Here is a 56,179-nt window from a genome sequence, read left to right as displayed (position 1 = left end):
CTGCCTATACGCTCAACCTTTCGGACGTCGGCCTGGGCAACGAAAACGTCGCCAAGACGAAGTACGACCCGTCGGTCAACTCCATGGCGATGTACAACGCCGACGACGACAACCCTGTCGGCGTGAAGCCCGACTTCAAGATGAACATTCCGGTTTCGGACTCCAAGGGCGGCCAGCGCAACCTGGAACTCCGCTTCCTGAAGAGCGACGAACCGAACATCTGGTATGCGGAAATCGTGTCCGTGCCGGCCAGCGACGTGATCGCGGGCGCACCCTACGCCAACGGCCAGATCAAGACCGGCAAGATCGCCTTTACGCCGTCGGGTCGCCTGGACGTCGATACGATGAAGGCTTGGCCTGCGGGCACGGGTCTGTTCGACGACCCCACCATGGCGACGCTGGACTTCGGCAAGTCCGATCCGAACAATCTGACCATGCCGGCCGGTCAGGTGGCTTGGGCTGACGGTCTGGGCATCGCCGCCCAAGCCGTCACGCTGGACCTCAACACCTCGGCCGGCGGCCTCAGCCAGCTGAACACGGCCTCGGTCGTCCAGTCGACGGTCACCAACGGCACGGCGTTCGGCAATCTGAGCGAGATCAAGATCGACGAGGGCGGCTTCGTCACCGCCATCTTCGACAATGGTGTCATGCGCCGCATCGCCCAGGTCGCGGTCGCCACCTTCCCCAGCCCTGACAGCCTGCGGGAAGTGTCCGGCAACGCCTACGCCGTCAGCCTTCAGTCAGGCACCTTCAACCTGAAGGCCGCCGGAACGGGCGGCGCGGGCGAGATCGCGGCCAAGCAGCTGGAGTCATCGACCGTCGATCTGTCGGCCGAGTTCACAGGCCTGATCACCACCCAGCGCGCCTATTCCGCCTCGTCCAAAATCATCACTACGGCCGATGAAATGCTGGCCGAGCTGATCAACATCAAACGCTGATCGGCGAGTAAGTAAGCGTTAGTCTCGATGAATCGTCGCGCAAGCAAGGTTTACAGAGTCGTTCAGGGAGGGGCGGAAGTTATCCGTTCCTTCACCACGACGCTTAAACGGACCTTAGTCGGGGCCGCCTACCTTCATGACACTACGGTGTTGGTGAAAGAGGCATAAGCCCATGTTGCAAGAGCGACGCCTTAATAGCAAAGGCGAACAATACGTGGTCGGACCGACTGGCACGCCGCTGACCCTCAACGACCTGCCGCCGTCCAACACGGACCGGTGGGTGATCCGGCGCAAGGCCGAGGTCGTCGCCGCCGTTCGCGGCGGCCTGCTCAGCCTCGACGACGCCCTGGCGAAATATCGTCTGACGGCCGAAGAGTTCCTGGCCTGGCAGAAGGCCATCGACAAATGGGGCATGCAGGGCCTGCGCACGACGCGGATCCAGAGCTACCGCTCCTGAGGGTTTCCCCGAAGACGTTAAGGGCCGCATCCGGCGACGGGTGCGGCCCTTTTCGTTTGCGGGCCTCGAAATCGCGCCGGTTCCGCACTAAATGGCCGCGATGACCCTGGCCGAAGATTTCTGCCCCGTTCCCGACATCGCCCGCACCGACATGGATGCGGCGGTGGAGAGCGCGCGGGCGGCGGTCGGCTTGCCGATCGGCGCGCGCGTGGTGGCCGCCATGTCGGGCGGTGTGGATTCCACCGTCGTCGCGGCCCTGCTGCACAAGGCCGGCTATGACGTCGTCGGCGTGACGCTTCAGCTCTACGACCACGGCGCGGCGTTGAAGAAGAAGGGCGCCTGCTGCGCGGGCCAGGACATTCACGACGCCCGTCTGGCCGCCGACATGATCGGCATTCCGCACTACGTCTTGGACTATGAGAGCCGATTCAAGGATGCGGTGATCGACCAGTTCGCCGACAGCTACCTAAAGGGCCAGACGCCGGTCCCCTGCATCCGCTGCAATCAGACAGTCAAGTTCCGCGACCTGCTGGACGTGGCCCGCGACCTGGGCGCCGAGGCGATGGCGACGGGTCACTACGTCCGCCGCGCCGTCGCCGGCAACCGCTCGCAGATGCGCAAGGCGATCGACCATTCGCGCGACCAATCCTATTTCCTGTTCGCCACGACCCAGGACCAGTTGGACTATCTGCGCTTCCCCCTGGCCGATCTGGAAAAGCCACAGGTGCGCGGCGTCGCCGCCGAACTGGGTCTGAAGATCGCCGCCAAGCCGGACAGCCAGGACATCTGTTTCGTGCCGTCCGGGGACTATCGCACCCTGATCGACCGCCTGCGTCCGCAAGGGCGTGAAGCCGGTGAGATCGTGCATATGGACGGCCGGGTGCTGGGTCAGCACGCGGGCATCACCGACTACACCATCGGCCAGCGCCGGGGCCTGAACGTCGCCGTGGGCGAGCCGCTGTTCGTGACCAGGCTGGAGCCCGAAACCCGTCGCGTCATCGTCGGCCCGCGTGAAGCCCTGCTGACCGCCTCTCTGACTTTGGAAGAAACCAACTGGCTGGGCGACGAGGCCACCATCGTCGAGGCGGCCGAGACCAACATCCCCGTCCTGGCCCGCGTCCGCTCGACGCGCCAGCCCTCCCCTGCTCGCCTCGCGATGATCGACGGCGACATCCGCATCGTCTTCGACGAAGGCGAGGAAGGCGTGGCCCCCGGCCAGGCTTGCGCCCTGTATCATCCCGTGGACACCGAACGCGTCCTGGGCGGCGGCTTCATCCGCGACACGACAGCGGTCGTCGTCTAACGACGATCCATTAAATCGAAGACAGTTTGCATCCGACGTGGTGTTCTGTCGCCTCCTCCGGTCATCCCACCGACGAGAGGCTCCGATGCGCACCACCGCCTGCCTGGTATCCGTACTGGCCCTAATGGCCGCCCTTCCCGCCGCAGCAATGGCGCAGGCCGCCGCGCTCGCGGCGACAAGCCCGGCGACGCCGACCTATACGGCGGCCCAGTTTTTCGACACCGTCTCATATGGTCTGGGCTACGGCGGGGCCAAGGCGTTCTCGCCGGACGGCAAGTCCGTGCTGATCCGGTCGGACAAGACGGGGGTCTTCAATGCCTACGCCCTGCCCGTCGCCGGCGGCGATCCGATCCCGCTGACCAACTCGACCACGAGCGCGGTCAATCCTGTCAGCTATTTCCCCTCCGACGCACGCATCCTTTTCACCCAGGACGGCGGCGGCGACGAATTGAGCCATCTGTTCGTGCGGACGCCGGACGGCGCGATCACCGACCTGACGCCTGGCGACAAGGTCAAGGCCGACTTCCTGAGCTGGAGCCAGGACGGCAAGACGTTCTTCGTCACTTCGAACGCACGCGACGCCTCGGCCTTCGATGTCGTCGCCTACGACGCGACCACCTATGCGCACCGGACGGTGTTCGAGAACACCGGCGGCTTCTCGCCCGCCGCCCTGTCGCCGGACGGGCGGTGGCTGGTGCTGGACAAGGCGCTGACCAGCGCGAACAACAATCTCTATCTGATCGACCTGACGACACCGGGCGAACCCAAGCTGCTGACCCCGCATGAGGGGAATGTCGCCTACACCGCCTTCGACTTCACGCCGGACTCCAAGGCCGTGCTGATCGGCACGGACCAGAACGGCGAGTTCCAGCAGGCCATCCGCCACGATCTGGCGAGCGGGGCGAACACGCCGCTTATCCAGGCGGATTGGGATGTCAGCTTCGTCTTCTATTCGCCGAGCGGCCGATACCGCGTCTCCGGCCTGAACGCCGACGCCAAGACCGAACTGACCCTGCTGGACGCGACGACCAGTCAGCTTGTCGCCCTGACCGGCCTGCCTGACGGCGATATCGGCAATGTCCGGTTTAGCGAGGACGAGAAGACCGTCGCCTTCACCGTCTCGTCCGACACATCGCCGGCCGACGTCTTCGTCGCCGACCTGATGACCGGCGAGGCGAAGCGTCTGACACACGCCCTGAACCCCGCCATCGACGAGAACGCGCTCGTCGAGGCCACCATCGTCCGATACCCCGGCGAGGGCGGCGTCATGATCCCGGCGGTGCTGTACAAGCCCAAGGGCGCATCCGCCGCTAATCCCGCCCCGGCCATCGTCCTGGTCCACGGCGGGCCTGGGGGCCAGACCCGGCGCGGCTATTCGGCCATGGTCCAGCATCTGGTGAACCACGGTTATGCGGTGCTGGGCGCCAACAATCGGGGCAGCTCGGGCTACGGCAAGACCTTCTTCCATCTGGACGACAAGAAGCACGGCGAGGCCGATCTGCGCGACATGGTCGCCGGCGGCGAATGGTTGAGACAGCAGGACTGGGTCGCCGACGATCAGGTCGCAGTGATGGGCGGATCCTATGGCGGATACATCACCGCCGCCGCCCTTGCCTTCCATCCCGACGCCTTTGCGGCGGGGGTGGACATCTTCGGCGTGACCAACTGGGTTCGGACGCTTGAGTCCATTCCGCCCTGGTGGGGCGCCCAGCGCATCGCCCTGTATGACGAGATGGGCGATCCGGCGACGGACGCAGAGCGGCACCGCCGCATCTCGCCCCTGTTCCACACCGAGGGGATCAACAAGCCGCTTTTGGTCGTGCAGGGCGAGAACGACCCGCGCGTGCTGAAGGTCGAAAGCGACGAACTGGTCGCCGCCGTCCGCGCCAACGGCGTGCCGGTCGATTATGTCGTCTTCCCCAATGAAGGGCACGGCTTCACCCGCCGCGACAACCGCATCACCGCCCAGGACGCCTATCTGACGTTCCTAGACAAATACGTGAGGAAATAGCCTGCACGAGGACGGAGGGCGTTACCCGACGTGCTCCGTCTGTTCGATAGTGGAGACTATGTGGAGTTATCGTGGACCTGCATCGAAGATTTGACGCGTCCTCGGACATCAAAGATGCACCGGGCTGTTGCACGGCTGTAAACTGCGCATCGCAATGACGGCGTAATCCCCGCCCCGACTAAGCAGGGGATAAAAATGCATCGTCAGACCAAACTGCGCCTTCAGCTGCTGCTGGGGACCGCCCTTCTCGCCGCGCCCGTTTCCGCCTTCGCCCAGACCGCGCCGGTCCAGACCGCGCCGACGGCCGCCAGCGCCGAGCCGGCCGGCCTTGACGACATCGTCGTGACCGCCACCAAGCGCGAAACCAACCTGCAAGACACGCCGATCTCGATCTCGGTCGTCAACGCCGAAGCCTTGGCCGATCGCCACGTGCAAAGCCTGATGGATCTGGCCGACGGCAGCGTCCCCAGCCTGCGCATCGCCACCTTCGAGGCCCGTCAGTCCGCCCTGACCATCGGCATCCGCGGCATCGTGCCGAACGACGCCAACCAGCCCGCCCGCGAGCAGGGCGTCGGCGTCTATGTCGACGGCGTCTATCTGGCCCGCCAGCACGGCCTCGCCGCCGCCCTGCTCGACATCGAGCGCGTTGAAGTCCTGAAGGGTCCGCAAGGCACCCTGTTCGGCCGCAACACCGAAGGCGGCGCCCTGTCGCTGGTGACCAAGAAGCCCACGGGCGTGTTCGGCATGCGCGCCATCGCCGGCGTCGGCAATCTGGAGTCCTACAACTCCGAACTGCACATCGACTTCCCCGCCCTCGGCGACTTCGCCTTCAAGGTCGACGGCATCATTTCGGTCCAGGGTCCGGTGACCGAGAACATCCTGCCGGGACAGACAGGCTTTGGCGAATATGACCGTCGCGGCCTTCGCTTCCAGACGCGCTGGACGCCGGCCGACAACTTCACCGCCACCCTGGCGGCGGACATCAGCAAGGACAAGAACACCCCGTTCTACAGCCAGCTGCTGAACTTCAACCCGAACGGCCTGACCGTCGTGCCGTTCACCTCGGCTACGGTTCCCTCGGGCAGCATTCGCGCCCTGTCGCCCCTGGTGCAGGTCGAAGGCTCCAATCGCATGACGCAGGCCGACATCGGCGTGCCTCAGCAGTTCAGCGTCGACGACACGCGCGGCATGGATCTGCACCTGTCGTATCGCCCGACCGACTCGCTGGAAATTCGCTCGATCACGGCCTACCGCGATCTGGACGTCGAACAGTACGACAACATCGCCGGCGCCCACCGTCCGCCGGTCGTCGGCCCGAACGGCCGCTTCAGCCGCTATTCGCTGGCCGGCTTCTGGCAGCATCAGTTCAGCCAGGAACTGCAGGCCGTCGGTTCGCTGGGCGACAGCATCGACTATGTCGGCGGCGTCTTCTACTTCAAGGAAACGGTGTCCGACGACGCCGCCACGCCCTCGACCAACCAATGGAATGCCGACGGCACGGGCTACACCATCCTGGACCCCACCCCGACGATCCGTGGCTTCCGCTCGCTGGACCGCGCCTCGACGGCCCATTCGGAATCCAAGGCCATCTACGGCCAGGCGACCTGGACCCCGGCCAGCATGGACGCCCTGCACCTGACGGTCGGCGGCCGCTACACCTGGGACGACAAGGACGGCAAGCTGGAGGTCGTCAACAACGCCGCCACCAACCTGACCTTCAGCTCCAAGGTCGATCGCTTCGACCCGCTGGTCACCCTGGCCTATGACATCAGCAACAACATCAACGTCTACGGCAAGTATTCGACCGGTTACCGCGCCGGCGGCGCCTCCTCGCGCTCGCTGACCTACCGCTCGTTCGATCCCGAAGAGGTCAAGGCCTACGAAGTCGGCGTCAAGAGCGATCTGTTCGATCGTCGCGTCCGCCTGAACGCCGCCGTCTACGCCATGGACCGCACGGACAGCCAGATCGACTTCAGCCTGGTCACCGTCCAGGGCGCTTCGACCCGCAACACCCTGGAAACGATCAACGCGCCGGGCACCACGAAAATCCGCGGCGTCGAACTGGAAGGCCAGTTCCGGGCGACCGACAACCTGACCCTGTCGGCCTCGTACGCCTATACGGACGCAAAGGTGCCGGACACGGTCAACCCGTTCAACGGCCAGGTTCAGCAGGTTTTCATCGCCTATACACCTGAGAACGCCGGCAGCGTCGCGGCCGACTGGAACTCGCCCTTCATGGGCGCGACCCTGAAAGCGCACATCGACGCCAACTACGCCGATGCGGCCCACAGCTTCGAGCAGTTTGCAATCAAGGCCGACTCGTCCTTCGTCGTGAACGCCCGCGTCGCCATCGCCGACATCACGACCCGCGACGGCGGTCCGCTGCTGGAAGTGGCCCTATGGTCGCGCAACCTGCTGGACGAAACCTACGTCTACCGCCGCGATCCGTCGAACCGGAACACCCTGGGCGACTACGGCAACTTCAACAATCCGCGCACCTTCGGCATCGAGCTGCGCGCCTCCTACTAAGCGTTCCTCCCGAACGACCGACTGCCCCCCTTCCGCCTCGGCGGGAGGGGGTTTTTCTTCGTCTGCGTGAAGGCTTTGCGACGGCGATATGAAACTTCACCGCAGCCGTCCGGTTTTGCTGGACGACGCGACGATCTGGCGCGATGGCGGCTTTCGGAGACGCCATGAGCAGCCTGATCCTGATCGCCGATGACGCCGCCGAGGGCGTCGAAATCCTGGACGCCGCCCTGCGTCGGGACGGCTTTCGCACCGTCGTCGCCGCCGACGGCCAGCAGGCGGCCGACCTGCATGCATCGCTCAAACCCGATCTCGCCCTTCTCAGCGTCCGCCTGCCTGTGCGCGACGGCTGGGATGTGCTGGGCGAACTGCGGCGGCGCGGCGAGACGCCCGTCATCATGATCGGCGACCGGGACGAAGCCACAGACAAGCTTCAGGCGCTGCGGATCGGGGCGGACGACTATATCGCCAAGCCGTTCAAACCGGCCGAGGTCACGGCCTCGATCCAGACCATCCTGCGACGCAGCAGCGGCGGCGGCCGGACCGCCAAGACCCTGCACGTCGGTCCGCTGGAGGTGCAGTTGGAAAATTATCTGGCGGCGATCCTGACGCCGTCAGGCAAGCGCCGTCTGGACCTGACCCTGACGGAGTTCCGCATTCTGGCCCACATGGCCCGCACGCCCCTGCGCGTCTTCAGCCGCAGCGAGATTATGCAGGCCTGCTTCCCCAATCAGGCGGTTCTGGAACGCACCATCGACAGCCACGTCAGCCACCTGCGCCGCAAGCTGGACGCCGCAGACGCCGCCGGCCTGCTGACCAATGTGCGCGGCGTCGGATACCGACTCGAAGCCGAGGTCTGATCGCGCTCACGCCGCGACGGCGTAGACTCTCAGCCGATGGCCGTCGGGATCGCCCGCCACGAAGCTGCGGATGGGCGCGGCGTCCGTCGGCGGCGTCAGAATGCGCGCGCCACGATCCCACCAGTCGATATGCGCCTGATCCACCGCTTCGGCGCCCTCCAGCGGAAAGTCGACCTCGCACACCTCGCGCCGATCGCCGGCACGTCGCAGCAACCCCAGCGCCCGGCCCGACGTCAGCTTGAACAAGGCCCGGTCCGGTCCCGCCATCACCGGCCGACAACCCAGCAGACTGGCATAGAAGCGCGCGCTGACTTCCGGATCCTCAACGGCCAGAAGAATGTCCTCGATCTCGCTCATCAGCCCGGCCCCTTGTGTTTCCAACACTTCGAACCCTAGCCTTCGCTGCTGCCAGTTTCCGTCAGCAGCTGTCGCTCGACCGCGATCTTTCATGCGCCTCGCGCCAGGTCTTCATCAGCGCCTGTCGACGCGTTGGATAACGCGCCTCCATTACCTCCGCCTCGACGATGCGATCGGTGCGGAAACTGCGGAAATCACCGCGCAGTTCGCACCAGGCGATCAGCAATCGCACCCGATCGAAGAAGGCCAGGGCGAACGGCCAGACGACGCGCTCGGACGCCGACCCCGCCTCGTCGCGGTAACACAGCTTCAGCCGCCGCTCGGTGCGGATCGCCTTCCTGAGCAAGGCCGGATCGACCCGATCCGCCGGGAACGGCTCTCCCGGCACGACAAGCAGGGCCGACGTGTCCATCTCGTCGCGCAGATCGGGCGGCAACACCGCCGAAATCCGTCCCAGCGCCGCCAGCGCCGCATCGCGCATGCGCGGATCGGCGCGATCCGCCACCCAACGCGACCCCAGCACCAGGGCCTCGATCTCTTCCGGCGTGAACATCAGCGGCGGCAGCATGAAGCCCGGCTTCAACACATAGCCGACCCCCGCCTCCCCTTCGATCGTCGCCCCTTGCGCCTGCAGGCTGCCGATATCGCGGTAAAGCGTCCGCAGACTGACGCCCATCTCCGCGGCCAACACCTGCCCGCTCACCGGCCGACGATGCCGCCGCAGCACATTCAACAGATCGAGGAGGCGTTCGGAGCGTGACACCCCGCGATCCTAGCAGCGCTGCTGCCAGAAAGCGTCAGCAGGAACAGACCTAGGCCGCTTCCTTGGGCATCACATCGCCGACTGTCGGCCGGTTCTCCGCGCGGGTCAGGGCGATATCTCTGGGTTTGACGATTTCGCCGCAGCAGCCGCACGCGATGCGCGGGGTCAGAGAATGGCCGCAGGTCTTGTGGACCATGTCGATGCCGCTGTCGGCGTCGCCATAGACGTGCTTGTTGCCCCAGCCGTGCAAGGTCACCAGAACGCCGTACAGATCCTTGCCCTTGGCGGTCAGGACATATTCGTTGCGCGGCGGGCGTTCGGAATACAGGCGCGGCTCCAGCACGCCATGCTGGACCAAGCTTTTGAGCCGGGCGGCCAGGACGTTGCGCGCCACGCCGAGATTGTCTTGCCACTGTTCGAACCGGCTGACCCCGTTGAAGGCGTCGCGAATGACCAGCAGGGTCCACGGATCGCCGATCACCTCAAGCGTGGCGGCGATGGAGCAGCTTTGGCGGCTGTAGTCGGCGGTGCGTCCCATAGGCGCGAAAGTGACGCCGCGTCAGGCATTTGGCAAGGGTTGCAAATCCGAACGCTCCAAGTCAGTCTTGTTTCGCAACGGACTTGCGAGCTTCCCGGTTCGCCGCCTTGTTCCTTGGACTTCGGCGGGAGATCGTCATCAGGTCTTCCGCCGCTTCTTCGCCTGACGCAGGATTGCGCAATGACGCCGCTCATTTCCCTCGACGCCGCCCTTACGTTCCAGATCCTCGACGACGGCGGTCTGTCCGCGCCCGTGCCGGGTCATTTCTCGAATGGCCCATCGAGCATGGCGCCGGAGAAGGGTTTTCCGTTCGGCGGGCTGCTGGCGGCCCTGTGCGCTCAGTCGATGCGACAGGGACTGGCGCTGACCGCGCCTCTTCGGACGCTGTCGGTCCAATATCTGTCGGCGGCCAGGTTCGGTGAACAGGTCGCCTTTCGCCCTCGCCTGCTGCGCGGCGGCCGCAACGTTCTGTATGCCGCGGTCGAGGCCGAGCAGGACGGCCGCATGACCCACCACGCCACCGGTACCTATGGTCTCGACGCCGCGCCGCCTCCGCTGACGCCGTTGCACGCGTCGCCGCCGCCGCTGGACAGGCTGGACCCGAAGGCCACGATACGCGGGCCGATGTCGCCGCACTTCGCCCAGCACGTTGAGTACCGCTTCGACGGCGGCCCCAACATCCTGGGCGGAAATGAGGGCAAGCCGGTGATCGAGCGCACGTGGATGCGGATGGCCGACGGCCGGCCCTTGGACGAGGTCGGCCTGTGCTACCTGCTGGATGCGCTGTATCCGCCCGCCTGGACCGCGTCCAAGACGCCGGCCGCCATGACCACCGTCGATCTGCGCATCGACATCCTGACCGATCCAACGCCACAGATGGCGCCGCACGGCTGGGCCTTTTTCGAATTCAGGATGCTGGACCTCGGCCTGGGCTGGACGGTGGACGAGGCGATCGCCTGGGGCGCTGATGGAACCCCGCTGGCCCTGTCGCGCCAACGCCGCAAACTGCTGCCGCAACGTCCCGCCTGAAGTCAGCCCTCATTCATCATTATCGACGACTATTCCAAATCTCTGGAGTGTCGCCCATGCGTCGTCGAAATCGCCTCTTTTCCGTATCCCAAGTCGTCGTTGTGCTGGGCGGTTGTCTGATGCTGCAGGGCTGCCTTGTCGGCGCCGTCGTCGGCGGGACCGCTGCGGTCGTCGGCGGGACGGCGAAAGCCACCGGCGCGGTCGTCGGCGCCGGTTTCGACGCCATCACCACCTCGGACGAAGAAACCAAACTGCGTCGCGAGCGTGAACAGCGCGACTATGAACGCGAACAACGCCGCTGCGAACAGCGACAACGCCAAGGTAAACGCTGCTAGGTCAGAGACTTAGAACGCACCGCTCGTTGATCGTCGGCCGCGCCACCTGAATTCGGCACAGGCCCGGCCATTCGAGTTTCAACGTCCTGGCGAACCACAGGCACAGGTTTTCCAGACTGGGCAGCTCCAGTCCCTCGTGCTCGTTCAGCATGCCGTGATCCAGCGTCTCGGCCGCCGCCTTCAGCGCCCGGTCCAGCGCGCCCAGGTCCGCGACCCAGCCGTGTTCGACATCCAGCACCTCGGACCGCACCGTCGCTTCGACCGTGAACGAATGGCCGTGGACACGGCGATAGATGCTGCCCTCGGGCTCGTTCGGGAAGTGATGGGCGGCGTCGAAGGTCGCCTGTTTGGTGATCTCGAAGACAGGCATTAGCGGACGCCGATGTATTTGTGGGTTTGGACGCTCAGGCGCCACTGCGGGTGGGTCAGGCAGTATTCGATGGCGGCGGCGGTATTCTCGACCTGATCCGGCCCGTCCATCGGCTGAAGCCAGAACCGTTCGAAATCCAGATGCTCGAACCGATCCGGCATGGCCTTGGGCTGGGGAAAGACCAGTTTCAGCTCGGCCCCGCGCGTCTGCACCACATCGGCATCCGTCTTGGGACTGATGCAGATCCAGTCGACGTCGTCCGGCGCTGCGATGGTGCCGTTCGACTCGATGGCGACCTCGAAACCGCGCGCATGCAGCGCGTCGATCAGCGGCGCATCCAACTGCAGCAAGGGCTCTCCGCCGGTGCAGACCACCAGCTTCGGATCGCCTTCACGCCCGCGCCACATCGCCGCGACGTGATTGGCCAGCAGGTCCGGCGTGGCGAACTTGCCGCCCCCGTCGCCGTCGACGCCCACAAAGTCGGTGTCGCAGAAGGTGCAGACGGCGCTGGCCCGATCCTGCTCGCGACCGCTCCACAGATTGCAACCGGCGAACCGCAGGAAGACCGCCGGCCGCCCCGCCTGTCCGCCCTCGCCTTGAACCGTCAGGAACACTTCCTTGGCCGAATAGGTCATCGCTCCGACGCCCATTCGTCATAACCGGCCGCGCGCAGTTCGCAGGCCGGGCAAGACCCGCAGCCATAGCCCCAGGCGTGTCGATGCGTCCGGTCGCCCTGATAGCAGGTGTGGCTATCCTCGATGATCAGTTCGATCAGCGTGTCGCCGCCGATCCTGTCCGCAAGTTCCCAAGTCTGGGCCTTGGTCAACCACATCAGGGGCGTGTCGATGACGACCGGCTTGTCCAGCCCCAGCGACAGCGCCCGCGCCATCGCCTCCATCGTCTCGTGGCGGCAATCCGGATACCCAGAATAATCCGTCTCGCACATGCCGCCGACCAGAACTTCCAGTCCTCGCCGATCCGCCAGCGCCGCGGCTGCGACCAGAAAGATCAGATTGCGGCCCGGCACGAATGTGGTCGGCAGGCCGCGCGCGTCCATTTCGATCTTGCGGTCGGCGGTCAGGGCGCTCTCGGCGATCCGGCCGTATCCGGTCAGGTCCACCACATGGTCAGCGCCAAGGCGATCGGTCCACTGCGGCAGGGCCGCCTTCATTCCGTCGCGCACCGCCTGACGCGCCTCCATCTCCACCAGATGGCGCTGGCCATAGTCGAACCCGACCGTCTCCACCCGCTCGAACTGCTCCAGCGCCCAGGCCAGGCAGGTCGCGCTGTCCTGCCCGCCGGAGAACAGAACCAGGGCCGATGTAGGGGTCTTTTCCAGGATGACGCTCATGACGAATCTGCGGTCGGCCGGTCGGCCGCGCGCATGCACAAAGAGATGGAGACCCAGATGGGTCGGGCGGGCCTCATACACCAGACCCCGCCCGTGAGCAAAGAAGGCGGATTTGCGTCTTGGATGACGCCGCTTAACTAATCCGCAAGCGATTTGGGCTTTTACTCACAATGAGTAGGAGTTCCAGGCAGTATGCCGACCATCGAGACCCTTTCCGAGCGTCCAAAGCCGGTTGCGCCGACGACTCTCGGCTGCGAGGTTCTGGCGCGTTTTGAATGCGAGCCGGATACGCTGGTCATTCCCGTGGTCGATGGCGACCGTCCCGTCGGCCTGGTCGAACGCACCGCCTTCCTTCAGAAAATCGCCGCCCGCTTCGGCCACGCCCTTTATGATCTTCGCCCCATCACCTTCGCCATGGACCCCGAGCCGGCCGTGGTCGAGGCCGGCGTCCGGATCGACGCCTTTTGCGACATCATGCTGAAGGGCGGTCCGGCCGCCCTGCTGCGCGGCTTCATCGTCACCAAGAACGGCGCCTATTGGGGCGTAGGTACCGCCGCCACCCTTTTGCAGGCCGTCAACGCGCGTCAGCGCGAGCAGAACGCCGAACTGGCCGAACAGGCCGCGATCCTCAGCGACACCCGCGCCCAGGCCATCGCGGCCGCCCGCGCCAAGAGCCAGTTCCTAGCCATCATGAGCCATGAACTGCGCACGCCCATGAACGGCGTCCTGGCCGTCGCCGAACTGCTCCGCCGCCAGCCGTTGAATACGGCGGCTCAGGCGCACGTCCAGACCATCGTGGACTCGTCCGAGACCTTGCTACGCATCCTTCAGGACGCGTTGGACCTGTCCAAGGCCGAGGCCGGCGAACTGGAGCTGAAGACCGAGCCGACCGCCCTGCGCGCCGTCATGGACGACATTCAGTCGATGTGGGAGCCGCGCGCCTCTCAGGACGGCGTGACCCTGCTCGTCGGCTACGAAGGCGACACCGAACTGGCGGCCGTCATCGACGGCGTGCGCCTCAAGCAGGTTTTCAACAACCTGATCGGCAATGCGCTGAAGTTCGCCCGCAACGGCGTGGTCGAGGCGGGCCTTAAGGCCTGGGTCGAAGGCGACCGCATTCGTATGGAAGCCCGCATTCGCGACGACGGCCCGGGCGTCGAGCCGGAACGCGTCGATTCCATCTTCGAGCCCTTCGTTCACGGCTCCGGCCCCGACGGCGCCGGCCTGGGCCTTTCGATCTGTCGTCAGGTCATCGACCGGATGGACGGCCGGATCTGGGCCGAGAACAACAAGGGACGCGGCGCCACCTTCGCCTTCGACCTGACCGCGCCCCGCGCTGTGGTCGAGGCGGAAGCGCAATCGAACGTGTCGGATCTGTCGAGCCTGGACCTGAAATCCGCGCCGCACATCCTGATCGTCGACGACAACGCTACCAACCGCGTCGTCGCCCAAGCGCTGTGCGAGATGTTCGGCTGCAGTTCCGAACTCGCCGAAGACGGCCTCGAGGCGCTTCAGGCCGTTCAGGAAAGCCGCTACGACCTGGTCCTGATGGACATCAAGATGCCGCGGATGGACGGGGTTCAGGCGACACAAGCTATTCGCGCCCTGCCCGGCGCCGTCGGCCGCGTGCCGATCGTGGCCCTGACTGCGAACGCGGACCCCGAAGACGCCAAACACTATCTCTCGATCGGCATGGCCGCCGTGGTTGAAAAGCCGATCAAGCCCGAACGCCTGCGGATGGCGATGAACGCCGCCATCTCCGCCGCTCACGAAAGCGCTCAAGAGCAGGATCAATCCGGTCGCGCCGTCGCCTGATCGTCAGTCCGGACGAACGTCCAGCGCCTCTTCGTCCTCTTCGTCGTAGCCGACCAGACGCAGGGCCCTCGCCTTTTGCCCGTTGATATCGGCCCAGCGCAGCAAACCCTCCTCGCGGCCGTGAGTGATCCAGATCTCCTCCGGCTTGATCTCGGTGAAGGTCGCGGTCAGTTCGTTCCAGTCGGCATGATCCGACACGACCAACGGCAGTTCCACGCCGCGCTGCCGCGCCCGCGCCTTCACCCCCATCCAGCCTGAAGCAAAGGCCGTGACCGGATCGGCGAACCGACGCGCCCATCGATCCTGGATGGCGGATGGCGGTGCGATGGCGACCTCGCCGCCGAGCGCATTCTTCGGCAGATCACGGGTCGGGGCCAGCGGGCCCAGATCGACCCCTTCCCTCTCGTACAAGGCGTTCAGCCGCTCCAGCGCCCCGTGGACATAGATGGTGCGGTCCCATCCAGCCTCGCGCAGCAGACGGATGATCCGCTGCGCCTTGCCCAGCGCATAGGCGCCGACCAGATGCGCCCGCTCGGGAAACTGCCCCAGCGACCGCACCAGCCGCCCCACCTCTTCTTCTGCCGGCGGATGGCTGAAGACCGGCAGGCCGAACGTCGCCTCCGAAATGAAGACGTGACACGGCACAGGCTCGAACGGCGCACAAGTCGGATCGCGGCGGCGCTTATAGTCGCCGGACACGACCATGATCAGCCCCTTCCAGCGCACCTCGACCTGGGCAGAACCCAGCACATGGCCGGCGGGCGCCAATCTGAGATCGACCCCATTGATCGCGGTCGCCTCGCCGTATTCCACCGATTGGGGCTGCAGCGTGAAGTCCGCGCCATAGCGCTCAGCCATGATCGCCAGGGTCTGGCGCGTCGCGAGCACCGCCCCGTGACCGGCGCGCGCATGGTCGGCATGGCCGTGCGTGATGACGGCGCGATCCACCGGCCGAACCGGGTCAATGTAGAAATCTCCTGGCGGACAGTAGAGGCCAGCGGGCGTGGGATGCAGCAGGTCTTCGGGGCGGATCATCATGCGGTAACGCTCTCGACGCCGTCGGGTCGCCGCCCCATAGAGGATGACCCCGAAAATCGGCGCAACAGGTTCAGTCCGCACGATGCATGAGAGTTTCCTGACCACCATTCTGCCGCAACTGGCCGCCGGCGCCGCCCACACCGGCGCTCTGGGCTTCACCTTCGACGGCCTGCACGATGGCGAGCCCCGCATCCGCGTGCCGTGGCGTGAGGATCTGGTCGGCGATCCCGACAGCGGCGTCTTCGCGGGCGGTCTGGTGACGACCTTGCTTGATCATATCGGCGGCCTGGCTGTGTGGACTGCGATGGACGCCTTCCAGCCCATCGCCACCCTGGATCTGCGCGTCGATTACATGCGCGCCGCAAGACCGCGTCAGGACCTGCTGGCCCAAGGCCTATGCTACCGGCTGACGCCCAGCATCGCCTTCGTGCGCGCCTGGGCCTTCGAGGACGATCCCGCCGATCCGGTCGCCGCAGCGCAAGCCGCCTATATCCTCAACCAGACCCGCGAGCGGGCGCCCCATGCAAAAGGAGCGGCGGCATGACCGACATCCTGAACGGCATGCCCTACGCCCGCTTTCTTGGCCTTCAGACCCTGGTCAGCGGCGACGAAGTCACCGTCATCATGCCCTTCGACGACAAGCTGATCGGCAATCCGATGCTGCCCGCCCTGCATGGCGGATCGACGGCCGCCCTTCTGGAAATGACGGCGATGGCTCAGGTGGCGCTCAGCTTTCCTGGTCCGCGACTGCCCCGCCCGATCAATGTGACGGTCGCCTATCTGCGCACCGGCAGACCGATCGACGTCTTCGCGCGTGCTCGCATCAGCCGGGCGGGTCGTCGCGTCGCCCATGTGCACGCGGAGGCCTGGCAGGAAGAACGTCAACAGCCTATTGCGTCCCTTACCGCACACTTCCTGCTGGACAACCAGGACTGATCACTGCGCCCTAGCGCGCTGATTCGCGCCGATTTCTTGCTCTCATTGGGTTTTAACGCCGTGCTTACGGCGGCGCTTCAACGCGCGATTGCCGATATGGTAAAGATTGCTCTACCAAACAGGGTTAAGACGTGATAACCATACGGTTCTTGTAAACCTGTCTTTGAGGGGCTTTCATGGACCGCACTGAAGTCGTCACCAGCGTTGCTGGCGATCTGCATGCCACCGAACTCGCGATCGACGCCGCGATCACCCAGGCGACCACGCTGGTTCAATCCTTCATCGGCGCTCGCGCCGCTCTGTCGCTGTCGCCGGTCTCCGGCACGATGTCGCAAGCAAAGGCCATGGAAACGATCGCCGCCCTCTCGGCCGCCCGTGAATCCATCGTGGCCTGCCACGCCGAGCTGCAAAAAGATCACCGCCGCCTCGGCTTCGGTACCTACGCCGCTGGCCCGGTTGGCAAGCCCGACGATTGGCTTGACCCCAAGGCCGCGCTGACGACGCCGCATCTGCACCGCGTAGCATGAATTCTCGGTAAGCTTGGCTTATCGACATTTCAGTTTGACCTGACTTCAGTCATTATCGCCTTCACGCATTTTTGCGCGGGGGCGATTTCACATGGTGAACATGCTGTACGCCGTCGTTGGCGCAGTATTCATGGTCGGGATGGCCCTGTTCGCCTTTTTGAAAGGCGGGACCGCCGAAAAACTTGGAGCTGGGGCATACCTGATTGCGTGGTTCGCGACGATCATGATGCAAGAAAGCAGTGGCTTTGTAGGCGTGCCCGTAGGCATGTTTCTAGTTGATCTAGCTCTACTGTTTGTCTTCATCGCTATCGCTTGGAAGCATCGACAGTCTTGGCCGGTTTGGGCCAGTGGCCTTCAGCTTGTCGTTGTAATGGCCCATGTGATGCTTCTGATGAAGCAACCAGTATTGGTAGCGTCACTTTACACCGTAATGAATTTTACGGGTTATCTCGTCATCGGTTGCATCACAGTCGGGACCTTTTGGGCGTGGCAAAACCGTAAGGCTGCAAATTTCAACATAGGTAGAAATTCCTAGCATCTAATCGTATTCTCGCGGCGAATCGATCGCCGGAACACCATGCCGCTATCCCACGCCAAGCTCTGGAAGGCCGTCGACGCCTTGGCGCGGCGTGAGGGTCTGACGCCGTCGGGCTTGGCGCGACGGGCCGGTCTGGATGCGACGAGTTTCAATCCGTCAAAGCGCTTCGGGCCCGGCGATCCGCCACGTCCACGCTGGCCCTCGACGGAGAGCATGACGCTGGTGCTTCAGGCGACGGGCCTGTCGCTGTCGGAATTTGCGGTGTTGGCCGAAGACGCACCGGAGGCGCCGACCAGCGTGCCATTGCTGGGTCTGGCCAAGGCGGGTCAGGACGGCTTCTTCGACGATGCTGGCCTGCCGGTCGGTGAAGGTTGGGATCAGACCGACCTGCCGCGCGCCAAGGACACCCTGTTCAGCCTTCAGATCACTGGCGATTCGATGTCGCCCCTCTATCGCGAAGGCGATCGCGTCATCGTGGATCAGGAAGCGACGCAGGTGCGGCGGGGCGATCGCGTGGTCGCCCGCCTGACCAGCGGAGAAACCGTCGCCAAGGAGGTCACCAGCCTGACCAGCCGCGCCGTCACCCTGGCCTCGATCAATCCCGACTATCCGCCAAGGATCGTGCCCCGGCGTGAGATCGAATGGATGGCCCGCATCCTTTGGGTCAGCCAGTGACGCGCAGCAAAAACCCCGCCCGGCGAACCGGACGGGGCTTTAGATTAACGGCGAACTGAACTCAGTTGGCCGTGACGTAGTGGGCGTTCACCCAACCGCCGCCTGCGATCTGGACCCATTCACCTTGCGAACCGATAGCGGTGAAGGGTTGGCCGGCCGACAGCGTACCGGCTTGGCGATAGTTGGTGCCGGGGCCGCTGCGGATGCGCAGGTTCGACGAAGCGCGATACTGGGAGCCGCTGGAGGCCGAAGCCGCACGGGCGCGTTGCTGGTTACAGCCGATATAGGAACCGGCGGCGGCGCCGGCGCCCGCACCGACGATCGTGCCGGCCGTGCGCTCGTTGCGGGCGAGGTTCGAGCCCACCACGCCGCCGACGACGGCGCCGATCAGGGCGCCCGCACGTTGGCGACCCCCAGGCGCGTCACAGTTTGTCACGCCGTTGGCCTGAGCCTGGGCGGACATCGGGGCGGCGGTCACCATGGCGGCCAAGGCGGCAGCGGTGGCCAGACCGGTCTTGAAAATCTTGTTCGACATAACTCTTCTCCTGTCAGCGCGTTTGCCGATGAGGAGAGAATGCACGGGCGAACCTGAAGGCTCCCGGAGCTTCGCCGTTATTTTCCGTTCATCTTGGCCATGCGCGCGGACTGGCGGCGGGCGACAAATCGTCTGGCGATATCGATGTCGCGTTCGATGAAGTGTTTGCGGCGCACGAACTGGAAGTCCAGCACGCGCGCCCACAGATGGAGCATGCGGCCGTGGGTTACGAAAACCGTCACCGCCTCGACCGGCGGCGGCGGCCCCCAGGCCTCAGCCAGCTTCGCCAGATGCTGGACCGTGGCATCGTCGGTCATGGGTTCGCATTCGACGATCCAGTCCCAGCTGCAGAGCTCAGACCTTTGCGTGATCAGATCGACCGTGGCTTTCAGCACGCGGTCGGCTGACCCGGCCGAAACCAGGTCGAGCATCAGGACCCTGTTCGCCTCGTCGATCTCGTAACGCAACCTCGCCTCCCCCGGCTACGTCCCTTTAGGAGGGCATCACGCAACAACCCTGACGCAAGGTCAAGGTTGCGCCAGTTCTCCGTTTGCGCCCGCTTCGATCAGGGCGATCGTCTGCGGCAGGCCGTAGATGGCCGCGAACGAACCGAAGCGCGGCCCCTGGCTGGCGCCCAGCAGCACCTCGTAGAGCGCGCCGAACCACGCCCGCAGCGGCTCGAACTCATGCGCCTTGCCGACGGCATAGACTTCGCTCTGGATCAGTTCGCCGTCGGTCGTGTCCGCCGGCAGGGCCTTCAGCCTTTCCGCCAGGTCCAGCAGCGCCGCCTTCTCCTTGTCGTCGGGTAGGCGATACGACTTCGAGGGCTTCACGAAGTCCTCGTAATAGTTCAGCGCCGACCCCATCAGCCGATCCAGCAGCGGCTCGTTCTGCGGCGTCGCCTCGGGCAGGTATTTGGCGAAATAGGCCCACAGCTGGTCCTTGGTCGAGGCGTTGGCCACGCCGACCAGGTTCAGCAAAAGGGCGAACGACACCGGCGAGGTATGGGTCGGCGGATCGCCCGCATGGATCGACCAGACGGCGTTGTCGATCCGCTTGGCCGGCTCCTGGGTCTTGTAGCTCTCGATGAAGGCCAGATAGTCGTCGATGGCGCGCGGAATGACGTTGAAGTGCAGGCTCTTGGCCGACTTCGGCGACTGGAACATGTACCACGACAGGCTCTCGGGCGTGCCGTAGCGCAGCCACTCGTCCATCGTCAGGCCGTTGCCCTTGGACTTGGAGATCTTCTTGCCCTCGATGTCGAGGAAGAGCTCGTAATTGAAACCTTCGGGCGGGGTGCCGCCCAGGGCGCGGCAGACCTTGGAGCTTTCGCGCACGCTCTCGATCAGGTCCTTGCCCGACATCTCGTAGTCGATGTCCAGCGCGACCCAGCGCATGGCCCAGTCGGGCTTCCATTGCAGCTTCACATGGCCGCCCGTGACCGGCACCTCGGTTCGGTTGCCCGGTTCGCCGGCGGGGTCTTCGAAGGTAATCGTGCCCTTCTCGACGTTGCGCGCCAGGGTCGGGACCTGCAGCACATGGCCGGTGATCGGGCTGACGGGCAGGAAGGGCGAATAGGTGGCGCGGCGCTCCTCGCCCAGCGTCGGCAGCATGATGGCCTGGACCGCGTCGAACCGTTCCAGAAGCGTCAGCAGCGTCGCGTCAAACCGGCCCGACTTGTAGGTCTCGGTCGATGACATGAATTCATAGTCGAAGCCGAAGCTGTCGAGGAAGGCGCGCAGGCGGGCATTGTTGTGCGCGCCGAAGCTGTCGTGGGTGCCGAAGGGATCGCGCACCCGCGTCAGGGATAGATGCAGGTCCTCGCGCAGCATCTCCGGGTTCGGGACGCCCTCCGGCACCTTGCGCAGGCCGTCCATGTCGTCGGAGAAGGCGATCAGGCGCGTGGGCCAGTGGTCGCCCGTCAGGGCGCGAAAGGCGTTGCGCACCATGGTGGTGCGGGCGACCTCGCCGAAGGTGCCCATGTGCGGCAGGCCCGACGGGCCATAGCCGGTCTCCAGGATCACCGGGCGCTGCAAGGCGGGAAAGGCCGCCAGGGCTTCATCCGCCTTGCCGGCGTCGATCAGGGCGCGCGCTTCGGCTCGTTCGGTCTCGCCCAGCCGTTTCTTCAGAACATGGGCCAGCAGGTTGCGGGCTTGTTCGAATGGCCAGGACTTGGCCTCGCGGGCGAGGGTTTCGAGGTTCTGAAGCATGGCGGCGGTTTGCAGTCTGCATCCCGCCCGGTCAACCGCGATCAGGCTTTGGCGGCGATTACGATGATCTCGACCTTGTAGTCGGGAGAAGCCAATCGACTTTCGCCCGTGGCGCGGGCCGGCGGGTTGGCGGTGTCGACCCAGGCGTCCCAGACGCCGTTCATCGCCTCGAAGTCGGCGATGTCGGCCAGCCAGATCTGGGCGATCAGGATCTTGGACTTGTCGCTGCCGGCCTCGGCCAGCAGCGCCTCGATCTCGGCCAGCGCCGTTCGGGTCTGCTTCGCCACGCCGTCGCCGGGCTCGCCGACCTGGCCGGACAGATAGATGGTGTCGCCGTGGACGACGGCCTCGCTCATGCGGGCGCCGGGCTGGATGCGGGTGATCATGGGCGGAAGTCCTTCGAAAACGTCCCTCACCTATCGCCGCCGGGGCCCGGCTGTCGAGCGGCTAGCGGCGGTTGAACCGCGAGACGGTCAGGCCGACGACCAATGCGCCGGCGCCGACGATCAGGGCGTCCTCGATCAGGCCGCTCTTGGTCTGGCCGATGCGGGCCATGGCCTTCTTGCGCCCCGAAAGGGTCAGATAGGCCAGCGGCACGGCCGTGCCGACCGCCAGGCCTGCGCCCAACTTCTCCTTGCCGCGAGGGGCCAGGGCGGCGCCGGCGATGCCCGCGCTCATGACCCGCGCCAGCAGGCCCAGGAAGACGGTGCGATCAGGCGCAGTCTTCATCTTGTCTCCCAGCAGTTCGCCGATACCCATGGCCAGGGCGCCGAACTTGAACAGCGGCCGGTTCAGCAGGAAGACGCGGCCGGGCAAGGGCTTATGCGCCAGTTCGGCGGTGGCGAGGGCCGCCATCGGGGTCATGGAACGGGCGCTGGCGACAGCGCCGATGAGGGCGGACGGGAGGAGGTCGAGGGCTTTCATGCCGCCACAACACCCGACCGGGCCGGAAGGTTCAGCCCGTTTCAACCGCGCGCCGCCAAGACGTTGCGGATCGCCAGGCTGGAGTGGATGCGCGACACGCCCGGCAGACGCGACAGGACGTCCTTGTGGATCACCTCATAGGCGGCGATGTCGGGCGCGACGGCGCGGACGATGTAGTCGGCCTCGCCCGCCATCAGATAGCAGTCGCGGATTTCCGGATGGTTGCGGACGGCCGCCTCGAACCGGCGCATGTGGTCGTCAGTCTGCTTCTCCAGCGTGATCTCGACATAGGCGACGACGCCGTCGTCGCTGTCGTTGGCCAGGACGGCGGCATAGCCCCGGATCACCCCGCGCTCTTCCAGCCGGCGCACGCGCCGCAGGCAGGCGGAAGGCGACAGACCGACGGCGGAGGCCAGGTCCGCATTGCTGATGCGCCCATCGGCGCGGAGCCGTTGAAGGAGGCGTTGGTCGAGGGGATCAAGCAGGGACACAAGTTTCCGCCATTCAGCCGCAGATTATTGCGTCAGACTTCTATCAGCGACCAATCGTTGCGCAAACAGGCAGGATCGTCGATCCATGCGGCGCTAGCTTGCGGCGAATAACAACAGTGGGCTTGGGAACGTCACATGCGGGTTCTGGTGCTTGGGTCGGGCGTCATCGGCGTCACCACCGCCTGGTATCTCAGCCAGGCCGGGCATGAGGTCACGGTGGTGGATCGGCAGGCCGGTCCAGCGCTGGAAACCAGCTTCGCCAACGCCGCGCAGATTTCGCCGGGCTATTCCGCGCCCTGGGCCGCGCCGTCGATCCCGGTCAAGGCGATGAAGTGGCTGCTGATGCGCCATGCGCCGCTGATCGTGCGGCCGCGGCTGGACATGGCCATGGTGCGCTGGACCGTCGCCATGCTGCGCAACTGCACCCACGACCGCTATGCGCTGAACAAGAGCCGGATGGTGCGTCTGGCCGAATACAGCCGCGACCAGATCGACCTGCTGCGCCGCGAGACCAGCATCGCCTATGACGGTCGCCAGCAGGGCACGCTGCAGCTGTTCCGCACGGAAAAGCAGCTGGCCGACGTGCACAAGGACGTCGATGTGCTGAAGGCCGCCGGCGTGCCGTGCGAGGTTCTGGACCGCGCGGGCTGTATCGCGGCCGAGCCGGGCCTGGCCGCCTCAGACGTCGATTTCGTCGGGGGTCTTCGTCTGCCGCATGACGAGACCGGCGACTGCTTCCTGTTCACCAACGCCCTGGCGAAGCTGGCGGCGGAGCGCGGCGTGGTCTTCCATACCGGAACCGACATCCAGTCGATCACCATGACGAACGGTCGCGCGACCGGCGTCATGACCAGCAAGGGCGCCATGACGGCCGATCTGGTGATCCTGGCGCTCGGCTCCTATTCGCCGATGATGGCCAAGCCGCTGGGTCTCGATCTGCCGGTCTATCCGGTGAAGGGCTATTCGATCACAGCCAAGATCGTGAACGAAGACCGCGCGCCCGTCTCCACCGTCATGGACGAAAGCTACAAGGTGGCGATCACGCGCCTGGGCGACCGTATCCGCGTGGGCGGCATGGCCGAGCTGTCGGGATACAACAACACCCTGCCCGCGCTGCGTCGCGAAACCCTGGCCCATTCGGTCGGCAGCCTGTTTCCGGGCGGCGGCGACCTGGCGGGGGCCAGTTACTGGTCGGGCCTTCGTCCAATGACGCCGGACGGCACGCCGGTGATCGGCGCGACCAAGGTTCCGGGGCTTTATCTGAACACCGGCCACGGCACCCTGGGCTGGACCATGGCCTGCGGCTCCGCGCGGGTTCTGGCCGACATGGTCGACGGCAAGGCGCCCGAGATCGAGACCCGCGACCTTTCGCTGAACCGATATGGCGCCTGGGCGGGGGCGTTCGCGCCGGGCTACAGCTGAGATCAGACGGCAACGGGGAATTTTACCGTCTAAAGAATCTAATTCGTCTAATCGCGCGGCGGTGGGGCCTTGGGCCGCGGACGGGAATTCACCGTCTAAAGTGTCTAATTCGTCTAATCTGACGCCATCACCCGGGTGAGGCGAAGGCGGGATTTCGCCGTCCCTTCCGCCTGAACTTACGCTGTCAAAGATCCACGGCCAGTCTAGCACGCGGCCGGGGCGCGATCGGTTAGACGCCGTTCGGGCGCGAAAACCCGTTGTGAATCAGACAGCGGGGCGCAGACGATGCGCTGGCAGGGCGTCGCGGCGTGGCGCGGCGCGTCGGAGCGCCCTATAGAGCGCGCGATGAAGACCGCCGATTTCGATTTCGACCTGCCCGAAGACCGGATTGCGTTGCGCCCGGCCGATCCGCGCGATTCCGCACGGCTGCTGGTGGTGAAAGGCGGCGCGCTGGAAGATCGGGTCATTCGCGATCTGCCGGACTTCCTGCAGCCGGGCGACGCCCTGGTGTTCAACGATACGCGGGTCATTCCCGCCCGTCTGTCGGGCGTGCGTCAGCGGATCGGGGCCGAGGGCGAAACCCTGACGGTCGAGGTGGAGGCGACGCTGCACCACCGTGACGCGCCCGACGTCTGGTCCGCCTTCATGAAGCCCGGCAAGCGGATCAAGCCGGGGGATCGGGTTCGTTTTGGAAACGCGAGCGACGCCGCCTGCGACCTGGGACGGCTGGACGCCACGGTGACGGCCAAGGGGGAAGACGGCCTGATCACCCTGACCTTCGACCTCGCGGGACCGGCGCTGGACGATGCGATCCGCGATGTCGGCCTCATGCCCCTGCCGCCCTATATCGCCGCCAAACGGCCCGAGGACGACCGTGACCGGTCAGACTATCAGACCGTGTTCGCCGAGCATGACGGGTCGGTTGCGGCGCCGACGGCGGGGCTGCATTTCACCCCGGCCCTGCTGGACGCCATTCGAGCCAAGGGCGTCTCGACCCATGCGGTGACGCTGCATGTCGGGGCCGGCACCTTCCTGCCGGTCAAGGCCGACGACCTGGCCGACCACAAGATGCACAGCGAATGGGGCGAAGTGTCGCCTGAAACCGCCGCCGCCCTGAACGCGGTCCATGGAAAGGGCGGGCGCATCGTCTGCGTCGGCACCACCTCCCTGCGGCTGCTGGAAAGCGCGACGGCCGAGGACGGAGAGATCAAACCGTTCCACGGCGACACGGCCATCTTCATCACGCCGGGCTATCGGTTCCGGGCGGTCGATGTGCTGATGACCAACTTCCACCTGCCGAAATCGACGCTGTTCATGCTGGTCAGCGCCTTTGCGGGCACGGCGACGATGAAGGCGGCCTATGCCCATGCGGTCGCCGACGGCTATCGCTTCTATTCCTACGGCGACGGATCGCTGCTGTTCCGCGACTGATCGCGGGTCAGGGCCAGAGGCGGCCTGAGCGCCAGGCCTCGCCGTCGCGGTCGAAACGCAGTCGGTCATGCAGACGGAACGGGCGATCGCGCCAGAACTCGACCGAGCGCGGCACGACGCGCCAACCGGTCCAGTGGGACGGGCGCGGCACCTCCTGACCATCGAAACGCGCGGTTTCGCGGCCCACGGCCTCTTCCAGCACGGTGCGATCCGACAGGGGGCGGGACTGGTCCGAGGCCCAGGCGCCGATGCGGCTTTCGCGCGCGCGGCTCGCGAAATAGGCGTCGGCCTCGGCCGGCGCGACCGGCTCGACCGCGCCGCGCACCCTCACCTGGCGGCGCAGGGATTTCCAGTGGAAGGTCAGGGCGGCGGCCGCGCAACCGGCCAGTTCGACGCCCTTGGCGCTCTCGCTGTTCGAATAGAAGGTGAAGCCTCGCGCATCGACATCCTTCAGCAGAACGATCCGCGCATCCGGCAGGCCGTCGGCGTCGACAGTCGACAGGGTCATGGCGTTGGGATCGTTCGGCTCGTGCGCCCTCGCGTCCGCCAGCCATTCGACGAACAGGCCGATGGGTTCGGGGCGATCGAAGATGGTCTCGTCGCCGTTGGCGGCCAGGGCGGCGGCATAGTCGCGGGCGTATTCTTCACGCGACGGGCTGGGCGGGATCACGGATGCGGTCATGCGAGTGATGTAGTCGGTGCAGGCGCGGCTGGGAATGATCGAGGTCAAAAACGGGCGTGTCACCGTCAGGGTTAACCGCCCATTGACCCTGATGCGCGAACGGTGACGGCATGAACGCGCCTGTTTCGATTTCAGATGTGTCCGGCGTCCGCGAGGCCCTCTCGATCCTGGGCCTGGAAACGGATGTGCGCGGCGATGTCGATGCGTCGACGCTGAAGGCCGCCTTCCGAAAGGCGGTGAAGGCGGAGCGGCCGGATCAGGCCGGCGGGGACGCCGAGCGGTTCCGGCGCGTGATCGCGGCCTATCGGCTGATCCAGGCGCACCAGCCCCCCCGCCCCGCCCTGTCCGCGCCCGCCGCGCGACCGGCGCCGGCGCCGGTTCTGGTGCTGTCGCCGATGCAGGCCCTGGCCGGGGGTCAGGTCGAAGTCCGGCTGGGCGCGCGCACGGTGCGGGTCACGGCGCCAAAGGGCCTGCGCAGCGGCGATCATCTACGGCTCAGGCGCGGGGCGGCGGACGGGAGCGACCTCTATCTGTCGGTGCTGATCCGGCCCGAGGATGGCCTGTCGGTCGTCGGCGACGACCTGTTCATGACCTGGGCCGTCGAGCGTCGCCTGATGGCCGACGGCGGGCGGGTGGAGATCGAGACCCCTGTCGGCACGCGCTCGGCCTGGATTACCGCCGACATGGCTGCGCCGGTGCGGGTGCGGTTGAAGGATCTGGGCCTGCCCGCGCGCGGATCGCGGCCGGCTGGGCATCTGTTCGTGACGCTGGAGCCGTCGTCCGATGCTCCCTCGGCAGCAGAGGACCTACTGGTGCGCTTCACGCGGGTCTGGACGCAGGAGCGTCTGGCGGCCTAAGTCGGGGCCATGTCGCACAACACCTTCGGCCATCTGTTTCGCGTGACCACCTGGGGCGAGAGCCACGGGCCGGCGATCGGCTGCGTCGTTGATGGATGCCCGCCGATGATACCGCTGACCGAGGCGGACCTTCAGCCCTGGCTGGACCAGAGGAAGCCGGGCGGCAGCCGCTTTGTCACCCAACGCAAGGAAAGCGACACGGCGCGCATCCTGTCGGGCGTCTTCGACGACGGCGAGGGCCCGGTGACCACCGGCACGCCGATCTCGATCATGATCGAGAACGAGGACCAGCGGTCCAAGGACTATGGCGAGATCGCCCGCGCCTATCGGCCGGGCCACGCCGACTACGCCTATCAGGCCAAATATGGCGTGCGCGATCACCGGGGCGGTGGACGGTCCTCGGCGCGCGAGACCGCCAGCCGCGTGGCGGCCGGGGCCGTGGCGCGCAAGGTGCTGGGCGACGGGGTCAAAATTCGCGCCGGCGTGGTGCAGATCGGCCCGCACCGGATCGCACCGGATCAGGTCGATTTCGACGCCGTATCCGGCAATCCGCTGTTCGCAGCCTCGGCCGAGGTCGTGCCTGCGTGGGAGGCCTATCTGGACGGCGTTCGCAAGGCCGGGTCGTCGGTCGGCGCTGTCGTGGCGCTTGAGGTCACGGGCGTTCCGGCCGGTTGGGGCGCGCCGATCTACGGCAAGCTGGATTCCGAGCTGGCGGCTGCCCTGATGTCGATCAACGCCGCCAAGGGGGTCGAGATCGGCGCCGGCTTCGAGGCCGCCGAACTGACCGGCGAACAGAACGCCGACGAGATGCGGCTGGACCTGAACAAGCAGCCGGTATTCCTGTCGAACAAGGCGGGCGGGGTGCTGGGTGGGATTTCGACGGGCCAGCCGGTGACCGCGCGGGTGGCGTTCAAGCCGACCTCGTCCATCCTGACCCTGCGCCAGACGATCACCCGCGACGGCGAAGAGACGGACCTGCGCACCAAGGGTCGTCACGACCCATGCGTCGCCCTGCGCGCCGTACCGGTGGTCGAGGCCATGGCCGCCTGCGTGCTGGCCGACGCCTATCTGAGGCATCGCGCCCAAGTCGGATGATCAAGACCTTCGTCGGGCCGGACGCGGGTTTCCACGATCGGTGTCGCGCCTCGGCGGCGGCTCGACCGGACGCGCCTCGCACCGCATCAAGGCCATCAGGGCCGACAGGCCTGTCGTCATCACGATCATCGCTCGATTCCTGCAACTGCGAACCGTTTGCAGGTTTGCGCATGTCGAGGGCGCGTGCAAGACAAGGGGCCGGTGGCGCCCATTCTCAGGAGATCAACCGTGCGTGAAGACGGAAAGCTGGACTACCTCGAACTGCCCGCCGCCAACCTGCCCGCCACCAAGGAGTTCTATAGCCAGGCGTTCGGCTGGACCTTCGTGGATTACGGCCCATCCTATGCGGCCTTCGATCAGGGTTTGGACGGCGGGTTTGACGCCGATCAGGCCGATCAGACCAAGACCCCTCTTCCCATTCTGTACGCCCACGACCTGGAAGCCATGCTGGCCAAGGTCGAGGCGGCCGGCGGCCGGATCGTGAAACCGATCTACAGCTTCCCCGGCGGTCGCCGCTTCCACTTCGCCGATCCGGCCGGCACCGAAATGGCGGTCTGGTCCGAGGGCTGAGCCGCTCAGCCCGTCAATCGCCCCGGCGGTAGTCATCAAGGACGATGCCGTGGCGTTTGACCTTGGCGTAGAAGGTCTTTCGGGGAAGGTCGAGCCGGGCCATCACGGCGCGGACATCGCCCTTGGCGGCCTTTAGCGCCTCGTCCAGCACGCGGGCTTCGAACGCCTCGACGCGCTCGCTCAGGCTGCCATCCGCGACGCCGGTCGCGCCGCCGTTTCGGTCGAGGCCGATGACGAAGCGCTCGGCGGCCTGGGCCAGCTCGCGGACATTGCCGGGCCAGTCGCGCATCATCAGATGGGCGTCGGTCGCATCGTCGATCGGCGGCGGGGTCTTCTTCTGTCGCCCGGCCGCCTGCGACACCAGATGACGGAACAGCAGCGGTATATCCTCGCGCCGATCCCGCAGGCTGGGCAGGGTCAGGGTGACCACGCTTAGACGATAGTAGAGGTCCGACCGAAAGGCGCCGCGGGCCGCCGCGGCGTCCAGATCGATCCGCGTCGTCGTCAGGAAGCGCAGGCTGAAGGCCTGGTCGTCCTCTCCCGAGATCTGTCCGGTCTCCATCAGCTTCAGCAGCTTGATCTGAAGCGCCGGCGACAGCGCCTCGACCTCTTCCAGCAACAGGGTGCCGCCGTCGGCCTCGCGCACGCGACCGCCGATCCGGCGCCCGTAACCCAACGTCGGCGAGCGGCCGAACAGTTCGGCGTCGAGCACATCCTCCGGCAGGGCGGCGCAGTTGACGACGACGAAGGGCCGAGCGCGCCGGGCGCTGGAGCGGTGCAGACCGCGCGCGGCGGTCTCTTTGCCGACGCCGTTCTCGCCTTGGATCAGCACATCCACGCCCGCGCGGGCGACCTGGGCGATCGTCTCGCGCAGCCGCACGATGGCCGGTGCCTGGCCGATCAGGCCGCTGCGCGCCTCCTCCGCCTCGGCGTTTTCGACGAGCTGTGTCAGGCGGCGGTTTTCCAACACCAGCCGTCGCTGGCGCGCCGCGCGCTGGATGACGGGCAACAGGCGATCGGCGCCGAAGGGCTTTGGCAGGAAGTCGAACACGCCGCGATGAAGGGCGGCGACGGCCATGTCGATGTCGCCATGCCCCGTCATCAGAATGAACGGCAGCTCAGGATCGATGGCCGCCAAGCGTTTGTGGAACTCCAGCCCATCCAGCCCAGGCATGCGGATGTCGGACAAAACGACATGCGGGGACGCGGCCTCCAGCCGCGCCAACGCCTCGTCGGCGGAACTCACGCCTGTCGGTGCGTAGCCGGCGAGCGCGAGCGTCTCGACCTGGGCCTCGCGCAGGTCGTCGTCATCGTCCACGACCAGGATCAGGGCGCCGTCCGATGTCATGCCGGGTTCCTTCTGAGCCGAACCTCGAAACGCGCGCCGCGACGGCCGTTCGAGGCCACGACCAGACTGCCGCCGAAGGCCTCGACGATGTCGCGCGAGATCACCAGCCCCAGACCCAGACCGTTCGGCTTGGTGGTCGAAAAGGGCGTGAACAGGGTCCGCAGCGTCGCCTTGGACAGGCCGGGTCCGTTGTCGGTCACGGCGATGACGACCAGATCGTCGGTGGTCGAGACGTCCAGGCCGATCCGCGCATCGGCCTGATCGCCCAAGGCTTCAAAGGCGTTCTGCAAAAGGTTGACCAGCACCTGTTCCAGCCGAACGCGGTCCGCCTGAGCCGACACCCGCGCCTCGCCGGTCCGTTCGACCGCCACGCCGTCTTCACGCATCCGGCTGCTGACCAGCAACAGGGCGCCCTCGACCGCTTCGTCGACCACGACGGTTGTGGTGCGCGGCGGGGTCTTGCGCGCAAAGCCGCGCAAATCCTCGACGATGGCGCCGATCCGCTCGGTCAGTCCCTGAATGCGCGTCAGCTTGGCCTGCGCCTCGTCCGGCTGTTCGCGCGACAGCAGGGTCAGGGCGTTGTCGGCGTTGGCGCGGATCGCGGCCACAGGTTGATTGATCTCGTGGGCGACGCCGGCGACGATCTGGCCCAGATGCGCCAGACGGTTGGCCTGAACCAGATCGGCCTGCAGGGTTCGCAGGCGCGCCTCGGTGCGTTTGCGATCCTCGATCTGGTTTCTCAGCTTCACGTTCGCCGCCGTCAGCGCCGTGGTGCGTTCGTCGACGCGAAGCTCAAGCTCGCGCCGGACCTCGGCCTGCTGACGCTGGCCGTCCAGCCGACGCAGATGCGCCCGCCAGACCCAGGCCAGTACGACCATCAAAAGCGCGCCCGCCAGGCCCGCCGCCCAGCGCACAGGGCCCGCCGCACGGTCGGCGTCGGCGACGGGGACCAGGAGCAACAGGGTCCAGTCCTCCACCGGCAAGGCGCGACGCAATGGAACGAAGATCTCGCCGCCCACCTGCACCCGACCGTCGTCCACCGGCGTGATCGCGGGCGTGAGCGGCGTCAGCGGCGCGTCGCCGAACTGTCGGCTGTCACGCAAAGCCTTCGCTCTCTCGCCGTCCAGCGTCTCAAGCGTTCTAAAGCGTCGCGCGGGGTCGGAACTCAGCACGATCACGCCGTCCCGGTTCGTCACCAGAGCCTGTTCCGCCTGCCGTCGCCAGGCGGCCTCGACCGTGTCGAACTCGATCTTGACCACGATCACGCCGTCGGCCTCGCGACCGACGCCGACACGCCGCGACAGATAGAGGCCGGGCCGGCCGCTTCGCGATCCAAAGGCGAAATACTCGTCGGATCCTGCCCGCATCGCCGTCTTGAAATAGGGACGGTAGGCATAGTCGTCGCCGACGAAACTGACCGGGGTGCGATAGTTGTTCGCCGCAATGGCCCTGCCTTGGCTGTCCAGCAGATAGATGGCCGCTGCGCCGGTCTGGACCGCCAGCATGTCCAGACGGGCATTGACCCTGGCCAGCGTGGCGGGCGCGGGATCGCGCAGCGCCTCCAGAATGATGTCTTCGCTGGCCAGAACCACGGGCGTGGCGCGATGCCGGTCCAGCTCGCTGGACAGGAGGGCCTGATCGAGAAGCAGGGTGGCCTCGGCCTGACGAACGATGTCCTGCGCCGCACTTTTTCGCGCAAGATCGCCCGCGACGATGATGGCGATCAGGATCAGCAATCCGGCGACGACGAAGACGCCGATGCCGGCGACGCCCAGAAACTCACGTCTGGCGGGTGGACCGGTCACGGACTGATCTTGTGCTGATTTCGACACAACTCAACGTGTGCCGGTTTCGTTTTCAGCACAAGTGTCTCAGCTTCGAAAACGACAACACATTGTTAATTGTGCGTTTTTTGCCCCAACCCGACCCTACATTTTCGGTTTTGGCCTGTTACAGCACGGCCGCATCCTGATCGCTGAACGTCCCCGAGAGGACGATTGGGAGGTCACCATGATTATCACACCGACGATCGCCGACGACGGCAGCGCCAAGCGCAAGCCCTTTTACCGGCATCTCTATTTCCAGGTTCTGCTCGCCATCCTCGCCGGCGGCCTGATCGGGCATTTCTGGCCGTCGTTCGGCGAGAGCCTGAAGCCGCTGGGCGACGCCTTCATCAAGCTGGTGAAGATGATCATCGCGCCGGTGATCTTCCTGACTATCGTCACCGGCATCGCCGGGATGCGCGACATCGGCCGGGTCGGTCGCGTCGCCGCCAAGGCCTTCGCCTATTTCCTGACCTTCTCGACCCTGGCCCTGATCATCGGCATGATCGTGGCCAATCTGGTCCAGCCGGGCCACGGCCTGAACATCGACCCCGCCAGCCTGGATGCGAGCGCTGTCACCAAATATTCCGATCAGGCGCATGAGACGACCATCGTCGGCTTCCTGACCGGCATCATTCCCGACACCTTCGTCAGCGCCTTCTCCGAGGGCAACATCCTGCAGGTGCTGTTCGTCTCGGTCCTGTTCGGACTGGCGCTCGCCATGGTCGGCGATGTGGGCAAGCCGGTGCTGAACTTCCTGGAATCGATCAGCGTCGCCTTCTTCAAACTGGTCGCCATCCTGATGAAGGCCGCGCCCATCGGCGCCTTCGGGGCCTTCGCCTTCACCATCGGCAAATACGGCATCGGTTCGATCGCCAATCTGGCCGCCCTGGTCGCCACCTTCTACATCACCGCCGCGATCTTCGTGGTCGGGGTTCTGGGCCTGGTCGCCTGGGCCAACGGCTTCAACATCCTCAAGCTGATCCGCTACTTGAAGGAAGAACTGCTGCTGGTGCTGGGCACCTCGTCGTCCGAAGCCGCCCTGCCCAGCCTGCTCCAGAAGATGGAACGCGCCGGCGCGGCCAAGTCCGTGGTTGGTCTGGTCGTGCCCACCGGCTATTCGTTCAATCTGGACGGCACCAATATCTACATGACGATGGCCGCCCTGTTCATCGCCCAGGCGCTGAACATCGACCTGAGCCTGCAGGACCAGATCGTGCTGCTGCTGGTCGCCATGCTGAGTTCCAAGGGCGCAGCGGGCATCACCGGCGCGGGCTTCATCACCCTTGCCGCCACCCTGTCGGTCGTCCCGGCTGTGCCGGTCGCGGGCATGGCGCTGATCCTGGGCATCGACCGCTTCATGAGCGAGTGCCGCGCCCTGACCAACTTCATCGGCAACGCTGTGGCCACCATCGTCGTCGCCCGTTGGGAAGGCGAACTGGATCGCGATGCGCTGAAGGCCGCGCTGGATGGCGAACCCCGTCCGTTGGCGGCCCTGCCCGACCCGGCGGCCGGTCCAGGCGACAAGGCCCTGGTCACCGCCGACTGACCCGACTTCCTACAGGCGCCGTCGCGATCCGCACGGCGCCTGTTCCTTATCCGGACGCGCAAAACCCCAAAGCTACGCAGTTCTCCTTACCGCGATTTGGGCGCTCCTTAACGATCTTCCCTTACGGTAATCTCCATGACCATCTATCGCTCGCTCGCAGCCGGCGTCGGCCTGGCCGCGCTCGCCACCTCCGCCTTCGCCCAAGCGGCGCCGTCCGCCGATGAAATCGCCGCCCTGCGTGCACAGGTGCAGGCGCTGTCGGCCCGACTGGAACAACTGGAAGCCCAATCGCGCACCGCTGCGGTCGCCACGCCGACCGCCGTCGCTGGAACCCCCGCACCTGTCGCGGCGCCGCGTCCCGTCCAGACCGCCGCTGCGCCCGCTCCGGCCACGCCCGCGCCCGTCGACTGGGCCACGGGCCTGCCGGAATGGCGCAGCCCCGACGGCGCCTTCACCTTCAAGCCGCGCATTCGGGTGACCGCAGACCTGTCGACGACCTTCGGTTCAGACTATCCCAACCGCGACCTGACCACGACCGAACTGCGCGGCCTGCGCCTGGGCGGCCAGGGCAAGATCGCCGGCGGCTTCAGCTACTGGATCGAAGGCGATATCGCCGACAATTCGGTCAGCGTCGCCAACGCCTTCATCGCCTACAGCCGCAAGCTGGGCGGGCGCGACCTTGAGATTTCCGCCGGTCAGCGCCTGAACGACCGCGGCGTCGAAGGCGGCACGGCCGAAGATCAGACGCCCTTCCTAGAACGCAGCCTGATGGTCTCCACCATCGGTCCCGAGCGCGGCTCTTACGGGGTCGGTGTCATGGGCAAGCTGACGGGCAGCGTCTGGCACGCGTCACTTTCGGTGACCGGCGACGCCATCAGCGACGGCACGACCAGCGACACAGTCGCCGTGATGGGCCGCACCCACTGGTCGGCCTTCAAGACCGAGGCCGGTTTCCTGCATCTGGGCGGCTGGGGCTTCGTCGAGGATCTGACGCCCGTCACGACCCTGTCTTCGCGCAATTTGGTGGTTTCGTCGCGCGGCAATGACAATCTGCGCCTGTCGTCGGGCGCCTACGCCAATCCCAAGTCCAGCTCGGGCCTGGGGCTGGAGTTCGGCGGCGTGCATCGGTCCTTCTGGGCCATGGCCGAGGGCGGCAAGCGCGTGGTTCGAACCGCCGCGCGCGACTTCGACCAGGACGCCTACAGCCTGTCGGCCGGTCTGTTTCTGACGGGCGAAACCCCGCCGCTGTCCGCGCGCACCGGCACCTGGACGCGTCCCAAGGTGCTGAACCCGCTGGGCGCCGACGGCTATGGCGCGGTCGAGATCGTGGGTCGTTACGACACCGCCGACTTCACCGACAGCCTGACCGGCGGAGAGGGCGACACCTGGCTGCTGGGCGTCAACTGGTATCCCACCAATAACACCCGCGTGTCGGCGCACTGGAGCGCCTGGTCGGTCGACAACCGCACCGGAACCTTCACCGGCGAGGACAACGGGAACACCGCGACCGTGCGCGTCCAGACCGCCTTCTAGTCCCTTAGGCCGGAGCCGTTCGCCGCTCCGGTCTCCTGCTTTGCACATCCTTCAGGAGATGATCGCATGAACCCGAAGAACATCCCGATGCAGCGGAAGCTGGCGATCGCCTTCGCCCTGCTGCTGGCGGTCGCCGCCGCCATGATCGGCGCGGTCTTCTTCCAGCTGTCCGCCATGAAGACGGCGGCCGAGCTGAATGCGCAAAGCAAGAGCATCACCGATCACACCCATGTCGCCGAGAAGGGCGTCATCCGTCTTAATTCCCAGATGCGCGGCGTGCTTCTGACCGCCAACGCTGACTATCTGGATGTCTACAAGACCGGCTGGGAACAGTTCGAGCAGTCGATCGCCGCGCTTAACGCCGCCGATCTGACGGCGGAAGAGCGCGCGCTGGTCAAGAAGGCCCAGGATGACGCCGCCGTGTGGAAGACCGAGTTCGGCACGCCTCTGACCCAGGCCGCGCTGGACCCGTCGCGCATCGACGCCGCGCGCCGTGTCGTCATCGAGTCCGGCGACAAGGTTCGCGTGACCCACATCACCAAGTCGATCACAGCCGTGCGCGACGCCGAGATGGCCCGCATGAACGTGCGCGACGCCGAACAGGCGTCGGCGATCACCGCCTCCTTCTTCGCCCTGGCGGCGGGCGGTCTGATCCTGGTCGCCGCCGCCGTCTTCCTGGGCGTGCAGCTGTCGATCCTGATGGTCGCGCCGGTTCGCCGGATGACGGGCGCCATGTCGATCATGGCCGGGGGCAAGCTGGACGTCGCCATTCCCGACACCGACCGCAGGGACGAGGTCGGCGCCATGGCCCAGGCCATGCAGGTCTTCCGCGACAACGGCCTGCGCGCCAAGGCGCTCGAAGGCGAAACGGCATCGATGCGCGACCAGTCCGAAGTCGAACGCCGCCGGCGCGAAGCTGTGGCCCAGCAAGAGGCCGCCGAGAACGCCGTCGTCATCGAAAGCCTGGGCAAGGGTCTTTCGGCCCTGGCCGAGGGCGATCTGGTCTATCGTATCGACGCCCCCTTCCCCGCGCGCAGCGAGGTTCTGAAGGCCGACTTCAACCGCTCCATCGCCCGTCTGGAAGAGACCGTCACCGGCGTCCTGGGCTCGGTCCACGGCATCGATTCCGGCGCCGGCGAGATCAGCCAGGCGTCTGAGGACCTGTCGCGCCGCACCGAGCAGCAGGCGGCCGCTCTGGAAGAGACCGCCGCCGCGCTGGATGAGATCACCGTCACGGTCAAGAAGACCGCCGAGGCCGCCAACCAGGCCGCCAACGTCACCAACGGCGCCCGCAAGAGCGCCGAGGCGTCCGGCCAAGTCGTTATGAACGCCGTCGACGCCATGCAGAAGATCGAAGGCGGCTCGCGCCAGATCAGCCAGATCGTCGGCGTCATCGACGAGATCGCCTTCCAGACCAATCTGCTGGCCCTGAATGCCGGCGTCGAAGCCGCGCGTGCCGGCGAGTCCGGTCGGGGCTTCGCCGTGGTGGCCTCCGAAGTCCGCGCCCTGGCCCAGCGCTCGGCCGAGGCCGCCAAGGAGATCAAGACCCTGATCTCCAACTCCGGCTCCGAGGTCGAGAACGGCGTGCGTCTGGTCAGCGAAGCCGGATCGGCCCTCCAGGCCATCGCTTCGCAGGTCGACGACATCAGCGCCCTGGTCGTCGAGATCGCCGCTTCCGCCAAGGAACAGGCGACCGGGCTGCAGGAAATCAACGTCGCCGTGAACCAGATGGACCAGGTGACGCAGCAGAACGCCGCCATGGTCGAACAGGCCACCGCCGCCAGCACCGCCCTGCGTCAGGAAACCGCCGAGCTGTCGTCCGAGGTCGCCTTCTTCCAGGTGTCCGGCGGACGTGCGACGGCTCGGAAGAACACCGCCGCCACCCCTGCCCGCCCGGCAACCCGTCCCGCGCCGCCGGTCGAACAGCGCGTCATCAAGGTCGCCGGCGGCCGCGATCTCACGGTCGGCTCGAACAGCGACGGCTGGGAAGAGTTCTAGGCCTCAGTCCGCCAGCCGATAGCCCACGCCCGGTTCGGTCACGAGAAGGACGGGCTGGGCCGGATCGGCTTCCAGCTTGTGCCGGAGCTGGCCGACGACGACGCGCAGATACTGGACGTCGTCGGCGTGGCCGGCGCCCCAGATGGTCTTGAGCAGGTCGGCGTGGCCGAGGACCTTGCCGGCGTTGCGGGCGAGGTAGGCCAGGACGTCGTATTCCTTGGGACGCAGCTTCACCCGCTCGCCGGCGCGGGTGACGATGCGGCGATCCAGGTCGATGACGACATCCCCCGCCGTGACCACGCCGCCCGCGACCGGCGTCAACGCCCCCTGCCGCAGCCCGGCCCGAATGCGCGCCAACAGTTCGCCGACCCCGAACGGCTTTTCGACATAGTCGTTGGCGCCCAGGTCCAGGGCCGTGATCTTCTCGGCCTCGCGATCGCGCGCCGACAGGACGATGATCGGCCCCTGATAGAAGTCGCGCGCCCGCGTCAGAACGTCCTTGCCGTCCATGTCAGGCAATCCGAGGTCCAGCACCACGGCGTCGGGGCTCCACAGGGCGATGGCGCGCAGGCCCTCCTGACCGCTGTCGGCGCGGCGGGGTTCATAGCCGGCGGCGTCCAGGGCGGGCGCCAGGAAACGGTGGATCTGCGGCTCGTCGTCGATGACGAGAACCTGGGGGCGAACGGCGGACATCACAGCAGATCCGGGTGGGTGGCGATGGACTTGGGCAGGCTGATCAGGATGCGGGTGCCGCCTTTGCCGTCGGCGTCGTCCTGGATCGGGCTGGCAGCAGCGATACGGCCGCGCATGGCCTCGACGAAACCCTTGGCGATGGCCAGGCCCAGGCCGGCGCCCTTGGCCCGATCGGTAGATTCTTCCATGCGGCGGAACTTGTCGAACACCCGTTCCAGCTCGGCGGTCGGGATGCCGCGTCCCTCGTCCTCGATGGAGATGACGACGGCGCCGCGATCCTCATAGGCCGCCAGTTCGATGGTCGTGCCGTCGGGACTGTAGGCGATGGCGTTTTCCAGGATGTTGACCACGGCCTGTTCCAGCAGGCCCGGATCGGCCTCGACCATGCTGAGCTGGGCCGGGAAGTCGCGCGTGATGCGGCGCTGGCCCAGGCGGCGCGACACCCGGTCGGCGGCGGCGTTTAGGATGTCGCGCACATCGCTCCAGTCGGTGCGGACGTTCAGCCCCCCGCCCTCCAGCCGGGTCATGTCCAACAGGTCGCCGACATAGCGCGACAGCCGTTCGGCCTCCTCGCGGATGCTCAGCAGCAGGTCGTCGCGGACCTCGGGCTTCAGGGTTGCGCCATAGTCGATCAGGGTCGTCGCCGAGCCCAGGACGGTGGACAGGGGTGTGCGCAGGTCGTGGCTGACCGAGTTCATCAAGGCCGCGCGGAAACGATCGGCGCGGCGCAGGGTCTCGGTCTCCAGCGCCTGACCGGCCAGATCGGCGCGCTCCAGCGCCACGGCGCCCTGGTCCAGCAGGGCCATGGCCAGACGTTCCTCGTCCGAGCCCGCCGCCACGGCCGAGGCGTCGATGCCCGCCACGCCGGCCCGGCCGCGCACGCCCTGCAGGGGCTGAAACCGCCAGTGGGTCTGCGGCAGGGTGCCCGTGCCGTGGCCCGTCACCTCGCCGTGGGTCCAGGCCCAGCGCGCGGCGGCCATGGCGTCGGGGGCCAGGGTCACGCTCTCGGGACTGGCCGCCGTCAGAACGATGTCCTCGCCGTCGGGCAGAAGGACGACGGCGCCCGCGCCGGCGGCGGCCGAGGCCTGTTCGGCCAGGCTGCGGGCCGTGGTCGCGCGATCCTGGCCCGCCGACAGAGTCTGGCTGGCGGCCAGCAGGGCCGAGACGGCGGCGGCGCGCCGCTGGGCGGCTCTGGCCTGTTCGCGCACTCGCCCCGCCAGGGCGCCGGTGCCCAGGGCCACGCCCCAGAACAGCAGCAGGGTCAGGAAATCGGTCGGCGAACCGATCAGAAAGCTGTAGCGCGGCTCTAGGAACAGGAAGTTGTAGGTCAGAAAGGCTAGGGTCGCCGCCGCCAGCGCGGGTCTGAGGCCGTTCAGCACCCCGGCCGCCACCACCGCCGCCAGATAGATGACGCCCAGATCGACCCGCTCGAACCGGGTGTCCAGCAATAGGGCCGCGCCCGTCGCCGCCAGGACGAACCCCGCCCCGGCCGGATAACCGCGCCAGTCCAGCGCCGCCCTGACGCCCGACTTGGCCGCCGGTTCGGGCGCGACCAGATCGCCCTCGGTCACGACGTGGACGGCGACGCCCTGGGCCTTGCGCAGAAGCTCGGTCGCCAGGGCTCGGCCGGTCCATTCGGCGAACCGCCCGCCGCGCGTCTTGCCGATGACGATCTGGGTGACGTTGTTGCGGTGGGCGTGGTCCAGCACGGCGCGCACCACGTCGTCGCCACTGATGGTCACGGGCCGCCCGCCCAGTTGTTCGGCCAGTTTGAAAGCCTCGGACAATCGTCCCGCCGACCGGGCTTCGGCGCGTGATCCGCTGGGCCGCTCGACATGGGCCACCGACCAGGGAGCGTCCATCATCATGTCCGACATCCGCCGACCGGTCCGCACCAGGGAGGCGGTCATGGCGTCGCCGCCGACCAGCACCAGGATCCGCTCGTTCGCCGCCCACGGCCCTGACACGCCCCGTTCGCGCAGATGGGTCAGCAGTTGGTCGTCTACCGTCTGGGCCGCGCGCCGCAGGGCCAGTTCGCGCAGCGCCGTCAGGTTTTCGATCTTGAAGAAGTTCTCGGACGCCACCCGCGCCGTTTCGGGCACATAGACCTTGCCCTCGGCCAGACGCGCCCGCAGGTCTTCGGGCGTGATGTCGATGACCTCGATGTCGTCGGCGCCGGTCAGGGCGCTGTCGGGCACGGCCTCGCGCTGGCGCACGCCGGTGATGCGCAGAATGACGTCGGACAGGCTTTCCAGATGCTGGATGTTCAGCGTGGTCCAGACGTCGATGCCGGCGTCGCGCAGTTCCTCCACATCCTGCCAGCGTTTCGGATGGCGCGACCCCGGCGCATTGGAGTGGGCGTATTCGTCGACCAGCAGCAGTTCAGGCCGTCGCGCGAGGGCGCCGTCGAGGTCGAATTCCATCAGGGCGCGGTCGCGGTGTTCGATGGGCGCGCGCGGCATGACGTCGAGCCCGCGCAGCAGGCTCATCGTCTCCTTGCGGCCGTGGGTCTCGACCACGCCGACGACGACGTCCAGACCCTCGGCCTTTCGACGGCGTGCGGCGCGCAGCATTTCATAGGTCTTGCCCACCCCGGGCGACATGCCCAGAAACACCTTCAGCCGCCCGCGCTTGCGGCGCGGAACGGCTGAAGTCACGGGCGTTGCGGGCGCCGTTTCGGGCAATCAGCCCTCCGCGCCGAAGCGGGCGTCCAGCGCGCGGTTGGTCAGCAGGACATTGACGTGCGGCTGGCCGATGAAGCCCAGGAAGGCCCCCTCGATGTGCGCGTCGATGATGCTCTGGACCTGTTGCACGGGAACGCCTCTGGCGCGGGCGATCCGCGCGGCCTGAAGCCGAGCGTAGGCCGGGGACACGTCCGGGTCGAGGCCCGAACCCGATGTCGTCACCGCATCGGCGGGGATGACGCCGGGGCCATCCTCGGCGCGGATCGCCTGGGCGCTTTCGGCGACGCGGGCGATCAGGTCCGGGTTCAGCGGCCCCATGTTGGAGCCGGACGAGGCGGCGGCGTCATAGCCGTCGCCTGCCGCCGACGGGCGCGGATGCAGATAGGTCGCGCTGACGAAAGGCTGGCCGATCAGGGACGAGCCGACGACCTTGCCGCCGGCGTCGCGCACCAGGCTGCCGTTAGCCTGATCCGGGAAGGCGACTTGGGCGATGCCGGTGACGGCCAGCGGATAGGCCAGGCCCAGCAGCAGGGTGAACAGGGCCGTCATGACGAGGGCCGGGCGAAGTTGGTTGACCATGGCCGTCGCCTCAGAAGGTCGCCTTCAGCGTGGCTACGGCGCGTGCGCCGTAGATGTCGCCGAAGTCGTGTTGATCGGTGTCGTGATAACGCAGGTCCACCGCCAGATTGTCAGTCAGCTGATAGGCCGCGCCCAGGTTCCAGGTGGTGTAGTCCAGGTCCGACGACACCCACTGACGGCCGACGGCGCCCGAGACGGTCCATTTGTCGGCAGGGCTGACCGCGCCGTTGACCTCGGCATAGGTCGCCTCGTCCTCGGCCGCGCCGAAGAAGTCGGGCGAATAATAGACGGCGGCGCCCAGTGTCACCGGGCCGAATGCGCGCGAAGCGGCGGCTTTGAACTCGACATAGTCATAGTCGGCGCCGTCTGGCTGACCGGCGTAGAGATAGCCGATCACGCCGAAGTCCAGCGCATAGCCGGCGACCTCGGGCCGATAGCCGGCATACAGATCGACCTCGGCGTCCGTATCGTCGCCGAAATCGACGTTGGAGGCCCAGCCGCCGGCGTAGAAACCGTTCTTGGTCAGATCGACGCCGGCCGAGATGGCTGGGTTTTCCTGGGTTTGGCTGACGCCGCGAAAGACGTAGTCGGAGGTGACGGCGACGTTAGCCGACACGTCCTGGGCCTTGGCTTCGCTGCACAGGCCCAGACCGGCGAGACCGACAATACAGGCGGCGGCGAACCAGGCGTCGTTGCGGCCCGAGGCCTTGGAGAAGGATTTACGCATTGGATTTCTCTATTCGAACAGGATGAATGGCCATGGGGTTGGAGCGCGTGCGCGGATCGGTCTGCTGCAGCGTCGCCACACCCCACATCACGGCGATGACCAGCACCGCCACGACGAGTTGCAGGATGCGAGAGACCTCCCGACGCATCACGCCAGACCCAGGCCGGAGATGAGCAGGTCGATCAGCTTGATGCCGACGAACGGGGCGATCAGGCCGCCCAGGCCGTAGATCAGCAGGTTGCGACCCAGAAGCGCGCCGGCGCCGATGGCCCGGTATTTGACGCCCTTCAGCGCCAGCGGGATCAGGGCGACGATGACCAGGGCGTTGAAGATGACCGCCGACAGGATGGCGCTCTCGGGGCTGTGCAGCCGCATCACATTCAGCGCGCCCAGCGACGGCAGGGCGACCACGAACATCGCCGGGATGATGGCGAAATACTTGGCCACGTCGTTGGCGACCGAGAAGGTCGTCAAGGCGCCGCGCGTGATCAGCAGTTGCTTGCCGACCTCGACGATCTCGATGACCTTGGTCGGGTCGCTGTCCAGATCGACCATGTTGCCGGCCTCGCGCGCGGCCTGGGCGCCGGTCTGCATGGCCACGCCGACATCGGCTTGCGCAAGCGCAGGCGCGTCGTTGGCGCCGTCGCCGCACATGGCGACCAGACGGCCCTTGGCCTGTTCGGCCTTGATGAGGCGCATCTTGTCTTCGGGCGTGGCCTCGGCGAGGTAGTCGTCGACCCCGGCTTCAGAAGCGATAGCGGCGGCCGTCACCGGGTTGTCGCCGGTGATCATGACGGTGCGCAGACCCATCCGGCGCAGGTCGGCGAAGCGCGCCTTCACGCCCGGCTTGACCACGTCCTTCAGATGGATGACGCCGACCAGCGCGCCGTTCTGGGTGACGGCCAGGGGCGTGCCGCCCGAACGGGCGATCCGGTCCACGGCCTGACGAAACTCGGCCGGAGCCGTGCCGTCCGCCAGACCCAGGTCCTTCAGCACCGCATCGACCGCGCCCTTGCGCCAGCTGTCCTTGCCGACGTCCAGGCCCGACTGGCGGGTGACGGCGGTGAAGGGGATGGCCGTGGCGCCGGACGGTTGATCGACCGAGACGCCCGCATTGCGGCCTAGCTCGACGATGGAGCGGCCCTCCGGCGTCTCGTCGGCCAGGGACGCCATGACGGCGGCGGCCAGGGCGGCTTCGGGACGGACGCCCGGAACCGGGATGACCTCGGTCGCCATGCGGTTGCCGAAGGTGATGGTGCCGGTCTTGTCGAGCAGCAGGGTGTCGACGTCGCCTGCCGCCTCCACCGCACGGCCCGAGGTGGCCAGCACGTTCACCTTCAGCAACCGGTCCATGCCGGCGATGCCGACCGCGGACAACAGGCCCCCGATCGTGGTCGGGATCAGGGTGATGAACAGGGCGCCCAGGACCATCGGATCGATGTTCACGCCCGAATAGGCGCCCAGGCCCACCAGGGTCACGACCGCGATCAGGAAGATCAGGGTCAGGCCGGCCAGCAGCACGGCCAGAGCCAGTTCGTTCGGCGTCTTGCGACGATCCGCGCCCTCGACCATGGCGATCATGCGATCGAGGAAGGTCGAGCCGGGCTTGGCGGTTATGCGCACCTTGATCCAGTCCGAGACGACGGTGGTGCCGCCGGTCACGGCGGACCGGTCGCCGCCGCTTTCGCGGATAACCGGGGCGCTCTCGCCGGTGATAGCGGCCTCGTTGACCGAGGCGACGCCCTCGATGATTTCGCCGTCCGAGGCGATCACGTCGCCGGCTTCGACCAGGATGATCGACCCGACTTCAAGCTCCGAAGCATTGGTGGGGACCACGCTGCCGGTCTTCGGATCGACGATCAGCTTGGCCTTGGTCGTGACGCGGGTCGCGCGCAGGCTGTCGGCCGCCGCCTTGCCCCGCCCTTCAGCGATGCTTTCGGCGACATTGGCGAACAGGACCGTGGCCCATAGCCACAGCGCCAGTTGCACCGCAAAGCCCGCCGACTGACCGCCGGCGATGGCCGCAGCCGCCGAGAGCGTGGACAGAAGCGCCACGATCCAGGTGGTGAAGATGACCGGATTGTTGATCAGCTTGACGGGGTTCAACTTGACGAAGGCGTCGCCAACCGCGCGTCCGATCATCTGTCCCGAGAGGCCGCCCGCAAGAGGCGACGCCCGGCCGCCCTCGCGCGGATCCAGAGTTATTTGTGTCATGTCAGGATGTCCGAAGGATCAGGCGCCGGCGACCGCCGCGAGCACCTGGAAGTGCTCGACGATCGGTCCCAGGGCGAGGGCGGGCAGGAACTGCAGGCCGCCGAGGATGAGGATCACGCCGATCAGCAGGCCGATGAACAGGCCATTGTCGGTCGGCAGGGTGCCGGGGCTGGGCGCCAGCTTGGGCTTGACCACCAGACTGCCGGCGATGGCCAGGACGGCGACGGCCGGAATGAACCGCCCGAACAGCATCCCTAGACCCAGGGTCGTGTTCCACCAGGGGGCGTTGGCGGTCAGGCCCGCAAAGGCCGAGCCGTTGTTCGCCGCCGCCGAGGTGTAGGCGTACAGGATCTCCGACAGGCCGTGCGGCCCCTTGTTCAGCAGGCCCGCCAGCGCCGTCGGGAAGACGGCCGCCACGGCGGTGAAGCCCAGGATGGCGAGCGGCAGGATCAGCACCGCGATCATGGCGAACTGGATCTCGCGCGCCTCGATCTTCTTGCCCAGATATTCCGGTGTGCGCCCGACCATCAGGCCGGCGACGAAGACCGACAGCAGGGCCATGACGACCATGATGGCGATGCCCGAACCGACGCCGCCAGGCAGGATCTCGCCCAACTGCATCAGGAACATCTGCAACCCACCGCCCAAGGGCATGAAGCTGGCGTGCATCGAGTTGACCGAGCCGTTCGAGGCACCGGTCGTGACGACGGACCAGACGGTCGAGGCGGGGGCGCCGAAGCGGACCTCCTTGCCCTCCATGTTCACCGAGGCGTCCACCTGGGCCGCGACCAGGGCCGGGGCCGGCTGGGTTTCAATCACATACATGGCCGCGCTGGCGGCGCTCAGCAGGATCAGGGCGGCCGCCGCCAGGGCGCGGATGTCGCGTCCCGCCATGGCGGTGCGACCGAAGGCGAAGAAGGCGGCCCAGCCCATGACGTTGATCGCGACGGCGGTCAGCAGATTGGTGATGGCGTTCGGGTTCTCGAACGGATGGGCGCCGTTGACGTTGAAGACGCCGCCGCCGTTGATGCCCAGCTGTTTGATCGCCACCTGGCTGGCCGCCGGGAACAGCGGCAGGGTCTGGGACCCGCCCTCGACGCCGGTCGCCGTCACATGGGCCGCCAGGCTCTGAACGATGCCCAGACCCGACAGGGCCACAGCCAGGATCAGGGCGGCGGGCAGCAGGACATACAGGGTCGTGCGCGTCAGGTCGGCCCAGAAGTTGCCGACGCCCTCGCCGCGATTGGCGACGAAGGCCCGCGCCAGGGCCGCCGCGATCGTCGCGCCCGTCGCCGCCGAGACGAAGTTCTGCACCGTCAGGCCGACCATCTGGGTGAAGGTCGACAGGGTCGCCTCCCCGCCATAGCTCTGCCAGTTGGTGTTGGTCACGAAGCTGACGGCGGTGTTGAAGGCCAGATGCGGCGACACGCCCGCAAAGCCTTGCGGGTTAAGCGGCAACATGCCCTGCAGGCGCAGGATGGCATACAGCAGGACGAAGCCCGCAAGGTTGAAGGCCAGCAGGGCGCCGGCATAGCCCAGCCAGCCCTGGCTGCGTTTCGGATCGACGCCCGCCGCGCCGTAGAAGACGGCCTCGACCGGCTTGAGCACCGGGTCCAGCCAGGTCCGCTCGCCGTTCCAGACGCGCGACATATAAATGCCAATGGGCCAGCCGAGCATTACGGCCAGCCCAAGGGTCAGGGCGATCTCGCCCCATCCTTGAATGTTCATGAATTCCGTCCCGGTCCCTTAGAACCGCTCGGGCCGCAGCAGCGCCGCGACCATGTAAACGGCGACGACCAGCGCCCCCGCCCCCCAGAGCATGGCGATCATCGTCATACCCGTTTCAACGCTGTGGCCAGCACGGCGAAGACGGCGAACGCCCCCGCACCCACCGCCAGAAAAATCACATCGGCCAATCCGGCCTCCTCGCTCAAGTTCGAGCGGGAACAGACCACCGGGCGGCATAATGGCGCGATGCGAGTCCGCGCCGCCGACCTAAAGGATTCATAAAACCCGCCCCATGAGCGATCGGCCGCGGTATCGAATGGAAGCGATGCGCCCGCTCCAACTGCCGGCGTCGGTACAGCCCGTAGTTGTCCTCGCACTCAGAGCAGGTTCGCATGATCGAAGGCCAGGACTGTCTTCTTCAGCGTCTCGTGGTGATAGAGGATGCGGCCATCCGGGCTAATGAAGGGCTGTTGTTGACGCCATAGTCGTCATCATGGCGCGTCAACTCGCCCCGATACCAGCGATAGAAGGCGTCGATCCCGACGGCATGGCCGCCTGGCGCTCAGCCGGCGCCTCCGGCTTCGGCATCGACTCGGCCGTTTTCAAGTCGGGGCAGTCAGCGCAGCAGGTCGGCCGTCAGGCGGCGGCCTTTGTGTCGCATTGGTCGTAACGGCTCTGATGCGACGCGATCGGCTTTTGGCCCAAGGCTAAGTTCCCACAATCAAAACCAAGGTTTGGAAGATCACGCCGATCCCGGAGAGCAGACCTGCGGCGATCGACACGCGCAGGCCGAAGGCTTCAGTAGGCGCCGGTTTCGCGCGCAGGGCGGTCAGGCTTCTCCAACACAAGGCCGCAATGGCGAGCAGGCAAACCAGGCTGAAGACATAGCCGGCGATGCTCCACGCACCGGCGTCGCCATGCGCCACGTCGGCGGCGCTGGACAGCAGATACAGCCCCAGAAAATGGGCGGCCCAGATCAGGAGCCCCCCCAGCATCAGCAGCCAGAACCTCATGCGCCGACGCCCGGGAACAGGCGGATCAGAAGGGTCGTCGCCGCGCCCTGAACCGCTGTGAAGGCCACGAATAGGGCGACCACTTCAAAGGTCGCCGGATAACGGGACGACACCAAGCCGCAAAGCCAGCGCAGCAGGACGAACGGTCCCATCAACAACGAAATGCCGACGAAGGTCCCCTGCCAGGCCAACAGCGCATAGACGGTCGCGCCCTGGCTGGAGGCGTCGGGGCGCAGGCCCGAGTTCCACCAGGCCGAGGCCTCAGACGCAAAGGCGCCGCCCGCCGCCACGGTGGCGACCAGCATCAGCACAGAGGCGATGGCGGCGCTGCGCGGCCGGTCCAGCTTCAACGCGCCTTGAGAGGCCCAGGCGCCGATGCCGGCGGCCGCCAGCAGACCCAGGGTCAACGGCAGGGAGCCGATCTCGGGCGGCGCCTGCCACAGGTCCGGCCGCCGGCTCCACAGGAAGACGTAGGAGAAGCAGGCCATGATTGCGACCATGCCCGACACGATCAGGGTGATGACCATCGCCCACCAGCCGTGACTGCTGGGGCCGGACACATAGGTCGGCAGTCGAACGCCGCCGCCGACGTCCACCGTGGCGGGACCGCCGGGCCGATCCAGTTCCCAGCACCATTTGAGAATGCAGTAGACGGCCAGCACGCCGCTGACCAAGGAGGCGACATAGGCCTGGATCGTCAGGATCAAGAAAAAGCCGGCGGTGAAGATCGCGCCCCAGACATACCAGCTGGACGGCCGGGGCATGCGCTGGAGATATTGCGGCTCGGCGTTGATCGGGCTGGTGATCATGGTCTCGCGCTCGCCGCGCGGGGCGCCGGGCAGGAAGTAGCGGCCGGCCTCGACATCGCGCGCCAGGTTCGGCTGGTCCCACACCGGATACAGGCTCTTGATCACCGGGACGGACCGCAGCGAGTAGCGACCAGCGGGCAGCCACTCCAGCCCCGGCCCGCCAAAGACATTGCCGGCGTCCTTCTCGCCGAAGGGCCGGAAGTTGCGGATCATGTCGATCATCCACAGCACCACCGCCAGGCCGAACATGAAGGAGCCGACGGTCGAGATCATATTGGGCAGGTCCCAGCCCCGATCCGGCAGATAGGTATAGACCCGGCGCGGCATGCCCATCAGCCCGGTCAGGTGCATGGGCATGAAGGTGACGTTGTGGCCGACAAACATCAGCCAAAAGATCAACTTACCCCACCGTTCGCTGAGCGGCCGGCTGCTGGACATCGGCGTCCAGTAGTAGATGGCGGCGAACAGCGGGAAGACCATCCCGCCGATCAGGACGTAATGCAGGTGGGCGACGATGAAATAGCTGTCGTGGGCCTGCCAGTCGAACGGCACCATGGCGACCATCACGCCGGTCAGTCCGCCCATGACGAAGATCACCAGTCCCCCGACGGCGAACAGGCCGGGCGTGTTGAACCGCATCTTGCCCGCCGCCAGGGTAGCGATCCAGGCGAAGACCTGAACCCCCGCCGGCACGCTGACGGCCATGGAGGCGGCGCTGAAATAGTTGATCGAGATCTGCGGCATGCCCGTGGTGAACATGTGGTGCGCCCAGACGCCGAAGCTGATGAACCCGGTCGCCAGCATAGCCAGGACCACCAGTCGATAACCGACCAGCTTGGTCTGGGCGACGGCCGGGATCAGGGTCGACATCGCCCCCGCCGCCGGCAGGAAGATGATGTAGACCTCGGGGTGGCCGAAGAACCAAAACAGATGCTGCCACAGCATGGGGTCGCCGCCCTTGGCCGCATCGAAGAAGGGCCAGCCCAGGGCGCGTTCCAGCTCCAGCAGCAGGGTCGACAAAATGATCGACGGGAAGGCGATGATGATCATGCAGGCGAAGATCAGCATGGCCCAGGCGAAGATCGGCAGCTTGTCCAGCGTCATGCCCGGCGCCCGCGTCTTCAGCACCCCGACGATGATCTCGATGGCGCCGGCGATGGCCGAAATCTCGATGAAGCCGATGCCCAAGAGCCAGAAGTCGGCGTTGATGCCCGGCGAGTAAGTCGTCGACGTCAGCGGCGGATACATGAACCAGCCGCCATTCGGCGCCAGGCCGAAAAACAGCGAGGCGAAGAAGCACAGCCCCCCGACCAGATAGGCCCAGAAGGCGTAGGCGCTCAGCCTCGGGAACGGCAGATCGCGCGCCCCCAGCATCTGCGGCAGCAACAGCACGCCCAGCGCCTCGACCGCGGGCACCGCGAACAGGAACATCATCACCGTGCCGTGCATGGTGAAGATCTGGTTGTAGGTCTCCTGCGCCAGGAAACCCGTCATCGGCAGGGCCAGTTGGGTCCGCATCAACAGCGCCAGCACGCCTGCCAGCACAAAGAACAGCATGGCCGCGCCGACGTAATAGACGCCGATGTAGTTGTTGTTGATCGCCGTGATCCACTCCCACGGCCGCCGCGGGCCGCACCAGACCTCGTCGAGCTGCTCCAGCTCGCCCTCGGGCCGGGCTTCGGTGGTGGGGAAGCGTTTGTAGAGTTCGGGATCGAACCCGGTTTCCGAACTCATTTCAGGCTTTCCAGATAGGCGGCGACGGCGCGCACGTCCTGGCCCGACAGGACGGCATAGGACGGCATCCGGTTGCCGGGCTTCAGGCTCTGACTGTCCGAAATCCAGCCGGCCATCGTCCCCTGATTGTTCGGCAGGATGCCGGCGCCCAGCGTCTGGCGCGAGCCGACGTGGGTCAGGTCCGGTCCCGCCAGACCGTTCGCCTCGGTCCCGCGAATGGTGTGACAGGCGGCGCAGCCCGAGGCGGCGAAGACGTTGCGCCCCTGATCGATCAAGGCGAGCGGCCCCTGGGCCGAGGGCACGACGGCGGCCGGCCGCGACTGACGCGCCAACCAGGCGACATAATCGTTCGGCGCATGGGCCACGACCACCAGCCCCATTAGGGCGTGAGGACCGCCGCAGTATTCGGCGCATTGGCCGCCGTAGGTGCCAGGCGCGTCGGCTTGCAGGCGCATGAAGTTGCGGCGGCCGGGGATCATGTCGGTCTTTCCGCCCAGGCGCGGCACCCAGAAGCTGTGGATCACGTCCGCGCTTTCCAGCTCGAACACGACAGGCTGGCCGGCCGGGATGTGGACCTCGTTGGCGTCCTGGACGATTTCTCGCCCCTGACCGTCCAGATAGGCGACGCGCCACCACCACATTTCGCCAGTGATGCGCACCCGCATTTCGCCGGGCTTGGGCGCATCGGCCACCCGCGCGGTCGTGGTCAGCCCATAGACCAGCAGCCCGGTTAGAACGACCACCGGGAAGACCAGTCCCGCAATCCAGATCAGGCGTTCGCCGCCGACCCGCCGCTTCCACTTGCGCGGCCCGAACAGGGCGATGCCGAGCGCCACCGCCACCACAACCATGACCACCGCCGCCATGACAAATAGCACCCAGGCAACGGTCTGGATCGGTCCAGCGAAAGGTCCCGCCGGATCCAGCACGGGCGGCGGCCAGCCGGCGATTCCGGGAGGGGCGTCAGTCTTCATCGAGCGTGTACAGATAGGCCGCGACGTCGCGGGCTTGGTCTTGCGTCAGGGGCATGGGCGGCATGGCGGTTCCGGGGTCCATCGACGGCGCGTCGATCAGCCAGCGGATCAGGACATCGGGCTGGTTCGGCAAGCGTCCGGCGATCAGGGGGCGCGCGCCGAACCCCGCTAGGTTCGAGCCGGACCGGCCCTCGGGCCAGGCGACGCCGGGTATCCGGTGACAGGCCGCGCAACCGACTTCCTTGATCACCGCCAGTCCGGCGGCCGCATCGGCCTGAACCACCGGCCGGGGCAGGTCGGACTTGTCCACGCAGGCGCACAGGGCGAGCGCCAGCGCGCAGGCCGCCGCCCGTCGTCCCATCGCTTCGCCCGTCGTCCGAAAACCCATCCGCCCCCCAAAGCTTCGCCAGAGCAATCCCCTTGTCGGACGGAGGTTCCCGACTGCGACATGGAGCCTCGGCGCATCGCCCCAAGGAACCTTCGCCATAAGCAGGTGTTGCACCGCCGTGCGCGCCTCCCTTTCCGTCCTTGTTCTGCTGACCGGCCTCGCCGCCTGCGACTCCACGCCGGGCCAGACGGATCGCACCTTCACGGCGAACGGTCAGGTCATCGCCATGAGCGGCGGCGCCGGCGGGGCGGCCAACGCCTGCTTCACCTGTCACGGCCTGGACGGCGGCGGGGATGGGGTCGCCGCCCCGCGCCTGGCGGGCCTGGACGCCGGCTATGTGCAAAAGCAGTTGGAAGACTATGCATCGGGCCTGCGTCCCGACGACGCCATGACCCGCATCGCCAAGGCCTTGGACCAGCAGGGCCGACGCGAGGTCGCCGCCTACTACGCCGCCCTGCCCCCGCCGCCGACGCAAACGCCCGCGTCGATGGCGCCTGCGCCCGCCATCTATCTGAACGGCGACCCTTCGCGCGGCATCGTCGCCTGCGCCTCATGTCACGGCGACCGGGGTCAAGGCTCGGGCCAAGGCGGCAACCCGCAGATCGCCGGTCAGCCCGCCGCCTACACGCTGGAACAGATCGACCGCTGGAAAGCAGGCAAACGCCGCAACGACCCGCGCGGCGTCATGGCCGCCGCCGTCAAATCGCTTTCGGACCCAGAAGCCCGCGCCATAGCGTCCTGGCTGTCGACGCAACCCGCTTCTCCAGCGCGCGCCAGCGCCGCTGCCACCGGGTCCGCTTTGGTCGAAGCAGCGGCACGACCGGCAGCATCGCGTGAAACACGTCGTCCCTATCGATCAGATGGTGCTTGAGCGCCGCGCCGGCGTGGATCGGGATCATCAGCAGCAGCGTGATGACCAGTCCCCAGTGCATCCATTCCGCCGCCGCCTCGATCGCCCATAGCTGGGTGTTCGACAGATCTTGCAGCGGCAGCAGCGGCCATTTGATGAAGCCCAACGTCTCCAGCTGACGCGTCCGATCCGTCGCCGAAATCATGGCCCAGCCCGACAGCGGCAGGCCGAACAGGCAGATGTAGAAGACATAGTGGGTCAAATGGGCCGCCATGCTCTCCCAACCCGGCTTGTCCGCGTCATTGATCAGGTCGGGCGCCAGCAGTCGCCATGACAGCCGGCCGATCACCAGGATCAGCATCAGCACGCCGATCGCGAAATGCAGGTCGTAGGCGGCCATCATGGCCCCGCCCACCGGCTGCCGCCCCATCCACCAGCCCCAACCGAGCTGGAAGATCACCAGCCCCGCCATCACCCAATGAAAGCCGATGCCGACGGGCGAATAGCGGCCCTCGTCATGGTGACCCGCCGCCCATTCCAGCAGCTGCCTGAACAGTCTTTCGATCATGCCGGATGCGCCTCGGCGTCAGGGCCGATCATCCGCCCCAGCCGCCACAGGGCGGCGAACAGATACAGCGCCGCCGCCGGCGCCCACATGATCAGCCCGGCCGCCTGCTGATCCTCGAGCGGCGTCATGCCCCAGGCCAGGGTCGAATAGGCATGGGGGGCGTAAACCGCCTGCCCCGCAAAGGTCAGCACCGCCCCAAGCAGCCCCATCGCCAGCATGGCCGCCAACAGGGCGATGACCGCCGCCGGTGCAGACGCCGACCGCACCGCGCACCAGAACCAGACGGCGCTCGCCAGCAGACTGATCTGCATCACCCAATAGACCGCATCGTTCAACAAGGCGGCGCCATAGGCGTCGGGCGCATGCCAAGCCCAGAACACCACCGCCTGCACCGCCGTCGCCAGGATCAGCGATCCATATCGTTTTATCGGCAGGGCCGCCGCCAGCAACGGCGCGGCGACGCCGACCAACAGCACATGATGCACCGTCCGCGCCGAGAACAGCGCCGAACTGAGGGCGCACAGCGGGGAGACAAATCCAACGGCTAATATCGCGACGGCCGCCAGGCCATAGCCGCGCCGCCGCCCTTCCAACCGCCACAGGACCACGCCCGCAGCTGCAACGAGGACGGCCAGCAAGATCGGATCAAGATTCCAGCGCCACTCGCCGAAAGCCGGCGCGGGTCCGCAATACGGCGTCCAACTCAAACCTGCACCCCCGCCCCTTGCCGGATCTCCTGATCCCCATCAAAGGAAAAGCCAAGCCAGCGGTGACGGTTCCGCCCGCATCATTTCTACGACGAATTGCCGCGATGCCCCAGGTGGTCGATAGGCGCGCCAGCGGCGAAATTGCTCCCAACAAAACAGATCCCGGACGTCGAAACCGGCTGAACCCCGCGCTGCCCTCAGGCCGCCGCCAATTCGGTCAGAAGCTTCTCGATGAAGGCTGTGTCGTGCGGTTGATCGTTGGCGGCATCGACGATCATGCGATCCTCGGACCAGCGTCGATCATCGCGCAACGGCAAGGACGCTTCCATGCCGGGCCGACGCGCCGCCGCGATCCGCAACGCCGTCGCCTTCGGCCCCGATACGATTTCCGTGACGCCGGCATCAAGGGCGAGCGCCGCGAGGCGGCGGCCGGTGAACAGATCCTCCGCCGGGTCGGGTAAAGGACCGAACCGATCTTCGGCTTCGTCTCGCAAGGCATCGACATCTTCCGCCGTCGTGGCGCGCGCCAACCGGGCGTACAGATTGATGCGCACGGTTTCGTCTGGGATGTAGTCCGCCGGCAGATGCCCTGTCGCGCCGACGTTCAGACTGGGAGAGGCTTGGTCAGGATTGGGATCGCCTTTTGCAGCCGCGAGCGCCCGAGCCAGGACGGCTTGATACAGGGCCGAGCCGATCAGCCTGACATGTCCGGCCTGTTCCTCGCCCACCAGATCGCCGCCGCCGCGCAGGTCCAGATCGCGCCCGCTGATCGCGAAGCCTGCCCCCAGTCGGTCCAGAGCCTCCAATGTCTGAAGACGGGCCTCCGTCGCCGCCGCCATCGGCGCTTCGGGATCGGAAAGCAGATAGGTGAAGCCCTGGCGGCGCCCCCGGCCGACACGCCCGCGCAGCTGATGCAACTGCGCCAGGCCGAACCGGTCCGGCCGCCAGATCAACATCGTATTGGCGCGCGGCACATCCAGGCCGGTCTCGATGATATTCGTGGCCAGCAGCACGTCCCCCTCGCCGTCGGAGAAGCGGCTCATGGCGTCGTCGATCGCGGAAGGGGACATGTCGCCGTGCGCCGAGACCACTGACAGCTCGGACGTCAGGGTCTTTAAGCGTTCCGCCAAAGGTTCCATATCCTCGATCCGCGGCACGACCACGAAACTCTGCCCGCCCCGCGCCTTCTCGCGCATCAGCGACAAGCGAACCGCCCCGGCGTCGAACGGGGTCATGAAGGTTCGGATTGGCCGACGTCGCGCAGGCGGACTGGCGATCAGGCTGACGTCCTGAATGCCGACCATGGCGCTTTGCAGAGTCCTCGGGATCGGGGTGGCCGACATCGACAACAGATGCGGCGCCTTCTCTGCCAAGGCAGATTTCATCTGCGCGCCGAAGCGATGCTCCTCATCGATGATGACAAGCCCGAGGCTGGAAAACGCCAACCCTTCCGACGCCAGCGCCTGCGTACCCACCACGACGCGCATGGAGCCGTCCGCCAGCCCTGCCTTGACCGCCCGCGCCTCCGCGCTGTCTGCGGCGCGCGACAGGTGGCCGATTTGAATGTCCGTGTCCTTGAACCGTCTCTTGAAGACCTCGAAATGCTGGCGCGCCAGGACGGTGGTCGGGGCGACGACGATGACCTGTTTGCCGGCAAGGGCCACGGCCGCCGCAGCGCGCAGGGCGACCTCGGTCTTGCCGAAACCGACATCGCCGCAGACGAGCCGGTTCATGGGCTTGCCGGATCCCAGGTCCGACAGGACCGCCTCGATGGCGCGCGCCTGATCGGTCGTTTCGGGGAAGGCGAAGCCGGCGGCGAACCGAGCCAGCGGCTGACGCGGCGCGGTGATCGGCTCGGTCCTCAGTGCTGCACGCGCTTCGGCCCGTGCGGACAGGGCCGCTGCGGCCTCGTCGATCTGCGCGCTGACCTTGGCGCGGCGCTTGAGCCATCCTTGGGTGTTCAGCCGATCCAGCGACACCGCGTCCGGCTCCGAGCCATAACGCCAGATTTTGCTAAACTCCTCGATCGGCGCGAGAATGGTCCCACCGCCATGATACTCGATGCGCAGAACGTCGCGCTCCACACCATCGGCAGCGACCCGCTCCAACGCCTTCAGGACACCCAGACCGTGGTCTTCATGAATGACCACGTCGTCCAGCCGCAGCTCGGTCTCCCCGAACGCATCAATCGTGTCGCCGGATGTTCGCGCGATCCGGCCGCCGAATATGTCCGAAGGCGTCAGGACGACAAGACCGGCCGCCGACTGCCGGAAGCCTGTGTCCAGATCGGCGGTCACGACGGCGATCTGCCCGGGCTGCAGTGGCGCGATCGCGCTCCAGCTCTCGAGCGTCACGGGCGTATCGACATCGTGGCGACGCAGCAGGCGTAGGATGATCCTGTGCTCATGAGGCAATCCTGTCAGAACGATGCGATCGCCCGCCTCGCGCCGCTCGGCAATGAACTGTTTCAGGGCCCGCCCCGGCGACTTCTCCAAAGCGAAGGCCGGCGTCGGCGCCCAACCCTCAACGCTCAGGGGTTTGGCGCCTTTCAACGCCTGCCGAACGTCCTTTTCCGTCAAATAGAGGCTGTCGGGTTTCGCAGGACGCGCGCCCTCGCTGAACCGCAGGCGCGTGTCATAGGCTTCGGCCACATGCGCGCGAATGCGTTCGAACCGATCCTCGACGCCCACGTCAGTCAGGATCATCGGCTTGACGAGGAAATCAAACAGGGTCGTCGAGGTCTCAACATCGATTGACGGCCCCGTATTCTGACGATCTGGATCGTCAGCCTCGGAAGACCGGTCACTCCACTCAGCCGCCGGGGTCAGACAGATCGTCTGGATCTCGGCGCCCCGGCGTTGCGATACGGGATCGAAGGCGTGAATCTCAGTGATCCGGTCCGCCTCATCCAGGGCGATGCGATAAGGCATTGCAGACGCGGGCGGGAAGACATCGACCACCGCGCCAAGCAGAGCGTACTCGCCAGGTTCATCGACCCGCTCATCCGCCGCATAGCCCGTATCCCTGAGAAACGACTCCAGGGCTTCGCGATCCAGCGCCTCGCCCGCCGCGAGCGACAAGCGGGCTTTGATCCGTTCGCGCGACGGCGTCCGCTGCACGATCGCATCTGGCGAGGCGACCAGGAACACGGGCCTTGCGCTGGCTTCGTTCAGTGCGGCTAAGACGGCCATCCGCCGCCCCATGCTTTCTCGCGAAGGCGCGGCGCGATCGTAGGGCAGGCAATCCCAGGGCGGCAGGACCAGCATGTCGGCGTCCTTCACCATCGGTGAGAGCGCCGCCGCAATCTCATCGGCGCGACGTTCGCTGGTGGCGATGAACACCACGATTTGGGAGCGCCTCGTTTTCATCTCGGCAAGTCCGGCCGCTACCGCCGCCGCCGGCATTTTCCAACGCTTGCCGTGGTCCTGCTCGGGCGCTGGCCCTCCCACGAGGACCTGTTGGCCCGTGGCGGAAAGATCGGTGTCGGCAGGTGACGATTTCATCCTGGCTCAACCCCAAGGCCGCCCAGGGGTTGCGCCCGCTTGCGTACCCAGGAGCGTTTGTCCCGCCCGCGCCGTAGTTGGCCTCTGCCGGATCTCGAGGTTTGCGGCTCAGTTGACCGCCAGACGTCAGAAAGCCCCACGGCTTTTGGCGGTGGGGCTTTTTGGTGTTTTGG

At 66.6% G+C, this 56,179-nt stretch carries 54 protein-coding genes and 1 pseudogene (1 of these 55 cut by a window edge); 23 read left to right on the top strand and 32 right to left on the bottom strand.

The annotated features are described in order from the left end of the window. The 6 genes from flgE to ASF31_RS11300 form a co-directional block, all read left to right on the top strand. Positions 1-938 carry the 3' portion of a flagellar hook protein FlgE gene (gene flgE / locus ASF31_RS11325; protein WP_055754753.1) on the top strand. It extends 820 nt beyond the left edge of the window, so the window shows 938 of its 1,758 coding nt (coding positions 821-1,758); the start codon falls outside the window, past its left edge; it ends in the stop codon at positions 936-938. A gap of 172 nt (positions 939-1,110) precedes the next feature. After that, a complete protein-coding gene (locus ASF31_RS11320; protein ID WP_026108337.1) occupies positions 1,111-1,395 on the top strand; it encodes a DUF1153 domain-containing protein in 285 nt (94 codons plus the stop codon). A gap of 91 nt (positions 1,396-1,486) precedes the next feature. Beyond that, positions 1,487-2,698, top strand: coding sequence for a tRNA 2-thiouridine(34) synthase MnmA (gene mnmA / locus ASF31_RS11315; protein ID WP_055754752.1), 1,212 nt, complete (start codon positions 1,487-1,489; stop codon positions 2,696-2,698). 85 nt (positions 2,699-2,783) lie between these two features. Further along, positions 2,784-4,709 carry a S9 family peptidase gene (locus ASF31_RS11310; protein ID WP_055754751.1) on the top strand — a complete coding sequence of 642 codons (1,926 nt, stop codon included), beginning with the start codon at positions 2,784-2,786 and terminating at the stop codon, positions 4,707-4,709. 195 nt (positions 4,710-4,904) lie between these two features. Next, entirely contained in the window at positions 4,905-7,238 is a 2,334-nt protein-coding gene (locus ASF31_RS11305) for a TonB-dependent receptor (protein ID WP_055754750.1), read from the top strand. Between the two features lie 164 nt (positions 7,239-7,402). Further along, complete coding sequence (locus tag ASF31_RS11300) at positions 7,403-8,095, top strand: response regulator (protein ID WP_055754913.1); 693 nt, start codon at positions 7,403-7,405, stop codon at positions 8,093-8,095. Between the two features lie 6 nt (positions 8,096-8,101). Here the strand turns inward: ASF31_RS11300 and ASF31_RS11295 are convergent, their stop codons facing one another. From ASF31_RS11295 to ASF31_RS11285, 3 genes are all read right to left on the bottom strand, one after another. Next, positions 8,102-8,452: a VOC family protein gene (locus ASF31_RS11295; RefSeq protein ID WP_055754749.1), complete on the bottom strand. Its 351-nt coding sequence runs from the start codon at positions 8,450-8,452 to the stop codon at positions 8,102-8,104. A 61-nt stretch (positions 8,453-8,513) separates the two neighbouring features. Next, a complete protein-coding gene (locus ASF31_RS11290; protein WP_055754748.1) occupies positions 8,514-9,215 on the bottom strand; it encodes a YafY family protein in 702 nt (233 codons plus the stop codon). Positions 9,216-9,264: 49 nt separating this feature from the next. Continuing rightward, entirely contained in the window at positions 9,265-9,753 is a 489-nt protein-coding gene (locus ASF31_RS11285) for a helix-turn-helix domain-containing protein (RefSeq protein WP_017504587.1), read from the bottom strand. Between the two features lie 180 nt (positions 9,754-9,933). Between ASF31_RS11285 and ASF31_RS11280 the strand changes: the two genes are divergently transcribed. After that, a complete protein-coding gene (locus ASF31_RS11280; protein WP_055754747.1) occupies positions 9,934-10,782 on the top strand; it encodes a thioesterase family protein in 849 nt (282 codons plus the stop codon). A 29-nt stretch (positions 10,783-10,811) separates the two neighbouring features. Here the strand turns inward: ASF31_RS11280 and ASF31_RS14530 are convergent, their stop codons facing one another. Genes ASF31_RS14530 through queC form a run of 4 tightly spaced genes read right to left on the bottom strand, consistent with a single transcriptional unit; the run spans position 10,812 to position 12,838 of the window. Next, positions 10,812-11,102 carry a hypothetical protein gene (locus ASF31_RS14530; RefSeq protein WP_156356023.1) on the bottom strand — a complete coding sequence of 97 codons (291 nt, stop codon included), beginning with the start codon at positions 11,100-11,102 and terminating at the stop codon, positions 10,812-10,814. A 16-nt stretch (positions 11,103-11,118) separates the two neighbouring features. Then, a complete protein-coding gene (locus tag ASF31_RS11270; RefSeq protein WP_055754745.1) occupies positions 11,119-11,487 on the bottom strand; it encodes a 6-carboxytetrahydropterin synthase in 369 nt (122 codons plus the stop codon). Then, positions 11,487-12,122, bottom strand: a complete 636-nt coding sequence (queE, locus tag ASF31_RS11265) for a 7-carboxy-7-deazaguanine synthase (RefSeq protein ID WP_055754912.1) — start codon at positions 12,120-12,122, stop codon at positions 11,487-11,489. The genes ASF31_RS11270 and queE overlap by 1 nt, the downstream gene beginning before the upstream one ends. After that, positions 12,119-12,838 carry a 7-cyano-7-deazaguanine synthase QueC gene (gene queC, locus ASF31_RS11260; RefSeq protein ID WP_055754744.1) on the bottom strand — a complete coding sequence of 240 codons (720 nt, stop codon included), beginning with the start codon at positions 12,836-12,838 and terminating at the stop codon, positions 12,119-12,121. Before queC ends, queE begins: the two co-directional genes overlap by 4 nt. Positions 12,839-13,030: 192 nt before the next feature. On the opposite strand from queC, the gene ASF31_RS11255 reads away from it, so the two are divergent. Continuing rightward, positions 13,031-14,653: a response regulator gene (locus tag ASF31_RS11255; protein WP_055754743.1), complete on the top strand. Its 1,623-nt coding sequence runs from the start codon at positions 13,031-13,033 to the stop codon at positions 14,651-14,653. Between the two features lie 3 nt (positions 14,654-14,656). Here the strand turns inward: ASF31_RS11255 and ASF31_RS11250 are convergent, their stop codons facing one another. Then, the gene (locus tag ASF31_RS11250) at positions 14,657-15,688 is read right to left on the bottom strand and encodes a ligase-associated DNA damage response exonuclease (protein WP_055754911.1); all 1,032 of its coding nucleotides are present in this window, start codon (positions 15,686-15,688) and stop codon (positions 14,657-14,659) included. A gap of 46 nt (positions 15,689-15,734) precedes the next feature. Between ASF31_RS11250 and ASF31_RS11245 the strand changes: the two genes are divergently transcribed. From ASF31_RS11245 to ASF31_RS11225, 5 genes are all read left to right on the top strand, one after another. Beyond that, a complete protein-coding gene (locus ASF31_RS11245; RefSeq protein ID WP_235551321.1) occupies positions 15,735-16,235 on the top strand; it encodes a PaaI family thioesterase in 501 nt (166 codons plus the stop codon). Then, entirely contained in the window at positions 16,232-16,627 is a 396-nt protein-coding gene (locus ASF31_RS11240) for a PaaI family thioesterase (protein WP_055754741.1), read from the top strand. Before ASF31_RS11245 ends, ASF31_RS11240 begins: the two co-directional genes overlap by 4 nt. A gap of 176 nt (positions 16,628-16,803) precedes the next feature. Next, the gene (locus ASF31_RS11235) at positions 16,804-17,154 is read left to right on the top strand and encodes a hypothetical protein (RefSeq protein WP_055754740.1); all 351 of its coding nucleotides are present in this window, start codon (positions 16,804-16,806) and stop codon (positions 17,152-17,154) included. Between the two features lie 91 nt (positions 17,155-17,245). Next, on the top strand, positions 17,246-17,689 hold the full coding sequence (locus ASF31_RS11230; protein ID WP_055754739.1) for a hypothetical protein: 444 nt from the start codon (positions 17,246-17,248) through the stop codon (positions 17,687-17,689). 42 nt (positions 17,690-17,731) lie between these two features. Then, positions 17,732-18,367 (top strand): helix-turn-helix transcriptional regulator, encoded by a 636-nt coding sequence (locus ASF31_RS11225; protein WP_055754738.1) that lies wholly within the window; start codon positions 17,732-17,734, stop codon positions 18,365-18,367. Between the two features lie 61 nt (positions 18,368-18,428). Here ASF31_RS11225 and ASF31_RS11220 read toward each other — a convergent pair whose 3' ends face one another. The 6 genes from ASF31_RS11220 to ASF31_RS11195 form a co-directional block, all read right to left on the bottom strand. Next, entirely contained in the window at positions 18,429-18,902 is a 474-nt protein-coding gene (locus tag ASF31_RS11220; protein WP_055754737.1) for an SH3 domain-containing protein, read from the bottom strand. A gap of 77 nt (positions 18,903-18,979) precedes the next feature. After that, complete coding sequence (locus ASF31_RS11215) at positions 18,980-19,369, bottom strand: hypothetical protein (RefSeq protein ID WP_055754736.1); 390 nt, start codon at positions 19,367-19,369, stop codon at positions 18,980-18,982. Between the two features lie 60 nt (positions 19,370-19,429). Then, on the bottom strand, positions 19,430-21,112 hold the full coding sequence (locus ASF31_RS11210; RefSeq protein WP_055754735.1) for a lysine--tRNA ligase: 1,683 nt from the start codon (positions 21,110-21,112) through the stop codon (positions 19,430-19,432). Positions 21,113-21,153: 41 nt separating this feature from the next. Continuing rightward, positions 21,154-21,498, bottom strand: coding sequence for a RidA family protein (locus ASF31_RS11205; RefSeq protein ID WP_055754734.1), 345 nt, complete (start codon positions 21,496-21,498; stop codon positions 21,154-21,156). Positions 21,499-21,559: 61 nt separating this feature from the next. After that, positions 21,560-21,976, bottom strand: a complete 417-nt coding sequence (locus ASF31_RS11200) for a hypothetical protein (RefSeq protein WP_235551320.1) — start codon at positions 21,974-21,976, stop codon at positions 21,560-21,562. Between the two features lie 101 nt (positions 21,977-22,077). Continuing rightward, positions 22,078-22,527 (bottom strand): Lrp/AsnC family transcriptional regulator, encoded by a 450-nt coding sequence (locus ASF31_RS11195; RefSeq protein WP_039246401.1) that lies wholly within the window; start codon positions 22,525-22,527, stop codon positions 22,078-22,080. A gap of 135 nt (positions 22,528-22,662) precedes the next feature. Here ASF31_RS11195 and ASF31_RS11190 point away from each other — a divergent pair, with 135 nt between their 5' ends. After that, positions 22,663-23,949: a D-amino acid dehydrogenase gene (locus tag ASF31_RS11190; RefSeq protein ID WP_055754732.1), complete on the top strand. Its 1,287-nt coding sequence runs from the start codon at positions 22,663-22,665 to the stop codon at positions 23,947-23,949. Positions 23,950-24,294: 345 nt separating this feature from the next. After that, positions 24,295-25,380, top strand: a complete 1,086-nt coding sequence (queA, locus tag ASF31_RS11185) for a tRNA preQ1(34) S-adenosylmethionine ribosyltransferase-isomerase QueA (protein ID WP_055754910.1) — start codon at positions 24,295-24,297, stop codon at positions 25,378-25,380. Positions 25,381-25,387: 7 nt separating this feature from the next. Here the strand turns inward: queA and pdxH are convergent, their stop codons facing one another. Then, on the bottom strand, positions 25,388-26,062 hold the full coding sequence (pdxH, locus tag ASF31_RS11180) for a pyridoxamine 5'-phosphate oxidase (protein ID WP_055754909.1): 675 nt from the start codon (positions 26,060-26,062) through the stop codon (positions 25,388-25,390). A 110-nt stretch (positions 26,063-26,172) separates the two neighbouring features. Between pdxH and ASF31_RS11175 the strand changes: the two genes are divergently transcribed. The 3 genes from ASF31_RS11175 to ASF31_RS11165 all read left to right on the top strand — a co-directional run bounded on the left by ASF31_RS11175 (position 26,173) and on the right by ASF31_RS11165 (position 28,584). Continuing rightward, complete coding sequence (locus tag ASF31_RS11175) at positions 26,173-26,919, top strand: DnaJ C-terminal domain-containing protein (protein WP_055754731.1); 747 nt, start codon at positions 26,173-26,175, stop codon at positions 26,917-26,919. A gap of 9 nt (positions 26,920-26,928) precedes the next feature. Further along, a complete protein-coding gene (aroC, locus tag ASF31_RS11170; protein ID WP_055754730.1) occupies positions 26,929-28,014 on the top strand; it encodes a chorismate synthase in 1,086 nt (361 codons plus the stop codon). Positions 28,015-28,242: 228 nt separating this feature from the next. Further along, positions 28,243-28,584, top strand: a complete 342-nt coding sequence (locus ASF31_RS11165; protein ID WP_055754729.1) for a VOC family protein — start codon at positions 28,243-28,245, stop codon at positions 28,582-28,584. A 13-nt stretch (positions 28,585-28,597) separates the two neighbouring features. Here ASF31_RS11165 and ASF31_RS11160 read toward each other — a convergent pair whose 3' ends face one another. After that, positions 28,598-29,932 carry a sigma-54 dependent transcriptional regulator gene (locus tag ASF31_RS11160; RefSeq protein ID WP_055754728.1) on the bottom strand — a complete coding sequence of 445 codons (1,335 nt, stop codon included), beginning with the start codon at positions 29,930-29,932 and terminating at the stop codon, positions 28,598-28,600. After that, on the bottom strand, positions 29,929-31,737 hold the full coding sequence (locus ASF31_RS11155) for an ATP-binding protein (RefSeq protein ID WP_082465127.1): 1,809 nt from the start codon (positions 31,735-31,737) through the stop codon (positions 29,929-29,931). The genes ASF31_RS11160 and ASF31_RS11155 overlap by 4 nt, the downstream gene beginning before the upstream one ends. A gap of 205 nt (positions 31,738-31,942) precedes the next feature. Between ASF31_RS11155 and ASF31_RS11150 the strand changes: the two genes are divergently transcribed. The 3 genes from ASF31_RS11150 to ASF31_RS11140 all read left to right on the top strand — a co-directional run bounded on the left by ASF31_RS11150 (position 31,943) and on the right by ASF31_RS11140 (position 36,835). After that, a complete protein-coding gene (locus ASF31_RS11150) occupies positions 31,943-33,304 on the top strand; it encodes a dicarboxylate/amino acid:cation symporter (protein WP_055754727.1) in 1,362 nt (453 codons plus the stop codon). A 135-nt stretch (positions 33,305-33,439) separates the two neighbouring features. Next, on the top strand, positions 33,440-34,837 hold the full coding sequence (locus ASF31_RS11145) for an OprO/OprP family phosphate-selective porin (protein WP_055754726.1): 1,398 nt from the start codon (positions 33,440-33,442) through the stop codon (positions 34,835-34,837). A gap of 66 nt (positions 34,838-34,903) precedes the next feature. Next, positions 34,904-36,835, top strand: coding sequence for a methyl-accepting chemotaxis protein (locus tag ASF31_RS11140; RefSeq protein ID WP_055754725.1), 1,932 nt, complete (start codon positions 34,904-34,906; stop codon positions 36,833-36,835). A gap of 3 nt (positions 36,836-36,838) precedes the next feature. Here ASF31_RS11140 and ASF31_RS11135 read toward each other — a convergent pair whose 3' ends face one another. The 8 genes from ASF31_RS11135 to ASF31_RS14520 are packed head-to-tail and all read right to left on the bottom strand — an operon-like array spanning position 36,839 to position 45,568. Beyond that, positions 36,839-37,528, bottom strand: coding sequence for a response regulator (locus tag ASF31_RS11135; RefSeq protein WP_039246385.1), 690 nt, complete (start codon positions 37,526-37,528; stop codon positions 36,839-36,841). Beyond that, positions 37,528-40,212 (bottom strand): sensor histidine kinase KdpD, encoded by a 2,685-nt coding sequence (locus ASF31_RS11130; protein ID WP_055754724.1) that lies wholly within the window; start codon positions 40,210-40,212, stop codon positions 37,528-37,530. Before ASF31_RS11130 ends, ASF31_RS11135 begins: the two co-directional genes overlap by 1 nt. Next, positions 40,213-40,791, bottom strand: coding sequence for a K(+)-transporting ATPase subunit C (gene kdpC, locus ASF31_RS11125; protein ID WP_055754723.1), 579 nt, complete (start codon positions 40,789-40,791; stop codon positions 40,213-40,215). A gap of 10 nt (positions 40,792-40,801) precedes the next feature. Continuing rightward, positions 40,802-41,518: a TorF family putative porin gene (locus tag ASF31_RS11120; protein WP_055754722.1), complete on the bottom strand. Its 717-nt coding sequence runs from the start codon at positions 41,516-41,518 to the stop codon at positions 40,802-40,804. After that, positions 41,511-41,666 (bottom strand): hypothetical protein, encoded by a 156-nt coding sequence (locus tag ASF31_RS14525; protein WP_153923133.1) that lies wholly within the window; start codon positions 41,664-41,666, stop codon positions 41,511-41,513. The genes ASF31_RS11120 and ASF31_RS14525 overlap by 8 nt, the downstream gene beginning before the upstream one ends. After that, positions 41,666-43,732 carry a potassium-transporting ATPase subunit KdpB gene (gene kdpB, locus ASF31_RS11115; protein ID WP_055754721.1) on the bottom strand — a complete coding sequence of 689 codons (2,067 nt, stop codon included), beginning with the start codon at positions 43,730-43,732 and terminating at the stop codon, positions 41,666-41,668. Before kdpB ends, ASF31_RS14525 begins: the two co-directional genes overlap by 1 nt. Before the next feature lie 18 nt (positions 43,733-43,750). After that, positions 43,751-45,460 (bottom strand): potassium-transporting ATPase subunit KdpA, encoded by a 1,710-nt coding sequence (gene kdpA, locus ASF31_RS11110; protein ID WP_055754720.1) that lies wholly within the window; start codon positions 45,458-45,460, stop codon positions 43,751-43,753. A gap of 18 nt (positions 45,461-45,478) precedes the next feature. Then, positions 45,479-45,568 carry a potassium-transporting ATPase subunit F gene (locus tag ASF31_RS14520; protein WP_105625212.1) on the bottom strand — a complete coding sequence of 30 codons (90 nt, stop codon included), beginning with the start codon at positions 45,566-45,568 and terminating at the stop codon, positions 45,479-45,481. A 385-nt stretch (positions 45,569-45,953) separates the two neighbouring features. Between ASF31_RS14520 and ASF31_RS14515 the strand changes: the two genes are divergently transcribed. Beyond that, positions 45,954-46,130 (top strand): hypothetical protein, encoded by a 177-nt coding sequence (locus ASF31_RS14515; protein ID WP_200918628.1) that lies wholly within the window; start codon positions 45,954-45,956, stop codon positions 46,128-46,130. Between the two features lie 37 nt (positions 46,131-46,167). On the opposite strand, the gene ASF31_RS11105 is transcribed toward ASF31_RS14515, so the two are convergent. From ASF31_RS11105 to ASF31_RS11090, 4 genes are read right to left on the bottom strand one after another with little or no spacing between them, the layout of a single operon-like run. Beyond that, on the bottom strand, positions 46,168-46,473 hold the full coding sequence (locus tag ASF31_RS11105) for a hypothetical protein (protein WP_055754719.1): 306 nt from the start codon (positions 46,471-46,473) through the stop codon (positions 46,168-46,170). Continuing rightward, complete coding sequence (locus ASF31_RS11100) at positions 46,470-49,016, bottom strand: cbb3-type cytochrome c oxidase subunit I (protein ID WP_055754718.1); 2,547 nt, start codon at positions 49,014-49,016, stop codon at positions 46,470-46,472. Before ASF31_RS11100 ends, ASF31_RS11105 begins: the two co-directional genes overlap by 4 nt. Further along, on the bottom strand, positions 49,013-49,990 hold the full coding sequence (gene coxB / locus ASF31_RS11095; protein WP_055754717.1) for a cytochrome c oxidase subunit II: 978 nt from the start codon (positions 49,988-49,990) through the stop codon (positions 49,013-49,015). Before coxB ends, ASF31_RS11100 begins: the two co-directional genes overlap by 4 nt. After that, complete coding sequence (locus tag ASF31_RS11090; RefSeq protein ID WP_082465125.1) at positions 49,980-50,378, bottom strand: cytochrome c family protein; 399 nt, start codon at positions 50,376-50,378, stop codon at positions 49,980-49,982. Before ASF31_RS11090 ends, coxB begins: the two co-directional genes overlap by 11 nt. Positions 50,379-50,604: 226 nt before the next feature. On the opposite strand from ASF31_RS11090, the pseudogene ASF31_RS14765 reads away from it, so the two are divergent. Continuing rightward, positions 50,605-51,099, top strand: a pseudogene (locus ASF31_RS14765) (cytochrome c); the annotation flags it as partial. Here the strand turns inward: ASF31_RS14765 and ASF31_RS14760 are convergent. The 3 genes from ASF31_RS14760 to ASF31_RS11075 all read right to left on the bottom strand — a co-directional run bounded on the left by ASF31_RS14760 (position 51,077) and on the right by ASF31_RS11075 (position 56,006). Continuing rightward, on the bottom strand, positions 51,077-51,796 hold the full coding sequence (locus tag ASF31_RS14760) for a cytochrome b (RefSeq protein WP_055754716.1): 720 nt from the start codon (positions 51,794-51,796) through the stop codon (positions 51,077-51,079). The pseudogene ASF31_RS14765 and the gene ASF31_RS14760 sit on opposite strands and share 23 nt — an antisense overlap. After that, entirely contained in the window at positions 51,793-52,434 is a 642-nt protein-coding gene (locus ASF31_RS11080) for a cytochrome c oxidase assembly protein (RefSeq protein WP_235551319.1), read from the bottom strand. The genes ASF31_RS14760 and ASF31_RS11080 overlap by 4 nt, the downstream gene beginning before the upstream one ends. Before the next feature lie 266 nt (positions 52,435-52,700). Beyond that, positions 52,701-56,006 carry a DEAD/DEAH box helicase gene (locus ASF31_RS11075; RefSeq protein ID WP_082465123.1) on the bottom strand — a complete coding sequence of 1,102 codons (3,306 nt, stop codon included), beginning with the start codon at positions 56,004-56,006 and terminating at the stop codon, positions 52,701-52,703. Between the last annotated feature and the right edge of the window lie 173 nt (positions 56,007-56,179).

Origin of the sequence: Brevundimonas sp. Leaf280 (assembly GCF_001422455.1) — a bacterium.
In the GTDB taxonomy this organism is placed as follows: Bacteria; Pseudomonadota; Alphaproteobacteria; order Caulobacterales; family Caulobacteraceae; genus Brevundimonas.
The sequence above is the reverse complement of the archived record's forward strand: the minus strand, read 5'-3'. Positions and strand labels throughout refer to the sequence as shown.

Excerpts from the sequence above, each read along its gene's own strand:
- ASF31_RS11320 (WP_026108337.1), top strand. The coding sequence starts at position 1,111 with ATGTTGCAAGAGCGACGCCTTAATAGCAAAGGCGAACAATACGTGGTC.
- mnmA (WP_055754752.1), top strand. The coding sequence starts at position 1,487 with ATGGCCGCGATGACCCTGGCCGAAGATTTCTGCCCCGTTCCCGACATC.
- ASF31_RS11310 (WP_055754751.1), top strand. The coding sequence starts at position 2,784 with ATGCGCACCACCGCCTGCCTGGTATCCGTACTGGCCCTAATGGCCGCC.
- ASF31_RS11305 (WP_055754750.1), top strand. The coding sequence starts at position 4,905 with ATGCATCGTCAGACCAAACTGCGCCTTCAGCTGCTGCTGGGGACCGCC.
- ASF31_RS11300 (WP_055754913.1), top strand. The coding sequence starts at position 7,403 with ATGAGCAGCCTGATCCTGATCGCCGATGACGCCGCCGAGGGCGTCGAA.
- ASF31_RS11295 (WP_055754749.1), bottom strand. The coding sequence starts at position 8,452 with ATGAGCGAGATCGAGGACATTCTTCTGGCCGTTGAGGATCCGGAAGTC.
- ASF31_RS11285 (WP_017504587.1), bottom strand. The coding sequence starts at position 9,753 with ATGGGACGCACCGCCGACTACAGCCGCCAAAGCTGCTCCATCGCCGCC.
- ASF31_RS11280 (WP_055754747.1), top strand. The coding sequence starts at position 9,934 with ATGACGCCGCTCATTTCCCTCGACGCCGCCCTTACGTTCCAGATCCTC.
- ASF31_RS11270 (WP_055754745.1), bottom strand. The coding sequence starts at position 11,487 with ATGCCTGTCTTCGAGATCACCAAACAGGCGACCTTCGACGCCGCCCAT.
- queE (WP_055754912.1), bottom strand. The coding sequence starts at position 12,122 with ATGACCTATTCGGCCAAGGAAGTGTTCCTGACGGTTCAAGGCGAGGGC.
- queC (WP_055754744.1), bottom strand. The coding sequence starts at position 12,838 with ATGAGCGTCATCCTGGAAAAGACCCCTACATCGGCCCTGGTTCTGTTC.
- ASF31_RS11255 (WP_055754743.1), top strand. The coding sequence starts at position 13,031 with ATGCCGACCATCGAGACCCTTTCCGAGCGTCCAAAGCCGGTTGCGCCG.
- ASF31_RS11250 (WP_055754911.1), bottom strand. The coding sequence starts at position 15,688 with ATGATCCGCCCCGAAGACCTGCTGCATCCCACGCCCGCTGGCCTCTAC.
- ASF31_RS11245 (WP_235551321.1), top strand. The coding sequence starts at position 15,735 with ATGACCCCGAAAATCGGCGCAACAGGTTCAGTCCGCACGATGCATGAG.
- ASF31_RS11240 (WP_055754741.1), top strand. The coding sequence starts at position 16,232 with ATGACCGACATCCTGAACGGCATGCCCTACGCCCGCTTTCTTGGCCTT.
- ASF31_RS11235 (WP_055754740.1), top strand. The coding sequence starts at position 16,804 with ATGGACCGCACTGAAGTCGTCACCAGCGTTGCTGGCGATCTGCATGCC.
- ASF31_RS11230 (WP_055754739.1), top strand. The coding sequence starts at position 17,246 with ATGGTGAACATGCTGTACGCCGTCGTTGGCGCAGTATTCATGGTCGGG.
- ASF31_RS11225 (WP_055754738.1), top strand. The coding sequence starts at position 17,732 with ATGCCGCTATCCCACGCCAAGCTCTGGAAGGCCGTCGACGCCTTGGCG.
- ASF31_RS11220 (WP_055754737.1), bottom strand. The coding sequence starts at position 18,902 with ATGTCGAACAAGATTTTCAAGACCGGTCTGGCCACCGCTGCCGCCTTG.
- ASF31_RS11210 (WP_055754735.1), bottom strand. The coding sequence starts at position 21,112 with ATGCTTCAGAACCTCGAAACCCTCGCCCGCGAGGCCAAGTCCTGGCCA.
- ASF31_RS11205 (WP_055754734.1), bottom strand. The coding sequence starts at position 21,498 with ATGATCACCCGCATCCAGCCCGGCGCCCGCATGAGCGAGGCCGTCGTC.
- ASF31_RS11200 (WP_235551320.1), bottom strand. The coding sequence starts at position 21,976 with ATGACCCCGATGGCGGCCCTCGCCACCGCCGAACTGGCGCATAAGCCC.
- ASF31_RS11190 (WP_055754732.1), top strand. The coding sequence starts at position 22,663 with ATGCGGGTTCTGGTGCTTGGGTCGGGCGTCATCGGCGTCACCACCGCC.
- queA (WP_055754910.1), top strand. The coding sequence starts at position 24,295 with ATGAAGACCGCCGATTTCGATTTCGACCTGCCCGAAGACCGGATTGCG.
- pdxH (WP_055754909.1), bottom strand. The coding sequence starts at position 26,062 with ATGACCGCATCCGTGATCCCGCCCAGCCCGTCGCGTGAAGAATACGCC.
- ASF31_RS11175 (WP_055754731.1), top strand. The coding sequence starts at position 26,173 with ATGAACGCGCCTGTTTCGATTTCAGATGTGTCCGGCGTCCGCGAGGCC.
- aroC (WP_055754730.1), top strand. The coding sequence starts at position 26,929 with ATGTCGCACAACACCTTCGGCCATCTGTTTCGCGTGACCACCTGGGGC.
- ASF31_RS11160 (WP_055754728.1), bottom strand. The coding sequence starts at position 29,932 with ATGACATCGGACGGCGCCCTGATCCTGGTCGTGGACGATGACGACGAC.
- ASF31_RS11150 (WP_055754727.1), top strand. The coding sequence starts at position 31,943 with ATGATTATCACACCGACGATCGCCGACGACGGCAGCGCCAAGCGCAAG.
- ASF31_RS11145 (WP_055754726.1), top strand. The coding sequence starts at position 33,440 with ATGACCATCTATCGCTCGCTCGCAGCCGGCGTCGGCCTGGCCGCGCTC.
- ASF31_RS11140 (WP_055754725.1), top strand. The coding sequence starts at position 34,904 with ATGAACCCGAAGAACATCCCGATGCAGCGGAAGCTGGCGATCGCCTTC.
- ASF31_RS11135 (WP_039246385.1), bottom strand. The coding sequence starts at position 37,528 with ATGTCCGCCGTTCGCCCCCAGGTTCTCGTCATCGACGACGAGCCGCAG.
- kdpC (WP_055754723.1), bottom strand. The coding sequence starts at position 40,791 with ATGGTCAACCAACTTCGCCCGGCCCTCGTCATGACGGCCCTGTTCACC.
- ASF31_RS11120 (WP_055754722.1), bottom strand. The coding sequence starts at position 41,518 with ATGCGTAAATCCTTCTCCAAGGCCTCGGGCCGCAACGACGCCTGGTTC.
- ASF31_RS14525 (WP_153923133.1), bottom strand. The coding sequence starts at position 41,666 with ATGCGTCGGGAGGTCTCTCGCATCCTGCAACTCGTCGTGGCGGTGCTG.
- kdpB (WP_055754721.1), bottom strand. The coding sequence starts at position 43,732 with ATGACACAAATAACTCTGGATCCGCGCGAGGGCGGCCGGGCGTCGCCT.
- kdpA (WP_055754720.1), bottom strand. The coding sequence starts at position 45,460 with ATGAACATTCAAGGATGGGGCGAGATCGCCCTGACCCTTGGGCTGGCC.
- ASF31_RS14520 (WP_105625212.1), bottom strand. The coding sequence starts at position 45,568 with ATGACGATGATCGCCATGCTCTGGGGGGCGGGGGCGCTGGTCGTCGCC.
- ASF31_RS14515 (WP_200918628.1), top strand. The coding sequence starts at position 45,954 with ATGGCGCGTCAACTCGCCCCGATACCAGCGATAGAAGGCGTCGATCCC.
- ASF31_RS11105 (WP_055754719.1), bottom strand. The coding sequence starts at position 46,473 with ATGAGGTTCTGGCTGCTGATGCTGGGGGGGCTCCTGATCTGGGCCGCC.
- ASF31_RS11100 (WP_055754718.1), bottom strand. The coding sequence starts at position 49,016 with ATGAGTTCGGAAACCGGGTTCGATCCCGAACTCTACAAACGCTTCCCC.
- coxB (WP_055754717.1), bottom strand. The coding sequence starts at position 49,990 with ATGAAGACTGACGCCCCTCCCGGAATCGCCGGCTGGCCGCCGCCCGTG.
- ASF31_RS11090 (WP_082465125.1), bottom strand. The coding sequence starts at position 50,378 with ATGGGTTTTCGGACGACGGGCGAAGCGATGGGACGACGGGCGGCGGCC.
- ASF31_RS14760 (WP_055754716.1), bottom strand. The coding sequence starts at position 51,796 with ATGATCGAAAGACTGTTCAGGCAGCTGCTGGAATGGGCGGCGGGTCAC.
- ASF31_RS11075 (WP_082465123.1), bottom strand. The coding sequence starts at position 56,006 with ATGAAATCGTCACCTGCCGACACCGATCTTTCCGCCACGGGCCAACAG.